This window comes from Segatella buccae ATCC 33574, from assembly GCF_000184945.1.
GTDB lineage: Bacteria > Bacteroidota > Bacteroidia > Bacteroidales > Bacteroidaceae > Prevotella > Prevotella buccae.
The window spans coordinates 1171601-1229271 of record NZ_GL586311.1 but is presented as its reverse complement, the minus strand read 5'-3'; the positions used below and the strand labels follow the sequence as shown (position 1 = coordinate 1229271).

At 53.7% G+C, this 57671-nt stretch carries 28 protein-coding genes (1 of these 28 cut by a window edge); 12 read left to right on the top strand and 16 right to left on the bottom strand.

Annotated features, from left to right (window positions below; genetic code table 11):
- Positions 1-40, bottom strand: the beginning of a protein-coding gene (locus HMPREF6485_RS04620; protein WP_004345028.1) for a DUF6080 domain-containing protein. Its footprint begins 1400 nt before the window's first position; 40 of the gene's 1440 nt are visible here — the first part of the coding sequence; it begins with the start codon at positions 38-40; the stop codon falls past the left edge of the window.
- 431 nt (positions 41-471) lie between these two features.
- Here HMPREF6485_RS04620 and purL point away from each other — a divergent pair, with 431 nt between their 5' ends.
- The 3 genes from purL to HMPREF6485_RS04605 all read left to right on the top strand — a co-directional run bounded on the left by purL (position 472) and on the right by HMPREF6485_RS04605 (position 5522).
- Positions 472-4242 carry a phosphoribosylformylglycinamidine synthase gene (gene purL / locus HMPREF6485_RS04615; RefSeq protein WP_004345024.1) on the top strand — a complete coding sequence of 1257 codons (3771 nt, stop codon included), beginning with the start codon at positions 472-474 and terminating at the stop codon, positions 4240-4242.
- 74 nt (positions 4243-4316) lie between these two features.
- The gene (locus tag HMPREF6485_RS04610) at positions 4317-4883 is read left to right on the top strand and encodes a chromate transporter (protein ID WP_036926679.1); all 567 of its coding nucleotides are present in this window, start codon (positions 4317-4319) and stop codon (positions 4881-4883) included.
- A gap of 63 nt (positions 4884-4946) precedes the next feature.
- The gene (locus HMPREF6485_RS04605; protein WP_004341158.1) at positions 4947-5522 is read left to right on the top strand and encodes a chromate transporter; all 576 of its coding nucleotides are present in this window, start codon (positions 4947-4949) and stop codon (positions 5520-5522) included.
- A gap of 110 nt (positions 5523-5632) precedes the next feature.
- Here the strand turns inward: HMPREF6485_RS04605 and HMPREF6485_RS04600 are convergent, their stop codons facing one another.
- From HMPREF6485_RS04600 to HMPREF6485_RS04575, 6 genes are all read right to left on the bottom strand, one after another.
- Positions 5633-7555, bottom strand: coding sequence for a glycoside hydrolase family 13 protein (locus HMPREF6485_RS04600; protein ID WP_004345022.1), 1923 nt, complete (start codon positions 7553-7555; stop codon positions 5633-5635).
- Positions 7556-7558: 3 nt separating this feature from the next.
- Entirely contained in the window at positions 7559-9469 is a 1911-nt protein-coding gene (gene pulA / locus HMPREF6485_RS04595) for a type I pullulanase (RefSeq protein ID WP_044125832.1), read from the bottom strand.
- Between the two features lie 240 nt (positions 9470-9709).
- Positions 9710-11842, bottom strand: a complete 2133-nt coding sequence (locus tag HMPREF6485_RS04590) for a glycoside hydrolase family 97 protein (protein ID WP_004345019.1) — start codon at positions 11840-11842, stop codon at positions 9710-9712.
- A 9-nt stretch (positions 11843-11851) separates the two neighbouring features.
- Positions 11852-14542 carry a 4-alpha-glucanotransferase gene (locus tag HMPREF6485_RS04585; RefSeq protein ID WP_004345018.1) on the bottom strand — a complete coding sequence of 897 codons (2691 nt, stop codon included), beginning with the start codon at positions 14540-14542 and terminating at the stop codon, positions 11852-11854.
- A gap of 124 nt (positions 14543-14666) precedes the next feature.
- Positions 14667-15974 carry an MFS transporter gene (locus tag HMPREF6485_RS04580; protein ID WP_004345016.1) on the bottom strand — a complete coding sequence of 436 codons (1308 nt, stop codon included), beginning with the start codon at positions 15972-15974 and terminating at the stop codon, positions 14667-14669.
- Positions 15975-16025: 51 nt separating this feature from the next.
- On the bottom strand, positions 16026-17051 hold the full coding sequence (locus HMPREF6485_RS04575) for a LacI family DNA-binding transcriptional regulator (RefSeq protein ID WP_004345015.1): 1026 nt from the start codon (positions 17049-17051) through the stop codon (positions 16026-16028).
- A 304-nt stretch (positions 17052-17355) separates the two neighbouring features.
- Here HMPREF6485_RS04575 and HMPREF6485_RS04570 point away from each other — a divergent pair, with 304 nt between their 5' ends.
- From HMPREF6485_RS04570 to HMPREF6485_RS04550, 5 genes are all read left to right on the top strand, one after another.
- Entirely contained in the window at positions 17356-20505 is a 3150-nt protein-coding gene (locus HMPREF6485_RS04570) for a SusC/RagA family TonB-linked outer membrane protein (protein ID WP_004345014.1), read from the top strand.
- 20 nt (positions 20506-20525) lie between these two features.
- Complete coding sequence (locus HMPREF6485_RS04565) at positions 20526-22136, top strand: RagB/SusD family nutrient uptake outer membrane protein (RefSeq protein ID WP_004341171.1); 1611 nt, start codon at positions 20526-20528, stop codon at positions 22134-22136.
- Between the two features lie 78 nt (positions 22137-22214).
- Positions 22215-23408, top strand: coding sequence for a SusE domain-containing protein (locus HMPREF6485_RS04560; protein ID WP_004345013.1), 1194 nt, complete (start codon positions 22215-22217; stop codon positions 23406-23408).
- A gap of 72 nt (positions 23409-23480) precedes the next feature.
- Complete coding sequence (locus tag HMPREF6485_RS04555) at positions 23481-24902, top strand: DUF5115 domain-containing protein (RefSeq protein ID WP_004345012.1); 1422 nt, start codon at positions 23481-23483, stop codon at positions 24900-24902.
- A gap of 269 nt (positions 24903-25171) precedes the next feature.
- Complete coding sequence (locus HMPREF6485_RS04550) at positions 25172-26524, top strand: alpha-amylase family glycosyl hydrolase (protein ID WP_004345010.1); 1353 nt, start codon at positions 25172-25174, stop codon at positions 26522-26524.
- Between the two features lie 246 nt (positions 26525-26770).
- Here HMPREF6485_RS04550 and nrdG read toward each other — a convergent pair whose 3' ends face one another.
- The 8 genes from nrdG to HMPREF6485_RS04500 form a co-directional block, all read right to left on the bottom strand.
- On the bottom strand, positions 26771-27271 hold the full coding sequence (gene nrdG, locus HMPREF6485_RS04545; RefSeq protein WP_004345008.1) for an anaerobic ribonucleoside-triphosphate reductase activating protein: 501 nt from the start codon (positions 27269-27271) through the stop codon (positions 26771-26773).
- Entirely contained in the window at positions 27268-29493 is a 2226-nt protein-coding gene (locus tag HMPREF6485_RS04540) for an anaerobic ribonucleoside triphosphate reductase (RefSeq protein ID WP_004345007.1), read from the bottom strand. Before HMPREF6485_RS04540 ends, nrdG begins: the two co-directional genes overlap by 4 nt.
- 1018 nt (positions 29494-30511) lie before the next feature.
- Positions 30512-34420, bottom strand: coding sequence for a hybrid sensor histidine kinase/response regulator transcription factor (locus HMPREF6485_RS04525; RefSeq protein WP_004344996.1), 3909 nt, complete (start codon positions 34418-34420; stop codon positions 30512-30514).
- 193 nt (positions 34421-34613) lie between these two features.
- Positions 34614-36926 carry a DUF6055 domain-containing protein gene (locus tag HMPREF6485_RS04520; protein WP_004344995.1) on the bottom strand — a complete coding sequence of 771 codons (2313 nt, stop codon included), beginning with the start codon at positions 36924-36926 and terminating at the stop codon, positions 34614-34616.
- Positions 36927-36954: 28 nt separating this feature from the next.
- On the bottom strand, positions 36955-37935 hold the full coding sequence (locus HMPREF6485_RS04515) for a DUF4859 domain-containing protein (RefSeq protein ID WP_004344994.1): 981 nt from the start codon (positions 37933-37935) through the stop codon (positions 36955-36957).
- Positions 37936-37965: 30 nt separating this feature from the next.
- A complete protein-coding gene (locus HMPREF6485_RS04510; RefSeq protein ID WP_004344993.1) occupies positions 37966-39627 on the bottom strand; it encodes a RagB/SusD family nutrient uptake outer membrane protein in 1662 nt (553 codons plus the stop codon).
- A gap of 11 nt (positions 39628-39638) precedes the next feature.
- Positions 39639-42671: a SusC/RagA family TonB-linked outer membrane protein gene (locus HMPREF6485_RS04505; RefSeq protein WP_004344992.1), complete on the bottom strand. Its 3033-nt coding sequence runs from the start codon at positions 42669-42671 to the stop codon at positions 39639-39641.
- Positions 42672-42879: 208 nt separating this feature from the next.
- Entirely contained in the window at positions 42880-45321 is a 2442-nt protein-coding gene (locus HMPREF6485_RS04500; RefSeq protein ID WP_004344990.1) for a glycoside hydrolase family 127 protein, read from the bottom strand.
- Between the two features lie 246 nt (positions 45322-45567).
- Here HMPREF6485_RS04500 and HMPREF6485_RS04495 point away from each other — a divergent pair, with 246 nt between their 5' ends.
- The 4 genes from HMPREF6485_RS04495 to HMPREF6485_RS04480 all read left to right on the top strand — a co-directional run bounded on the left by HMPREF6485_RS04495 (position 45568) and on the right by HMPREF6485_RS04480 (position 54509).
- Positions 45568-47985, top strand: coding sequence for a family 43 glycosylhydrolase (locus HMPREF6485_RS04495; protein ID WP_004344989.1), 2418 nt, complete (start codon positions 45568-45570; stop codon positions 47983-47985).
- A 50-nt stretch (positions 47986-48035) separates the two neighbouring features.
- Positions 48036-50513 carry a glycoside hydrolase family 127 protein gene (locus tag HMPREF6485_RS04490; RefSeq protein WP_004344987.1) on the top strand — a complete coding sequence of 826 codons (2478 nt, stop codon included), beginning with the start codon at positions 48036-48038 and terminating at the stop codon, positions 50511-50513.
- Positions 50514-51078: 565 nt separating this feature from the next.
- Positions 51079-53064: an alpha-amylase family glycosyl hydrolase gene (locus HMPREF6485_RS04485; RefSeq protein ID WP_004344986.1), complete on the top strand. Its 1986-nt coding sequence runs from the start codon at positions 51079-51081 to the stop codon at positions 53062-53064.
- A 125-nt stretch (positions 53065-53189) separates the two neighbouring features.
- On the top strand, positions 53190-54509 hold the full coding sequence (locus HMPREF6485_RS04480; RefSeq protein WP_082231297.1) for a glycosyl hydrolase 53 family protein: 1320 nt from the start codon (positions 53190-53192) through the stop codon (positions 54507-54509).
- A 130-nt stretch (positions 54510-54639) separates the two neighbouring features.
- Here HMPREF6485_RS04480 and HMPREF6485_RS04475 read toward each other — a convergent pair whose 3' ends face one another.
- Positions 54640-57000, bottom strand: a complete 2361-nt coding sequence (locus HMPREF6485_RS04475; RefSeq protein WP_004344984.1) for a TonB-dependent receptor — start codon at positions 56998-57000, stop codon at positions 54640-54642.
- Positions 57001-57671: the final 671 nt, after the last annotated feature.

Genomic DNA, 57671 nt, shown 5'->3' with positions numbered 1-57671 from the left:
CCTCGCGCCGAATGTGAAATATCTTCAATGGATTTTTCATTGTCCTTTAGCTTTAGAGTGCAAAAGTACAAAGAAATAAGCCAATAATCAACAGTTAGCCTATATTTTACGCCGACAAGCCCTCACAAACCGACAAAACCGCATTGGTGCATGGCCGTTGCACGCCTCGTGCGGAGCCTTTGCACGGATGGTGCAACAGCCATGCACGGATGGTGCGAGGGCCTCGCACAACCGTCACGGCCGCCACTCGGCAGAATCATCCGGATTGAAGCGGCAAGCAAAACGTATTCAATGACGAAACAAGCTACGGCGGATGAAGCAGATTAAGGACGTTTGGAAAATCCAAATATTCGCCGGAAAAACAAATTATCCGTCCTTTTTGCGTAAATCTCCCCATTTCCTGCAAATATTACGGCGATTTTATCTAAATTTGCAAACGGAAACTTATCACCATCATAAATTTAAAAAAGTATGATTCTCTTTTTCAGAACTCCATCCAAAAACGTGATTGCGACTGAGATCGACCACCAACCCAACCGGGACGAAATCAACGAACTTTGCTGGCTCTATGGCGATGCGACTGTAGAAGAAGGCGAAAAGCTGGAAGGCTTCTTTGTGGGGCCGCGTCGCGAAATGATTACTCCTTGGAGCACAAATGCCGTTGAGATCACTCAAAACATGAGTCTTAACGGCATTTCGCGTATAGAGGAATACTTCCCCGTGAGCTCGGAAGAGGCCGACCACGACCCGATGCTGCAACGCATGTACAACGGGCTCGACCAGCAGATATTCACGGTGAAGCACAGTCCGGAGCCCATCAGGCACGTGGAAGACCTCGAAGCCTACAACGAGCAGGAGGGACTGGCACTGTCGCCCGAGGAAATGGAGTATCTGCACAAGATAGAAAAAGAGAACGGGCGGCCACTCACCGACTCCGAGATATTCGGTTTTGCCCAAATCAACTCCGAGCACTGCCGCCACAAGATATTCGGCGGCACATTCGTCATCGACGGTAAGGAGATGGAGAGTTCGCTCTTTGCCATGATCAAGAAGACCACCGCGGAGAATCCCGGCCAGATACTTTCCGCGTACAAAGACAATGTGGCTTTCGCGCAAGGGCCTGTCATCGAGCAGTTTGCCCCTGCCGACCAGAGCACAAGCGACTACTTCCGGCCTACGGATATCGAGAGCGTGATTTCGCTCAAGGCCGAGACCCACAACTTTCCCACCACTGTGGAGCCTTTCAATGGCGCCGCCACGGGCACGGGAGGAGAGATACGCGACCGCATGGGCGGCGGCACGGGCTCGTGGCCCATTGCCGGAACAGCTGTCTACATGACGGCCTACCCCCGTTTGCAAGAAGGCGAGCAGGGGCCGAAGATGACGACCCACGACACCGGACGGGCTTGGGAGAACATTCTGCCCGTGCGCCGGTGGCTCTACCAGACACCCGAGCAGATTCTCATCAAGGCTTCCAACGGGGCCAGCGACTTCGGCAACAAGTTCGGCCAACCGCTCATTTGTGGATCGGTGCTCACGTTTGAGCAGCAGGAAAACGGTGAGAAGTATGCCTACGACAAGGTGATCATGCTCGCCGGCGGCGTGGGCTACGGCAAGAAGCGCGACTGCCTGAAGAAAGAGCCGCAACCGGGCAACAAGGTGGTGGTCGTAGGTGGCGACAACTACCGCATCGGTCTGGGAGGCGGTTCGGTGAGTTCCGTAGATACGGGACGTTACAGCAACGGCATCGAACTGAACGCCGTGCAGCGGGCCAATCCCGAGATGCAGAAGCGCGCCTATAATCTGGTGCGCGCACTGGTGGAAGAAGACAACAACCCCGTAGTGAGTATCCACGACCACGGCTCTGCCGGCCACTTGAACTGTTTGAGTGAGCTGGTGGAAGAGTGTGGCGGCGAGATAGATATGACAAAGTTGCCGATAGGCGACCAAACGCTCTCCGCGAAGGAAATCATAGCCAACGAGAGTCAGGAGCGCATGGGCTTACTGATAGATGAGAAACATCTCGACCATGTAAAGGCGATTGCCGAGCGGGAGCGTGCCCCTATGTACGTTGTCGGTGAAACCACTGGCGACGCCCACTTCTCCTTCGTCCAGGCCGACGGCGTGAAGCCGTTCGACCTGGATGTTGCGCAGATGTTCGGCCACTCGCCCAAGACGGTGATGACCGACCGCACGGTGGAACGGCACTACGAAAACGTGAGCTACACGCAAGACAAGCTCGATGAATATCTGACCAATGTGCTGCAACTGGAGGCTGTGGCCTGCAAAGACTGGCTGACAAACAAGGTAGACCGTTCGGTGACGGGCAAGATAGCCCGCCAACAGACGCAGGGACAGATACAGCTGCCACTCTCCGATTGCGGTGTGGTGGCACTCGACTATCGCGGCAAGGCGGGCATAGCCACCGCCATCGGCCATGCTCCACAGGCCGGGCTGGCCGACCCGGAGGCCGGTTCGGTACTCTCCGTAGCCGAAGCACTCACCAATCTCGTGTGGGCACCATTGGGCAGAGACAAGGGCGACAAGGCCTTGCAGCCGCTTGACTATGTGAGTCTGTCGGCCAACTGGATGTGGCCCTGCCGTTCGCAGGAGGGCGAAGACGCGCGCCTCTACAAGGCCGTGAATGCCCTGAGCGATTTCTGCTGCGCCATCCACGTGAATGTGCCTACGGGAAAAGACTCGCTTTCGCTCTCGCAGCAATATCCCGACGGTGAGAAAATCATCTCTCCGGGAACAGTCATCGTGAGCGCGGGCGGCGAGGTCTACGATGTGAAAAAGACCGTGAGCCCCGTGCTTGTGAACGATAAGAATGCCAGCCTCTACCACATCGACTTCAGTTTCGACGAGCAGCGGCTGGGCGGTTCGGCCTTCGCCCAAAGTCTCAACAGAGTGGGCGACGACGTGCCCACGGTGAAGAATCCGGAATACTTCGTCGACTGTTTCAACGCCGTGCAGGAGCTTATAGGCCGCGGATGGATTCTGGCCGGCCATGACATTTCGGCCGGCGGACTCATCACCACACTGCTGGAAATGACTTTCGGCAACGTGGAGGGCGGAATGAAAATCAACTTGCACGACCTTGCAAGCCACGACATGGTGAAAATGCTCTTCGCCGAAAATCCCGGTGTGGTGATAGAGGTGTCCGACGAGCACAAGCAAGAGCTGCGGGACTTCTTCGAGGAGCGTGGCATCGGCTATGCCAAGATAGGCTATCCCACGCCCGGAGAGCGCAAATTGGTTGTAACAAACGGCGACGAGCGTCATGAATTTGACATCGACGCGTTGCGCGACACGTGGTACAAGACTTCCTATCTGCTCGATCGCAAACAGAGTTTCAACGGCTGTGCCGAGAAACGTTTTGCCAACTACAAGCACCAACCGGTGGAGATGCAATTCAATGTCGGCTTCAAAGGCACGCTTGCCTCCTACGGCATTTCGGCCGACAGACGCAAACCGTCGGGCATTAAGGCTGCCATCATCCGCGAGAAAGGAACCAACGGCGAGCGCGAAATGGCCTACTCGCTCTATCTGGCAGGCTTTGACGTGAAAGATGTCACCATGACCGATCTCATCAGCGGGCGCGAAACGCTGGAAGACATCAACCTAATTGTGTTCTGCGGAGGCTTCTCCAATTCCGATGTATTGGGCAGTGCCAAAGGTTGGGCGGGCGCATTCCTGTTCAATCCGAAGGCCAAGGAGGCACTCGACAAGTTCTATACCCGTGAGGACACGCTCTCATTGGGCATTTGCAATGGCTGTCAACTGATGGTGGAGCTCAACCTCATCAACCCGGAACACAAGCAGCGGGCCCGTATGTTGCACAACGACTCGCACAAGTTTGAAAGCGGATTCCTCTCGCTCGCTATCCCACAAAACGACAGTGTGATGTTCGGTTCGCTCAGTGGCAGCAAGCTCGGTTTGTGGGTGGCCCACGGCGAGGGTAAATTCTCGTTGCCGGAACCGGAGAGCAACTACCATGTGATTGCAAAATACAATTATGCGGAATATCCCGGCAACCCCAATGGCTCAGACTACAACGTGGCCGGCTTGTGCTCTAAAGACGGACGACACTTGGCCATGATGCCCCACTTGGAGCGTGCCATCTTCCCATGGCAGAACGCATGGTATCCCAACGACCGCCGCAACGATGAGGTGACGCCGTGGATTGAGGCGTTTGTCAATGCGAGGAAGTGGATAAACCGCTCCCGGAACATTCACTAACTGATGACCAAATGGACAGAGAACAAGAGACAGGCAAACAGACAGCAAGTACTCCTGCCATTCCCAACGAGGGAATGGACGGGAGCACCTCCTCCCCGGGTGGAATTTACCGGGAACTCTTCAAGACGTTCTTTAAAATAGGCGTAGTCACTTTCGGTGGCGGCTACGCCATGATTCCGCTGATAGAAGCCGACGTGGTGGACAAGAACAAATGGGTGGACAAGGAGGAGTTTCTCAACCTGATAGCCATTGCCCAGAGCTGTCCCGGCGTGTTCGCCGTGAACATCAGCACATTCATTGGCTACAAGTTGAAGAAAACACCGGGGGCCGTCTGCACCACACTCGGTGCCGCCCTCCCCTCGTTTCTCATCATCCTGCTCATTGCCATGTTCTTCCACCAGTTTCAAGACAACAAGATTGTGGCCGCCATGTTCCGGGGCATCCGTCCGGCCGTGGTAGCACTCATCGCCGTTCCCACCTTCAATCTGGCCAAAAGCGCGCACATCACCTTGTCCAACTGTTGGATTCCCATAGCCGGAGCCCTGCTCATCTGGTTGCTCGACGTGAATCCCATTTATGTAATCATTGCCGCCGGATTGGGTGGTTTCATCTATGGAAAGTTCATCCAACCCACGGAGTAAAATGCAAAAGGCAAGAGACGAAGCAACCGGAAGGCTGACATCACCACCATCAAACCGATAAGTATGATATTTCTACACCTGTTCATCACTTTTTTCGAGATAGGCATCTTTGGTTTCGGAGGCGGCTATGCCATGATTTCACTCATACAAGGACAAGTGGTAACACGTTTCCACTGGATGACGATGAGCGAATTTACCAATGTCATAGCCATCTCACAGATGACCCCCGGGCCCATCGGTATCAACTCGGCCACTTATTGCGGCTACACAGCCGTACACAATGCCGGTTACGGGAACGGCATGGCCATATTGGGTTCCGGCATGGCTACGTTTGCCCTCATCCTCCCGTCGCTCATCCTGATGATCCTCATCAGCAAGATGTTCATGAAGTATATGCACACAGATCTTGTACAGAGCGTTTTCGCCGGACTGCGCCCGGCAGTCGTCGGACTACTCGCCGCGGCCACCCTGCTCCTGATGAATGCCGAAAACTTCTCTTCTCCCAAAGAGAATCCGTGGCATTTTTGGATCAGCGTGTCGCTCTTTGCCGCCTGCTTCGTGGGCACCAAGTTCTTCAAAATCAACCCTATCCGCATGATAGCCTACTCGGCTTTCGCAGGCTTGCTGCTGCTCTACTGAGTACGACGGCCCACAGAAAGCACGGCCATAACGACTAAAGGCCCTCCGTTCGCAAATGAACGGAGGGCCTTTGCCGTATATCGTTTCCGCCAACCGGCGGTCGGTTTGTCTTACAACTCGACAATCAATGTCTGGCGAGGACTCAGATGGATGTTCCTGTCAACGGCCACCTTGCGGCCCGTCATAATGTCCACAGCCTGCTTCTTGCCGCCCAAAATTTCGGCATAGCGTGCCACTTCAAGCTCTGCCGGCTTGGAAGTGCCATTGAGAATGGTCATTAAGGCCTTCCCGTTATGCTGTCGGGCAATGACATAGACACCCTTCCACGGGATAAACTGTGTCTGCTTCCCTTTCACCACAAGGTCGTTTCCCTGCCTCCAGTGAAGCAAACGGGCCATCCAATTGAACATCGCATTCTCGGCTTCAGTACGTCCTTCGGCAGTGAAAGCATTGCGGGTATCGCCCGGAAAACCACCGGGGAAGTCCTTGCGCACGTTGCCATCGGTCACTTCCTTGGTGCCATTCATCAATATCTCCGTGCCATAGTAAAGCTGCGGCGTGCGATTCATGGTGAGCAGCATGGCCAAAGCCTGCTTCAAAGCCAACGTATCGCAGCCGTTGCCGAGGAAGCGATCGGTGTCGTGGTTCTCGACAAAAGCCATCACACTTGCCGGATTGGGATAGAGATAGTCATAGCAAAGGGAGTTATAGATGCGGTTGAGACCGTTCCACCAACCATCGGTCTCCTCATTCTTAGCCCTATTGAGCTTGTCGAAGAAACTGAAATCCATCACCGTTTTGAGGTAAGAATTCTTGTTGGTGAGCTTGGAATCTTTCTGCCAAGCAGCCGTATAGGCCGGTTCCGTGACCCAAGTTTCGCCCACGGTATTGAAGTTGGGATATTCCGTGTCAAGCACCTTCATCCATTGAGCCATCGCATCGCGGTCGGCGTAGGGATAAGTGTCCATGCGGATGCCGTCAATGCCGACCGTCTCTATCCACCACTCGCTGTTCTGGATGAGATACTTCATCACATGGGGATTGCGCTGGTTGAGGTCGGGCATACTGGGAACGAACCATCCGTCCACCGTCTCTCGCATATCCACCTTCGACGCGTAGGGGTCGAGCACAGGCGTGAGCTTATAGGAAGTCTGCAAATATTGCGAGTTGACAGCACCCGTCTTGGCCAACCCCGTCATCGGGTCTCGCCCGTTCCCGGTCTTTTCGCCAAGCCATTCGGGCGTGTTAAACCAGTCCTTGGCAGGCATGTCAGCCACCCACGGATGTTCAAATCCGCAGTGGTTGAATATCATGTCCATCACCACTTTCAGTCCCTTGGCGTGCGCCTCATCTATGAGTTGGCGATATTGCCGGTTGGTTCCGAAACGCGGATCCACCCGATAATAGTCGGTGGTGGCATATCCATGATAGGCGCTGTAGCCGTTATCGCTGTCGGGAGAGTTGTTTTCCAGCACCGGTGTGAACCACAATGCCGTCACCCCCAGTTCGTTGAAATAGTCAAGGTGCTCGCGGATACCTTCGAGATCGCCCCCGTGACGCAGACTCGGTGCGCTGCGGTTTTCCCGATAGGCATTCATGCCCTTTATCTGTTTGGGATGTCCGGCACTCGACGCGAAGCGGTCGGGCATGAGCATGTAGAGCACATCGGCATTGGTAAACCCCATGCGCTTGTCTCCGCTCATCTCCCGCTCCTTGAGATTGTATTTCACTCTTGTCACCTTGCCGCCCTCTGTGAAGTTCAGCGTCATTATTCCGGCCTTGGCCCCGGACAGATTGAGATACACCAACAGGTAGTTGGGAGAATCCAAACGCACGAGGGAGTCAATGCGCACCCCCGCATAGTCGGTGGAAACTTCCGCATTGCGCACGCCCTTGCCATAGACCATAAGCTGCAAGGAAGCATCTTTCATGCCCACAAACCAGTCTGTAGGGTCGATGCGGTCTATTTTCACAGCAGCTTCCATAGTCATCATGCTTAACAGTAAAGCCAGTAACAGAATAGTCTTTTTCATATTTTAGTCATGTATAATGAGGGCCGACTGGGGGGCTACGAAGGCCTCCGACCCTTCCATTTCGCCCATACCTTCGGGGATGATGACTCCCTCCTTGGCCACAATGGTGTATTTGCCCTCGGGGACAGCGACCTTGGCAGTCTCCTTGCCGGCATTAAGTATCACGATGGTGTTGTTCCACTCCTCGCCGGGCACATTGAGATTGCTGATGCAATAGGCCACACAGTGGGCCGGCGCGGAAAGGAAACGGAGATTGTCGCGCACCAAGCCGGCCTTGCCGAGACGGAAAGCCGGATGCGCTTTGCGAAGCCGGATGAGGCCCTTGTAGTAGTCAAACACCTGCGGATATTTCTTCAGATTGCTCCAATCGAGGTGGTTGATGCTGTCGGGAGCGTTGAAACTGTTGTGTACGCCCTTCTTGTCGCGCAGCATCTCTTCGCCCGACAAGATGAACGGCACGCCCTGTGAGGTGAACACAGCAGTCTGTGCCAAGAGGTCGAGGCGAACCAGTTCGTCGGTGGAAATGCCGGGAATGGAAGCCCTCAACCGGTCGGTGAGGCACATGTCGTCGTGGCAACTGACGTAGGCCACCATCTGCGTAGGCTCGTTGGCCCACACTTCCTTGGAATAGTTGACCTTGCTCATGTCCACCTGCGGATGGGCCACACCGCCCACGATGCCAAACTTCAGACTCTCTTCTGTGCCGGGCACGCGTGCCAGAAAGCCGCCTTTGCTGTCGTCGGAGAAGGGGCCACGGAGGGCATCACGCATCTCGTCGGAGAAAGCGGCGATGCCGGGCAACTGCTTCATGTTGGCTTTCATGGCCAACTTCTCCTGCGGATAGGCACACGTTCCGGCACTCCACCCCTCGCCATATATAAATATGGTGGGATCTATCTTGTTCACCTCGGCACGTATTTGGCGCATGGTCTCGATGTCGTGGATGCCCATGAGGTCGAAGCGGAACCCGTCAATGTGATATTCGTTAATCCAATACTTGACAGACTCGATCATGAAACGCCGCATCAGGGGTTGCTCCGATGCCGTCTCGTTGCCGCAGCCCGAACCGTCGGAGGGCGTACCGTCGGCCTTGTAGCGATAGTAGTAGCCGGGATAGGTGCGCTCGAAATTGCTGCCTTTGAGATCAAACGTGTGGTTGTACACCACATCGAGAATCACCCGTATGCCGGCCTTGTGCAAGGCCTGCACCATCTGCTTGAACTCGCGGATGCGCACGGCAGGCGTATAGGGGTCGGTGGAATAGCTGCCCTCGGGCACGTTGTAGTTGAGCGGGTCATAGCCCCAGTTGTATTGGGGGCGTTCGAGATGACTCTCGTCCACGGAGGCATAATCGAAAGAGGGCAGTATGTGAATGGCATTGACGCCCAACTCCTTCAGATGAGCAATGGCTCCGGGTTCGGTCAGGGCCAGAAACTTGCCTTTATGCTGCAATCCGGAGGAAGCATCGATGGAGAAATCGCGATGGTGCATCTCATAGACAACAAGGTCGGCAGGCGACTTGGTTGCCGGTCGGCGGTCGGTTTCCCACCCTTGGGGATTGGTGGAAGCCAGGTCTATCACGGCTCCGCGTGCGCCATTTACGCCCACAGCCTTGGCAAAGACACCGGGAGTCTGCCCCCTACCCATGTCAAATGTGTAAAAACGCCCCTTGAGATCGCCCTTGACCGTGGCGGCCCAAAGGTTCTTTCCGGCAGGCCGGAGCTTGACCGTCTTAACCAATTTTCCACCCGTTCCGGCATTGTAAAGGCGGAGCACCGGACGGACGGGGGCATTAAGCTTGAATACTGTCTGCTCGGGAGTGTAGGTCATTTCGTCGAACGCCTCCCCGGCATGGACGGAAGATTGGAAAGACAACGCTGCTAACGCAGTCATAAAAAAGGTTTTCAGTTTCATTGATGATAAGTCAAAAGATAATAAACAAAGCGGCTCTGCCGACATACGAAGTTCCTGTCACACAGCCATTACAACGGTTCTGTGCCCTTATCGGAAATGCAGAAAAGCGAAACCATCATCCCGGCAGACTGCCATCGGATAGGTGCAGAGCCTTTGCACAGTCCGTGCATAGCCTTTGCACGGATGGTGCAGCACCCTTGCACGGACTGTGCAAAGGCTCCGCACGAAAACGAGTCCGGCCTACCGGGCCATCAGCGAGACTGCAAAGCCACCGCCGGGAGCCTCGGCCAGTTTGAGCACATCGCCCCGCTTCACGGTCTTCTTGGTGATGGTGTAGGACTTGGGATTCTTGTCAAAAGAGGCATCCTTGGCATCAGCATAGATCGTGCAATCATACTTCTTGCCCTTGTCGAGGAAGTCGAGTTTCACCACCGACTTGTGCCCGTTCTCGTCGCACTTGCCACCGATGAACCAGTTGTCGGTGCCCTTGGCCTTGCGGGCCACCGTGATATAGTCGCCGGGCTCGGCTTCAAGATAGCGGGAGTCGTCCCAGTCGCAGGCCACATCCTTGATAAACTGGAAGGCATCCATATACTTGGCATAGTTTTCAGGCAGGTCGGCCACCATCTGCAACGGACTGTACATCGTCACGTAGAGAGCCAGCTGCCCCACAAGTGTGGTGTGCACGTAGTTGGGATTGTCGCTCCATGTCTTCAACTGGGTTTCCAAGATGCCCGGTGTATAGTCCATGGGGCCACCCTGCAGACGGGTGAAGGGGAGCACGACGGTGTGGTCGGGACGACTTCCGCCAAAAGCCTCATACTCCGTGCCGCGGGCACTCTCGTTGCCTATGAGGTTGGGATAGGTGCGGCAAAGTCCGGTGGGGCGCGTGGCCTCGTGGGCATTGACCATGACATGGTGCTTGGCGGCTTCCTTCACCACGTAGAGATAGTGGTCGTTCATCGCCTGCGAGAAGTGGTGGTCGCCCCGGGGTATGATGTCGCCCACGTAGCCGCCCTTCACGGCATCGTAGCCGTATTTGTTCATCAGGGCGAAAGCGGCCGGGAGATGGCGCTCATAGTTGGTCACGCTGGAGCTCGTCTCGTGGTGCATCATCAGTTTCACGCCCTTGGAATGGGCATAGTCGTTGAGGTATTTGATGTCGAAATCGGGATAGGGGGTCACAAAGTCGAAGACATCGGCCTTCCACATATTGGCCCAGTCTTCCCAACCCACGTTCCATCCTTCCACCAGCACCTGCTGCAGACCGTTGGCCGCGGCAAAGTCGATGTACTGCTTCACCTTGGCTGTGTTGGCGGCATGGCGGCCGTTGGGCTTTGCCTTGGTCCAGTCTATGAGGTCGAGCTTGACGGAGGGATATTCATCGGTGTAGTTCCAAGTGCTCTTGCCCACGATCATCTCCCACCACACGCCGCAATACTTCGTGGGGTGAATCCAACTCGTGTCCTCTATCTTGCACGGCTCGTTGAGATTGAGAATGAGGTTGCTCGAAAGCATGTCACGGGCATCGTCGCTCACCATCACCGTGCGCCAAGGCGTGGTGCAGGGTGTCTGCATACATCCCTTGAGGCCGGTGGCATCGGGAGTGAGCCACGACTCAAACACCATGTTCTTGTCGTCGAGGTTGAGGTGCATGGTGGCATAGTTGACACAGGCAGCCTCATGGATGTTGATGTAGAGGCCGTCGCTGCTCTTCATCTGTAAAGAAGTCTGCACACCGGTGGGCGAAAACACCGCCACGGAAGAATTGTCCCAGTTGACGGCCTTGTTGAAACGCGCCCTGATCTCGGAGAGCTTGCTCTGCTGCGTCTCCTGCTCCTGCGTGTCGTAGTCGCCCGGCAGCCACCAGGCGGTGTGGTCGCCGGCCATGGCAAACTGCGTGTGCTCTTCCTTGATCAGGAAATAGTTGAGTGCCTTTTGCTGCGGAAACTCGTAGCGCAGCCCCATGCCGTCGTTGTAGACGCGGAAACGGATGATGATGTTGCGGTCGCTGGAAGGCTGGTTGAGATCCACCTCCAGCTCGTTGTAGTGGTTGCGGATGGTGGCCGTCTCTCCCCATACCGGCTTCCATGTCTCGTCAAACGAGGAGACACGGGTATCCGTAATCTTGAATCCGTCCATCAAGTCGGTTTCATCCTTGCCCTTGCTGGCGTGCCTGTCCTTAGCCAGTTCGAGCCCGAGATGGGAAGGTTTCACCACCGCCCGGCCTTTATAGGTCATCTCGTAGGTGGGGCGGCCATTGTCGGAAAGCGTGAAGGTCAGGGCGACGTTTCCGTTGGGTGACTTCACAGTTTGTGCTGCCGCCATCATTGGCAGCAGCACAAAAGCTAAGAATAGTTGTATTTTACGCATAGTCGCTGATTATTTTCGTCCCGACTGGGAAATAAGTTCGGTCACGTTGGCCACAAAAGAGTCGTTGGCCATCAAGTCTTCTATGCTCAGGTGCATCCGGTATCGCCAATAATGCTTGGGATTGGCGGGAATGTTGATGCGCTCGGCATTCTGGTCGGGCAACCGGAGGTTGTCGTCGATGGAGAGCCAGTCTTGAATGCTGAAAATGCAAAGCATCGACGGCGAGGTGAGATGGCGGCTGATGATGTCGCGCGCCAGCCAGCCCGGCAGAGGATGGGGAGCAGCACCACCCCGATAGAGCATGGAGTTGTAGTAGTCTTGCGTGCGCTCCAAGTCTTCGTCCCACCACTGGCGCAGCGTGGGCATGTCGTGACTGGAAATGGTGCATACCGACCGGTAGGGGTTGCGGCTCAGATGACCGAAGCGCACCTTCGGGTCTTTCGGCATCGACTGGAGTTCGAGGCTGAGAATCTTCAACTCGTTCATCACCCACGACACACAGTCGGGCACCATGCCCAAGTCTTCCGCACACACCAACATGCGGGTGGCCTGCACGAGTTTGGGCAGCTTCTTCATGGCCTCGCGATACCAGAACTGGTTGTTGCGGCGATAGAAGTAGTCGTTGTAAAGACGGTTGAAGGCGTATTTGTCATTGTCGTAGAGCGACTCGTAAATGAAGTCGAACTGAACGGAAATGCGCGGATGGAAGAGTTCGGGATTCTTACGGTCGCGGACAAAGAGCACATCGCTGATCAGGGCATACAGACCGTCGCGCAGCCACAAGTCTTCCTGCACCGTGGCGTGCTCAAAGACTTTTTCCAACTTGCGTTGCGTGTCAAACTCGGGCTTCATGCGGTAGCGTTCACCGTCGATGCGGTCGAGATAGGTGTCGCGCACCTCTCCGGCGCGTTCGCCGAACATGCGGTCGAGCACCCAGTCGGTGATAAACGGTTCGGTGAAACGCTCCTCTTGGAAATTGAGACCATAATTGCCTATCTCCTCACGCGTCATGCCCAGCGAGGGGGAGAACTGCCCGAGCAGGCCATGCACAGAGGCAACGGGAATCTCCCAAATGCGGAAGAAACCGAGCACGTGGTCTATGCGGTAGGCATCGAAGAACTTGGACATGTTCTGGAAACGGCGCACCCACCAGGCACAGTCATCTTTCAGCATCTCGTCCCAGTTGTAGGTGGGGAATCCCCAGTTCTGACCGTTCACGCTAAAGTCATCGGGCGGTGCTCCGGCCTGCTCGCTGAGGTTGAAATACTTGGGCTCCATCCACACATCGCAGCCGTAACGGTTCACCCCAATGGGAATGTCGCCCTTCAGAACGACGCCGCGAGACTTGGCATAGTCATGCACTCCGCGCATCTGGGTGTTCAGCACAAACTGCACGAAATAGTAGAATTCCACCTCCTTGTAGGCCTTGTTGCGGGGCGTGGAAAGGGCCTTGCGCTCCCGTTCGTCCCACACTTGGCTGTCCGGCCATTGCAGGAAATCGGCCGTCCCGTACTTGTCGCGGAGGAAACAATATTGGGCATAAGGCACAAGCCACTGCTCGGTCTCTGCAAAAAACTCCTTGAAAGCCTCCGACTTCATCATCTCGGCCCCTTCCTGTTCGTAGACAAGGCGGAGATAAGCAATCTTGGCATCGTTGACCCGCTCGTAGTCGATCTGGCTGAGGGCGTTCAGTTCCTCACCGAGTGCCTTGTACCGTTCGCGTGCCTCGTCATCTTTCAACGGCGGAAGGGCATTCAAGTCGGCATATTGCGGATGCAGCGCAAAGATGCTGATGCAGCTATAGGGATAGGAGTCGGTCCAAGTGTGGGTGGTAGTCGTGTCATTGATGGGCAATATCTGCAACACCCGCTGGCGGGTCTTGGCCACGAAGTCTACCATCTTTTTCAGGTCTCCGAAGTCGCCCACGCCGAAACTGTCTTTTGAGCGCAAGGAGAAAACGGGGACAAGTGTCCCGGCAAATTTACGGTTCCACAGTTCGAAGAAGGCTTGGGCAAGTTCATAAACCACCACGTCGCCCTTCTTCAAGGCGGGAAGTTGCACGGTGCGGTTGAGCCCGGTCTCCCAAAGTGGGGCGACATCAGCCTGCCCTCCGAGCACAATAAACTTGAATTCGAGTTCGCCGTCTTCACAGGCATCGGCATCCAAGTCGACAATCCACTCATTGATGGCGTGCTGGACCATCGGCAGTGCATTCGCAGCCTCCCAACCGCCCAATGTATTGCCGGCCCCGATGAGCGCAAGCCGCTCTCCCTCCCGCAACTGGGGGGCACGCACCTTCAGGCGCACAGTGCGGGCATAATCGCTGCACCCGACACTCGTCACCTGCTGGTGGTTGATGCAGTCGGTAAAGGCCGAACTGTAAAGATAGGCATCTTCGGGCATCGCATTCCACTTGTCATAAACGACATACTTGCGTGCCTGCCTGGCCGCAAGTTCCAACCGATGGGTCACGGTGAGCCACTCGCGATAGGAGTAGTTGCCGTCACGGTCGACACTGTAAAAATAGTCAAAGGAAGAAACGTTGTCCAGCTCCTTCTCACCGAGTCTCAATCCATAGCTCCAGCGAAGGCCGTCGACGGTCGTCATCCGGTAATGAGCGGTCTTGCCGGCCATAATGACATTCAAGACAAGTTCTTCACCGAACACCGTTTTAAAATCGATATTAAATAAAAAGTTCATAGACCGTTATAGTTATTAGTTATTCTGGTGCTAAGATAGCAAAATATTCCCACCTTGGGACACTACCGTTTGCATAAAAAACAGAAATCCTCGTGCAATCGTTTGCGCGAGGATTTCCTTATTTCTATTTTGTTTTAATCACTGTCACTGCCGCAGCTCCAAAGATGAACAGCACTCCGGCGACGATCATCATTGTGCTCTGGTGCGATCCGACAAGCGACAAAACTCCGCCACCGGCAAGGGCTGCGACTATCTGGGGAATGCAGATGGTGCCATTGAACAGTCCCAGATAGGCCCCCATGTGGCCGTAGCCCTGCAGGGCGTTGGTTACAAACGTAAACGGCATAGCCAACATGGCGGCCCAGGCACAACCGATGAGCAGGAATGGGATGAATTGCAGATACTGGTCATGCACGAAAGGAATCATGGCAAAGCCGACACCGCCGATAGCCAGACTGAGCGAATAGGCCAATTTAGTATTCTTGAACTGTGTCAAAGCGATGGCCCAGACCACGCTTCCCATAGCCTCGACAGCGAAAAGGATGCCCACCCAGTTGCCTGCTTCCTGAAAGGCAGGAGAGGCTGCATCGGTGGTGTTCCACACGGTCTCGGCTATGGCACCGGTGGTATAGTTCCACATGTAAAGCATGGCAGCCCAGCAGAAGAACTGCACCAGGCCCACTTTCCAGAATGTGGAGGGCGCATTCTTCAACAGGGTTAACCAGTTGGCCTTGCCTTCCTCTTCCTCCAAATCAGCACTTCGCCCATTATATTCGGCATATTCTTTCGGATTCCACTCTTTCACTTTCAGTGTCGTGTAGAGGACACAGAGTATCAGAATGGCGGCCCCGATGTAGAACGACCATATCACCGAATCGGGCACCACGCCTTTCTCAGCCACATTCTTGATGCCGAACCATGTGAAGACAAACGGAAAGACAAAGCCCACGACCGAACCGACATTGCAGAGGAAACTCTGAATGGAATAGGCCTTGGCTTTCTGTTTCTCGTTGACCATATCGCCCACGAGCATTTTAAACGGTTGCATGGCCATATTGATGGAGGTGTCGAGGAACATCAGAGCCACCAGTCCGAAAATCATGGCGGCCCCAACAGCCAGCCCGAACGAACCGGCATTGGGCAGCAGGCACATCACCAGCACAGCCATCGTTGCACCTACAAATAAATAGGGTATGCGGCGACCGAAACGGTTCCATGTCTTGTCGCTCAGGGTACCAACAATAGGTTGCACGAGAATGCCCATCAATGGCGGAAGAATCCAAAAATAACTCAGATTATGAGGGTCAGAACCAAGTGTGGCAAAAATGCGCGAGATGTTCGCACTCTGCAAGGCGTAGGCTATCTGTACGCCGAAAAAGCCGAAGCTCAAATTCCAGAGCCCCCAAAAGTTCATGTCAGGTTTCTGTTTCATAGCTTTTATTATCGTTATTACTTAAAATTCAGTTTTATATTTTACACCGGGCTACTTTGTTGTGCCACGCACAATCAGGCGTGTCCTCACCACGCGTTTCTCCGCCCGGTCCATGGGGATAGAGCCTTCCACGTGACCTATCAGGATGTTGGCAGCCTCTTCGCCCACCAGTTTGCCCCGCTGCTCGACGGTGGTGAGAGGCGGGTCGCAGGCCACGGCGCGTTGCCCGTTGGTGAACCCGCACACGCTGATGTCGCCCGGCACACTGTAGCCCAACCGCCTCACCGTGTACATAATGCCGATGGCCGTGTCGTCGTTGACGGCAAAGAAAGCATCGGGACGATTGTCCAATTCCATGAGGTCGGGGGTGATAGCCTCGGCTGCCGTGCGGTTGTCGCACAGGCGCACCAAATGTTCGTCCACCGGCATTCCGTGACGCAACAAAGCGTCCTTGTAGCCGTTAAAGCGGTTTTTGGCTATTTCCAGCTTCATGGAGGTACCGTAGTATGCAATTCGTTTGCACCCCGTGTCTATCAGATGGGTCACGGCGGTATAAGCTCCCATGTAGTCATCCACCACCACGCGACTGCAATCCACCCCTGTGCAAATTCGGTCGTAAAAGACCAATGGCACGCCATTGTCTATAAGGTGTTGGAAATGAGCATATTTGGTCGTGTCTTTCGCTTGCGACACGATGATGCCGCACACCTTATTCTTATAGTAAGATTCGCAGATAGCCATTTCACGCTCATACCGCTCGTTGCTTTGCGCCACCATGATGCGGTAGCCCCGCGCACTGGCCTCCTCCTCAATGCCACTCAGCACCGTGGAGAAATAATAGTGCGCAAACTGCGGGATAATGACGCCGATCACCTTCATTGGCATCACCTTGCTGTGACGCAGAGCCTCCCCGATGACATTAGGAGAAAAACCATGCTCGCGTGCGTAAGTCTGCACGCGTTCTCTCTGCTCCTTGCTGATGCGAGGACTGTCTTTCAAGGCCCTTGAAACCGTGGCAACGGAAACGCCAAGTTCACGGGCTATATCTTTCATTGTAATAGGCAAAAAACCTCCCATGGTGTCTTCAGTTATTGATCGTTTAGATTGTACAATGCAAAGTTATGCAAATCATTGCAAAAGCGTTGCCTGACCTCCACCTTTAAATTGATTTAAATCATGCAATCGTTTGCACTGATTTAATAACGATTTTAACCTAAAAAAAGTACAAACATACGTTAATAAAGTTACTTTTGCATTGTCAACGAACGTTTCAGCAATCTAACCAACCACCAACCCGGAGACCGATAAGCTCCGCATACATACCGTTTTTTCGGACAATAACTAAAAACAATATATTAACGTTAACTTAAAGATCACGCAAATGATGAAGCAGGTAAAGATTAAATTGCCTCTAAGAATGCTGACCCTCGCAGGAGGATTGCTTCTTACAGCGAGTTCCTTTGCACAGACTGGTGCTATTAAGGGACAAGTATTGGATGCTTCCGGAGAGCCTGTCATGGGGGCTACCATCACTGCCAACGGCAAAACCGTGGGCATTACCGACATGGATGGTAACTTCTCGATCAACGCAGCCCCGGGAACAGAACTGACAATTACTTATTTGGGAATGAGTCCAAAGAAAGTATCAGCTTCTTCCAACATGTCTATCACCATGACAGAAGATGAGAAGACCCTTCAAGATGTGGTCGTCATCGGTTATGGTGTCGCGAAGAAATCAGACCTGACAGGTTCGGTAACCGCTTTGAGGCCAGATTCAAAAAACAAAGGTGTCGTTGTCAATGCCCAGGACATGCTTGGTGGTAAAATCGCCGGTGTAAACGTGACAAGCGATGATGGTACCCCCGGTGGCAAGGCCAATATCCGCATCCGTGGCGGTTCGTCTCTTAACGCAAGCAATGATCCATTAATAGTCATCGACAACGTGCCTATAGACAACAATGGTGTCAAAGGTGTGGCAAACATACTCTCAACCATCAACCCCCAGGATATAGAAAGTTTCAATATCCTGAAAGATGCTTCTGCTACTGCTATTTACGGTAGTCGTGGTTCTAATGGTGTCATTATCATCACAACTAAAAAGGGACAAAAAGGCGGTGTAAAAGTATCCTACAATGGAAGTGTAACTCTGAGCATGAAGAAAAAGACTGTTGACGTGCTTGACGGTGACCAGTTCCGTGCTCTCATCAAGGAAAAATGGGGAGAGAACTCTAATGCTTACAATGCGTTGGGCACGGCCAACACTAATTGGCAGGATCTCATTTATCGCACGGCTGTGAGCCATGACCACGGTGTAACAGTATCCGGTTCCATCAGCGACAAATTGCCTTATCGCGTGTCAGTAGGGTATACCGATCAACAAGGTATCTTAAAGACATCTGACTTTAAACGTGTTACAGGCTCTTTCAATCTGAATCCTTCACTTTTCAATAATCACTTGAACATCAACCTGAATGCCAAAGGAATGTATGCACACAGCCGCTTTGCCGACGGGGCAGCAGTAGGTGCAGCTGTCAATATGGATCCTACACAAAGTCCGTATGCATATACATCTCCTTACCATCTTGCTCAGACCGATGCTTCCGGAAATAAAGCATTCGGTTCTTATGCAGATCAAATTCTAAAAAATTTCAACGGATATTTTGCATGGCCTAAAGCCGGCAACTACAGTGACCCTGATTGGCCCTACACCTACAACGAATTAGCAACACGTAACCCATTGGCTGTATTGAATGAAAAAAATGATGTGGCCAATAGCCGGGAATTTATAGGAAGTGCCGACTTCGACTATAAGGTACATGGATTTGAAGACCTCCGACTTCATGCCACACTTGGTGCCGACATAGCCAAAGGTAGACAAAACACCAACTATACCCCTGCTTTCCAAGGCAACAATGAAGCCTACTATGGCAACTATGGTTGGGAGGCAATTCTCAAGCGCAACCTTTCTTTGAGTGCTTACGCACAATACTATCATGATTTCAACGATGCAGCCAAAAATCATTTCGACATTATGGCCGGTTATGAATATCAGCATTTCTGGAATAGCAAAAACAACAACTATTGGGGGTATTACGGTATCAAGAACACTAAAACCGGTAAGTATGTGGACGAACAGGGGCATGACCTTGGAGAGAGTGGCAACCTTGCCGGCCATGTCTACAATCCTTCCGTTTATTCGACCAAGACAGAAAACTTCCTTGTTTCATTCTTCGGGCGTGCCAACTGGAGTCTTATGGACAGATACTATGTCACAGCGACAGTCCGTGATGACGGTTCTTCCCGCTTTAGGGATCATTGGGCAGTATTTCCTTCTGTAGCTTTTGCTTGGAAAATCAATGAGGAAAACAATTTCAAAAAACTCGATTGGCTTTCCGACTTGAAGCTCCGCCTCGGATGGGGTATGACAGGTCAACAAGATGTGAACAATGACTATGCTTGGATTCCTACCTACACCCGTAACACCGGAACTGGATCTTTCTATCCCGCAGACGGTGACGGAACTTTAGCCCGCCCAGACAACTACACACCAGAACTTAAGTGGGAAACAACTACAACCTATAATGTAGGAATGGACTGGGGTATACTCAACCAACGCCTCTCGGGCAGTTTAGATTGGTATTACCGTAAGACAACCGACTTGCTTAACTACGCTCCGACTGAGGCACTCTCCGCTTTCCGTAACCAGTCATGGCAAAACATCGGCTCTATGATGAATACCGGTATTGAAGCTGCCATCAGTTGGAAAGCCGTACAGAGTCACGGTTGGTACTGGACATTGGACTACAACTTCACCTACAACTACAATAAGATTCTCGACTTGAAAGGTGTTAGTGCAACAGGTGACCCCGTTCCCAACACCAGTTTTAAAATCGGAACCGACAAATATCTGGAATATAATCAAGTGGGGCATCCTATGAACTCTTACTGGGTATATCAACAAGCCTATGATGCAAATGGCAAGCCCATTGAAAACGCTGTTGTAGACCGTAACGGTGATGGTCAAATAACCAATGCCGACCGCTACTTCTATAAGAGTCCGATGCCCCCCATCACTATGGGCTTCGCCTCCCGTTTGGAATATAACAATTGGGATCTCAGTTTTTCACTCCGTGCCAATATCGGCAACTATGTTTACGATGGTGTGAACCAAGGTTTTCATAATGTCAGCCCGAACGCCCTTTGGGCATCCACCAACTTCTTGTCGAATAAAACAGCAAATGCCGTTGCTGACAACTGGCAGACCGATGACCCTTCATCCATTCTTTCTGATCGTTGGGTGCATAACGCCTCTTTCCTGAAGATGGACAATATCACATTAGGGTACAGCTTCCAAAACCTCTTCAAAAACAGTTCTTGGCAAGGTATCGGAGGACGTGTCTATGCCACAGCGTCTAATGTGTTTACCATCACCAACTACAAAGGACTCGATCCGGAGGTGTTCAATGGATATGACAACAATATTTATCCACGTCCATTCTCCGTTATCGTAGGTTTAAATCTTAATTTTTAATTTTCAAGAGATTTACAGTCATGAATAAAAATATAAAAAGTCTGCTTTCTGCTGCGGTCATCGCCCTCTCTTTAGGTATGACATCATGCACGGGCGATTTGGATGTTACACCGATCAACCCCAACATGAATACGGAAGTAAAACCATCGGATCTTTTCAATAAATGCTATGCCAATCTTGCTATGGCCGGTAACAGCACTGGTGACGGCGAGGCTGATATAGATGGATTGGATGGCGGTACATCCGGCTTTATCCGCCAACTTTGGAACTCCAACGAACTCACCACCGATGAGGCTATCTGTCACTGGGGTGATGATGGAGTACGCCAATACTGCTATAACACCTACGATGCAAGCCATCCTATGCTAAATGGATTTTATGCCCGTTTGACCACTGGCATATCCTATTGCAACCAATACATCAATGTTTGTGGTAGCGTCGACGCTACCAAGACGGCCGAAGTTCGCTTTTTACGTGCCCTTCAGTACTATTTTTTAATGGATGCTTACGGCAATGTTCCTTTTGCCACATCACTCACCCATCCGGTTCGTATGACTCGTGCCGAGATGTATGGCTGGCTCGAAAAAGAACTTCTTGAAATAGAGCCTCTTCTCACCGAAGCCAAAGCAAAGAATTCGTCTGATGCAGGCTACTACCGTGCTGATAAAGCTGCTGTTTGGATGCTTCTTTCCCGCCTCTACCTCAATGCCGAAGTATATACCGGCACAGCTCAATGGGCCAAGGCTGCAGAATATGCTAAGAAGGTGATGGATTCCAGCTACAAACTCAACACCACAGGTGTAGGTAAATGGAGTGCCTACCAAATGCTCTTCATGGGTGACAATGGTGAAACGAGTGCCTCTCAAGAAGGTGTATTTCGCATCGGACAAGATGGTGTGACTACAACATCATGGGCAGGTACGCTTTTCCTCATGGCCTCCACTTACGACGGCAACATGCATGCAGACGTCTCTGGCACCTACCCAACAGCCACCAATGGTACCGGTCAGACTTGGGGCGGCAACCGTGCACGCACAGATCTCATAAGGAAGTTCTTCCCCAATGACGATGCCCCCAACATATCTTGCAAGGATATGCCTGCAGCAGCTAATGATGACCGTGCCATCTTTGACGGTCTCGATCGTACACTTGATAACGGAGACGGCTATCTGAGCAGTTTCACATTCGGTTTTGCCGTGGCAAAATGGAACAATCTTAAGACTAACGGAAGCGTTGGGCACAATGACACCTATCCGGACACCGATTTCTTCCTTTTCCGTGTTGCTGAGGCCTACCTCACCTATGCCGAGGCAACAGCCCGCCAAAATGGTGGCACTGCCACTGCCGATGGCATTGAAGCCATCAATGCACTCCGTCAACGCGCCCATGCCGTTACAAGAGCCGGTTACAGCCTAAATGACATTTGCGATGAATGGAGCCGTGAATTCTACTTTGAAGGCCTCCGTCGTCCTACCTTGATTCGGTTCAATCGGTTCGGTGGTGACAACAACTATAATTGGAGCTATAAAGGTGGTGCGAAAAACGGCCGCAACTTCTCTGCCGACAAAAATATCTTTGCCATTCCGGCAGACCAGGTAAGAGGCCCAATCACTCAGAATCCTTCCTACTAACCCGAGAATGTATAACACATCGTGCGGAAACGAAACCTTCCGGTCACAGTTCCCGCACATAATAATAAAACAATCACAATGGAAAATATATTAAAATCAACCTTGCTGTTGCTTTGTGGCATAACCCTTTTCACAGCTTGTGATGATGATATGTCCCATAATCCAACCATCCAGAAAGTCCAGTCATTCACGCTGAACACACCGGCCTATTCCAATTCAACTATTGATTTGGCAACATCAAACACATTGGACTTTACGTGGTCACAACCTGACTATGGCTTTCCGGCTTTGGTCAACTACCAGGTACAAATATCTCCCACTGACTCGTGGACAAAAGACATCCAAGCCGGAGAACTGGACGCAAACAACAAAACTGTAGGCGACTATAAAACACTTGATCAGGACTACACCGTAGTCAAGGCAAGCATACTCGCAGCTGACATTGCCAAAGGATTGGAACAAATCACCCACTATGCAGAAGATGCCGTACCCGATATACAGAAAGTGTATGTACGCATCCGTGCTATGTATGCAGGAGATACTATCTATTCCAACAAAGTCACTGTAAATGTGGCTCCCTATTATGTTGAGTTAAAAGACGCCGCACCACTTGAGTGGTATCTCGTGGGCAGCTGCATCGGTGACGGTACTTGGAATAACAGTAGTGAAAAAGATGTGTATAAGTCTCTCATTCCGCTCTACATGATTGATGGACAGGAATATGACAAAAAAACCGGTACCGGTAAGATTTCCTACACCGACTATTTCCCCGAAGGCGGAAAGTTCAAAGTGATTCTTACTCCGGGTAAATGGAATCCTCAGATTGACTATTCCAATTTTAATGGTATCAAAGCTGACAGTAACTACGAAACTGACGATGACGGCAATGTTGTTGTTAAAAATGCAGGTTATTACACCGTCACCGTAGATACCAAAGCGGGCACTGCCACTATAGAGAAATATACTAAGTCGGTCAACAAATATGCCAACATATTCCTTGCCGGCCAGTACAATAGTTGGAATACCACCGAAGATGCCATGTCGCCTGTATCAAGCTATACAGGAGCAGAGAATCATAACTGGATCAAGACCGTAACATTCTCTGAAGCCGGTACATTCAAGTTTACAGATGCCACCACATGGTGGGGTGGAGCCGCTTTCCCCTACGGCACAGCCAACACTTCTGCAGGCGATAACAAATATGCTGCCGGGACTTATAAAGCTTATTTCAACGACATCACCGGACAATACTATTTTATTGAGACAGAATAGTTATAAACAAAATAATACGAGGAGGCGGAAAAGATTTTCCTCAACCGCCTCCTCACCTAAAAGAAGATAAACATGAAAAAGAACATATTAGCCATAGGGCTTGCACTGGCAATGACCGGCTGCGGTTCTGACACCTATGAAGACTGGCTTTCACCGCAAAGCAGCCAACAAGAGGCGGCCAAGACTATCACTCTCACCGTTACTCCGGCACAGCCAATCAAGTTTGCAGAAATCACAACCGACTCCGTACAACTGTTTGTTCCTAAAATCACCGCAAGTGATGCAAACGTTAGCAATTACACCGTTGTCTTACACGCTGTTGAAGGTAATGCAACAAAGACCCTCCAAGCCACAGAAAACGGAATGGTAAGCAAGACGGAGTTGGAAAAAGCCTATTATACACTTGCAGGATATCGGCCCATAGCGCGAACCATCAACCTTGACATCACGGCATTGACCACTGTAAACGGGATAAACATCAAGAATGTGGGCAACACCACAGCCACGTTGACAGCCAATGCACCCGTACTTTCAGCCACAGGCTACTACATCGTGGGAAATTGCCAAAACCCAACATGGCAAAATGATGACACTTCACTGAAATATGAATTCAATGGCACCGACCCATACAGCAATTCCACGATTGTTTTCCGTGTCCCGGCTCCTACCGATGGTAGCGGTCTTGCTTTCAAAATTTTCGATCTTGCTGCAACGGGCAATAAAAATGCGCCCACTGTGCTATCGTGCAAAGAAGAAAAGGCTATCGCAGCCAACGGTACAGAAAAGGGGCAACTCGTTGACAATACCAACGGTCAAGGAAAGAATATCACTGCCCAAGCAGAAAGTAGTGCCAAATTCTATGAGATAACGGTAGATCTCCTTGCACAGACTTACACTGTAAAGGCCTTGAATTTCTCGGCATTTATCTACGAACGCGGCACTAACACCAGTTGGGGTGACAAACCTGCTTGTCCGCTCTACAGCACTGCCTCTGATGGAAAATATCAAGGCTTCATGTATCTCAACGGTGAGTTCAAATTCATGCCTAATGCCAACAATTGGGATGGCGACTGGGAGAACGATGGAGATGGTAAGATTGCCGATAACGGCGGTGCCAACAACCCTGCCCCCGAAACTGGTTTCTATGCTGTGAATGTAGACCTCACAACCATGACTTACAGTCTGAAAAAAATTGACTTCATCGACATCGTAGGCAACGTGAAAGGTGGTGCAAGTGACTGGAGCAGCGGGCCTCACATGACCTACAATGTGGCCGAGCAGTGCTGGGAAGCAGATGTAAACCTTACCGGCAGCCAAATCAAATTCCGTGGCAATGGCAATTGGAGTGATGATGACGGCAACTGGGGCGGAGAAGTAAATAACATACTCAACGGTAGTAGCGAGAATGTGCATCCGGGAATTACAGGCGATGTACATGTTAAACTCTACGTGAGTTGCAACACCAAGTCGCGTGTGGTAATCACCAAAAAATAAAATAATCATACCGACTTCGCGAAGCAAAGCTTCATCAAAGCTATACTGTGGGCGGCTCTCAAGCGATTGAGGGCCGCTTTCTCTTTTTAATAGTCTCTTTCATCCCTTCTCCGAAGAAGGAAAAACCTGAAAATAGAGAAGGTGGAAAATTGCTTATTTCAACAACTTATCGTATATTTGTAGACGAAGATCTCCTGCTGATATTCGCATCTGACAAAATAATATTCATATTATATCGCAAAACAATCAACATCTAACAATAACAAAACATGAAAAGACTTTTGCTGCTTGTGCAGGCCATGATAATGGCACTCTGCGTTGGAGCCACCGAAGGCGATGGTTTCCGCTTGGCAAACGCCCAAGATGTGGTGATGTATCAGGTGAACCCGCGCGTTTTTGCCCCACACAACAGTCTGCGGGCCGTGGCTGCCCGTGCCGACTCCATCAAGGCACTGGGCGTAAATGTAGTATGGGTGATGCCCATCTATCCTATCGGCGAAGTAAAGTCGAAAAACTCGCCCTACTCCATCAGAGACTATAAAGCAGTGGCTCCGGAGTTTGGAACCATCGACGACTTCAAGCATCTCGTCAAGGTATGTCACGAACGGGGCATGGCCGTGATTCTCGACTGGGTGGCCAACCACACGGCATGGGACAGTCCGTGGATTACGGAGCATCCGGAATGGTATGTGCAGAAAAACGGGGAAATCGTATGCGTGAATTTCGATAACCAAGTGTGGGAAGATGTGGCCGACCTCAACTATGACAACCACTACATGCGCCTGGCCATGATAGATGCCATGAAATATTGGGTGACCGAGGTAGGGCTCGACGGCTTCCGCTGCGATGTGGCCGATGGCGTGCCCACCGATTTCTGGCACGATGCCATTGCCGAACTGCGCGCTGCAGCCCGTCCCCGCGACATCCTTATGCTGGCAGAGGGCAAGGTGAAAGCCAACTTCACGACCGGTGGTTTTGATATGGATTACGGGTGGAACTACAAGGATGCGCTCGTGAGCGTCTTCGTGAAAGGGGCGAGCGCACAGAAACTCATTGATACCGACCGGGAGGAGTATGCCTCACTACCGGAAGGCAAAGTGAAATTGCGCTTCACCACCAACCACGACCAGTCGACTCATGCCACACCGGTGAAGGAATTTATCAATGCCCGTGGGGCTATGGCTGCCTATGTGTCGGCCATATTCATCCACGGCGGTGCACTCATCTACGGTTCGCAGGAAGTGGGCTATCCCAATCCCATCAACTTTTTCCATTACGTGCCTGTAAACTGGATGGCTAATCCGCAAACCTATCGCGAATACCAAAAACTCATCGGACTTTACAACCAATATCCGGCCCTCCGCAAAGGCAACATGACTCCTTTTGCCACAGCCGATGTACTGGCATTTGAGAAAAGCGATGCCGATGGCAACAGATTTCTCGTGGTGGCGAATGTGCGCAACAAGGCCGGACGTTTCTCTCTGCCTGCCGCGTGGGCACATGCCGCCTGCACCAACATTTACACGGGCAAAAGCACCAAAACAGGAGAAACCTTGCGACTCAAGCCGTTTGAGTATGTGATACTAAAAAGCCTCACCCCCGCCCCCTCTCCAAGGGGATAGGCAAGTGAGAGATACCCGTCATCTGATGAGTTGGACATAGCCCGCTCTTATAAAAGATGAACTAAAAGAAAAAAGGACGAGCCCACTTGGACATAGAATGCAAAAAGCCATATCCCTGTCTCCATAATGAGATGAGATATGGCTTTTTTGTGCTTAGAAGGAAGGTCTCATAATGAGATTTACGATAAGCGTGCAAAACTTCCGCTTTTGCAATCTCTTTGCTTGGTGTCTCATAGAAGCCGTCCTTCACACAAAAGGATTGTAGTCGAGCAACACGGCGTGGCCGGCCTTGAGCGAGCGGGGCACATCGATGAGACGCTGGTTGGAGGAACCGCGGAAGATAAGGTCGGTGTCGCGCAGCGAGCGGACGAAAGGGCCGTCTACGAGCACATCAATCTGTCCAAGCAATGCCCGGCGGGAAGAATGAGACAGAAGGTTCTCAAAGAGAAAACCCGTGAAGCACCAGATGGTCTTCGCGGTGTCGCGGCGGATGGCCTGCGCCAGTTCGAGAAAGCCCTCGGGCTGAAACATCGGGTCGCCACCGGTGAAGGTGACATTGGCAAAGGGATCGGCCAAGATTTCAACCATAATCTGCTCCGTCGTCATCTCATGACCATTGCGAATGTCCCACGACTGCGGGTTATGGCAGCCCTGACAGCCGTGGGAACAACCGGCACAGTAGACGGAAGTCCGGAATCCCGGCCCGTCTACCATGGTGTCATGTACGATATCCAAAATACTAATCATCGGTTGCAGGGTGTGTCCACATGGGTCACACGGTCGTTGAGTTCGGCCAGTTTGCCGCTGTTCCACCGGTCGGTAGTGCCCACGAGGTAGCCCGTGATGCGCTGCAGACGGTCGATGTGGTGACCGCCACACTTGGGACAAGTTTCCAGAGTGGCATCAGCATTCTCGTAGCCGCAGTCCATGCAGCGGTTGCGGTTGTGGTTCACGGAGCCATAGCCCATGTTATACTTGTCCATCATGTCCATCACACTCATGATCACCTGCGGATTGTGGGTGGCATCGCCATCAATCTCGACATAGAAGATATGCCCTCCACGCGTGAGGTCGTGATAGGGAGCCTCCACCTGTGCCTTGTGCAGTGCGGAGCACTTGTAGTAGACGGGCACATGGTTGGAGTTGGTGTAGTAGTCGCGGTCGGTCACGCCTGCTATCACCCCATATTCCTTGCGGTCTTTCTTCGTGAACTTGCCCGACAGGCCCTCGGCCGGTGTGGCAAGCACACTGTAGTTGTGCTGGTATTTCTCTGAAAAATCATTGACGCGGTCGCGCATATAGGTGACGATCTTCAAACCGAGCGCCTGCGCCTCCTCGCTCTCTCCGTGGTGCTTGCCCACAAGGGCTTTCAAGCATTCGGCCAGTCCGATGAAGCCGATGCCCAGCGTCCCCTGATTGATGACGCTCTCGATGGTGTCGTTGGGATTGAGTTTATCAGCCCCAATCCACAGGTTGCGCATGAGCAGCGGAAACTGCTTGGCGTAGGCCGTCTTCTGAAACTGGAAGCGGTCGTCGAGCTGCTGGGCCGTGATGTCGAGCATACGGTCGAGCTTGGCGAAGAACTTGTTAATGCGCTGCTCCTTGTCTCCGATGCCCATACACTCGATGGCCAGCTTTACGATGTTGATGGTGGTGAAGCTCAAGTTGCCACGGGCAACGGAAGTCTTCGGCCCGAACCGGTTTTCAAACACCCGCGTGCGGCATCCCATCGTGGCAATCTCCCAACGGTAACGCTCCGGATCATCGGCCCGCCAGTTTTCGTTTTGGTTGAACGTGGCGTCGAGATTAAGGAAGTTGGGAAAGAAGCGGCGGGCCGTCACCTTACAGGCCAACTCATAGAGGTCGTAGTTGCGGTCGCCGGGCAGATAGTTCACCCCACGCTTTTTCTTCCATATCTGAATGGGGAAGATGGCCGTCTCGCCATTGCCCACTCCCTGATAGGTGGTCTTGAGTATCTCGCGCATGATGCAACGCCCCTCGGCCGAGGTGTCGGTGCCGTAGTTGATGGACGAGAACACCACTTGGTTGCCCCCCCTACTGTGGATAGTGTTCATGTTGTGGATGAAAGCCTCCATGGCCTGATGCACATGCCCCACGGTGTTGTTGATGGCGTGCTGCTTCACGCGAGCCCTGCCCTCCAGTCCGTCGAGCGGTGTCTCCAGATAGTCGTCGATGGCATCGTCGTAGAGTTCGGAGAAGTCTTCACCATAAAGTTTCTCCAAGTTTTTCACCTCTTCTTTATATGACATACGCACGAAAGGAGCCAGATAGAAGTCGAAAGCCGGAATGGCCTGTCCGCCGTGCATCTCGTTTTGGCAGGTTTCGAGCGATATGCAGGCCAGCACAGCCGCCGTCTCGATGCGTTTGGCCGGGCGCGAACTGCCGTGACCGGCCACGAAACCGTTTTTCAGGATGATGTCAAGCGGGTGCTGCACACAGGTGAGCGACTTGGTGGGATAGTAGTCTTTGTCGTGGATATGAATGTAGTTGTGCTGCACGGCGTCGCGCACCTCTTCCGAGAGCAGATAGTCGTCGACGAAAGGCTTGGTCGTTTCCGAGGCAAACTTCATCATCATACCCGCCGGCGTGTCGGCATTCATGTTGGCGTTTTCGCGCGTCACGTCGTTGCTTTTGATGTTCACAATGTCCAAAAACACATCGCGTGTCTTGGCCTTGCGGGCGATGGAGCGCTGGTTGCGATACTGAATGTACTTTTGGGCGACGTCTTTGCGCGCACTTTTCATCAGTTCCACCTCCACGGCATCCTGTATGTCCTCTACCGACATCTGCGACTTGCCCCTGAAAGCGATGTGGTCTGTTATCTTCACTATCAGTGCCTCATCTTCACCCTTGTCGGTGTGGAGCATGGCCTTGCGGATGGCTCCCATAATCTTTTGCTCGTTGAAGCCGGCGATGCGGCCATCGCGCTTAACTACTGTCTGAATCATATCCTTTCTGAATGCTTTTATTGTTATACCAAATTCCGAATGCAAAGATATGAATTTAAGTCGAAAGTTATCCGTTTCGGACAACTTTTTACGTGTTAATAAATGTCAAGTCACTACTAATCAGATGTTTACAAAAAGCAAATGGAAAACTTTATAAAAATCATGTTTTCAAAAATAAAAATTACAACAACAAAAGTAGAGTAACAAAACAGATGATTCGGCAAGCTATAAAACCAACAAAAGAGCGCATGGACAAACATACAAACCACATGCAAGCCAAGTGAATTGCAAGTCTTCAAAGACTCAAAAAACAAGACAAAAGAACTTCATCGCAAACTCTCCATCCGGAACGGGAGAACGCCCGGGAAGGTCCAAAAAGACACTCTGATTTTTCCGCTTGGGCCGAATGAAAATGCGAAAGAGGCCGAACGAGCACGCCAAACGGCCGTAGCGAGTGCGCAAAAGTGGCTCTTTTGTACGCTCACTACGGCCGTTTCATGCCTCTTTTAAGGTATTCTTAAAAGTCAAGAATATTCAAACCGCTAATAGACAACATTTTAGACGCATCCCTAAAATCTGCGTATTTCCGACCGAGAAGCGATTGGTCGGAAATATCGCAAGTACAATGCGCTTTTTCGGATAATATCTTTGACAGTTTCTGAGGGATGCGGCGAACTGCGTTTCCAACGGCTATCCACTTCCGTCCTCATTCGCATCATTCGCAAAATTCGCCGACAACCACACATTCAACGGCGAATTGAACGGATTAAGCGAATGTTGCTTCAAGCCTGTGTTTATCAAGGTCTTTAAATTTTTCGCCTTTGGAAGCACGTGTGATACGCCCTTCGGGCGTGCGGGCAGGCATAAAGCACTGCCCCTACATGTAGGGATATGGCACGTTCAGTGTAGGATACGGCACGTTCAGCGTTGGGTATGATGTGTTCGGTGCTACATATAGGGCGTTTGCCTGCTGCCAACTTGTCTACTCGTTTACTTGTCAACTTGTTTACTTACCCGCTCACTTATACTCCGCCGGCTTTACACCAAACTGCTTGGAGAAACACTTGGAGAAATAGGACGGACTGCTGAAACCTACCATGTAGCACACCTCGTTGACCCGGTATTTGCCTTCGCGGAGCAGACGGGCAGCATGGCGCAGGCGCACCACCTGTATCATCTCGTTGGGCGTGACATCGGCCAGCAACTTGAGTTTGGCAAAAAGGCCCGAACGGCTGATGTTCATGCGCTCGGCAATGAAGCCCACCGACAACTCGGGATTGTCGATGTTGTCTTCTATCAGCCCGTTCATACGCGTGAGAAAATCGTCGTCTACTGCCGTCTGCGCTATCTTGGCTATCGGCTCGGAGGGCGTGTTGGAGAACTTCTGCATGAGCAACCGCCTCATGTCGAGCATGTTGCGGATGCACGCCTCAAGATATTTCATGGAGAAAGGCTTCTCGATGTAAGCATCGGCTCCACACTCCATGCCCTCGGCCTTGCTGTCGTCATCGGTCTTGGCCGTGAGCATGACGAGCGGAATATGACTCGTGTTGCGGTCGGCCCTCACCCGCCGGCAAAACTCAGCGCCGTCCATCACGGGCATCATCCAGTCGCTCACGATGAGCGACACGGTGTGCTCCTTGAGTCGCTCCAGTCCTTCAGCCCCGTTTTCGGCCGTCACCACCCTGTAGCCCGGACGGAAATTAGCAGCCAGAAAGCCGCTCATGTCGGCATCGTCTTCCACGATGAGCACGGTGGGCGTGTCTTCCCCCTCCCTCACAGGCAGGGCCAACGGCTCCCGACCAGACGATTCCTGCCCGTATGGCGACTCCAAGGCCTCTTCCTGCCCGATGGGCACATCGTCGCGGGTCACCGGCAGCACCACCGTGAAGCGCGCTCCCCTGCCCTCTTCCGAGTCCACCGACACCTCGCCCCCGTGGAGGTCTACCAGTGTCTTGACGATGCTCAGTCCGATGCCCGTGCCCGGTTTGTTGTCACGGGCCTGAAAAAAGGGATTGAATATCTTCTCCCGGTCGGCCTTACCGATGCCTATGCCGTTGTCTTCCACCTCGATGCGGAAATGCCGACCGTCGGCATCGACCGTGCAAGCCAGCCTGATACTGTCTTTGGTGTATTTCCCCGCATTGGTCAGCAGATTGCTGATAATCTTGGTCAATCCCTCCGGTTCCACCACCGCCACGAAGTCTTCAGGCGGATAGTCTGTCCGGAAGGCTATGCCCCGCTGTCTGTAGGCCGGTGCAAAGCGTTCAGCCACGCCGGCCATGAGCCGCGCGATGTTTTGCAACCGGAAACGGGCCTGTCCGCCGGCTTGCTGTACTTTGTTGAAGTCGAGCAGTTGGTTGACGAGTGCAAGCAGTCGCCGGGCGTTGCGGTCGATCATCTCCAGGTCGTCGGAAAGCCGGCCGGCCGCCTTGCGCCGCAGGCTTTCCAGCGGACCGATGATGAGCGTCACGGGCGTGCGTATCTCGTGGGCTATCATCGTGAAGAAGCGGAGACGCGCCTCACGCACCTCGGTCTCCTTGCGCTCGTTGAGCTGCGAGAGTTCGCGCCGGTGGCGGTGCTCCGCCTGCCGCAGCCGGAACTGGGTGTAGAGGTAAATGAGATAGAACACGAGCAGCAGATAAAGCAGACGGGCGGGCAGGCTCCACCAGAAAGGAGGATGCACCGTGATGGCGAGCCGGGCCTCCTGCAGGCTCCACAGTCCGTCGTTGTTGGTGGCCTTCACGCGGAAGGTGTACGTGCCCGAGGGAATGTTGGTGTAGGTGGCCGTGTGCTGCGAGCCCACGTAGTTCCAGTCCTTGTCGAAGCCTTCGAGCATGTAGGCATACTGGTTTTTCTCCGGCGAGCAATAACTCAACGAGGCGAAAGAGAGACTGAACATATCGTCGCGATAGGACAGATTCACCTCCCCGATGTGGTGCAGTGCCTCGGGTAGCAGTTCGCCACCCACCTCCTGCCGGTGGTTGAAAATCTCAAGGGCGGTGATAAACACGGGAGGGGCCACATCGTTTGTCTTGATGAGATAGGGATAGAACGTGTTGAACCCCTTCACACCGCCAAAGAAAATGCGCCCGTCGGAAGCCTTGAGACAGGCGTTGGGCAGGAATTGCTCGCTCACCAGTCCGTCAAACTTGTTGAACAACTGAAGCGGCCGTCCCGGCGTGTATTTGACAATGCCGTGGGTAGTGGCCAGCCACAGCGAGCCTTGGTCTTCGATGATGCCGTTGATTTCGCCCACCTCCGCATCAAGGGCTATCCGGCGGAAGGAGTCGGAAGCGGCATCGTAGAGGCAAAGCCCCTCCATCGTGCCTGCCCAAAGACGGCCGTTCACATCGATATGCACACAGTTCACTTGGTCGGAAGGCAGCGTGTGGCGGTTCTCCGAAGAGCGGTATTGCCGCCACCCTCCGGTGGCAGAGTGATAGCGGTAGAGTCCTGCCCCCTGCGAGGCAAACCACAGATAGCCCCGGCTGTCTTCATCAATGTCGATGACCAGTGCCCCCGTGCGATGCACAGGCACAAAGCGGTCGGTGGCCGGCCGGTAGAGACAGACGCTCTGCATGGTGGCCGCCCAGAGCCGGCCGCGGCTGTCGCGATGGAGGGCATAGCTGCTACCCACGTCGAGTCCGTCGGCAGTGGTGTATCTCCGGAGGCCACCCGTCCGAGTGTTCAGGCGCAACACACCGTCGGTATAAGTACCCACCCAGAGGTAATCGCCGTCGGTGCAAAGTCCATGTACGTTGTAACCTGAGAGCAGGGCATGCCCGGGATAGTCTATGAAGGCGTTGTCACGCTCCGAGAAACAAGAGAGTCCGCCGTCGTCGCTACCCACCCACACGTGTCCCCGACCATCGTCGCAGAAGCGGCTCACCACATTTCCGCGGAAGCCTTTGCCCCCATCGGTGTAGGAGACGAAGCGTTCGCCCACAGGAGAGAAGTAGTTCACGCCGCCATAGAACGTGCCAAACCAGAGGCCGCCCTCGCGATCGCGCAGGATGGAATAGATGAACTTATACTCCAAAGGCTTCGTTCCGCTCCCGTCAACGCACATCTTGTGCCACGCCCGGGTGAGCGGGTTGAAGGCCACCACACCCTCGTCGCAACCGATGAGCAGGCAATCGGGGGCCGTCTCCAAGAGCGTGTGGATGTGGGTGGCTGTACCCGTGAGCGAGGGAGTGAGCATCTGCTCCACCCTGCCATCGGCCGTGAGGCGCAGCAGTCCGTTCTCCCATGTGCCTATCCACAGGCTGCCGTCGGCCGTCTGAAGCATCCGATGCCCCCGGCAGTCGGCATCTCCCATCCGAAGACTTACGGCCCGAAACTCATCCCGGGCCTTGTCGAGCCGGCTCAAGGCGGGCGCACCCCATGCCGTGAGGGCCCACACCTGATTGTCGGAGTCGACAAACACCTGAGTCACATTTCCCTTCAACCGACCGAACGCAAACCGCTTGCACCTCCCGTTGGAAGCATTGTAGCGGAACACCCCCTGCCCCATCGTCGCCACCCACACGTTGCCGTCGCGGTCTTCGGCAAAGGAGTTGACCTGTCCCGTCAGCTTGCCAGGGATGTAGGGCGTGAAACGTTCGGTGGCTTGGTCGAAAAAGAAGGCCCCACGCCCCGTACCCACGAGCAGCCCACCCTTGACGACATGGAGCGCAGAGACAAACTGGTCGGTGCCCAAGGAGGCGATGCGGTGGTGCTGCATGACGTAGCCGTCGTAGCGGCAGAGCCCGTTGTCGGTGCCAAACCAAATGAAGCCGTACTCATCCTGCACGACATTGCGCACAGCATTGGAGCGCAAGCCGTCTTCCATGGAGATGTTGCGGCAACGCACGTTCTGCTGCACACTTCCGAAAGTGAACAGCGACATCAGTATCATCAGTAGGGTTGTCATGGGCCTTTTCATGGTGAGTATCTCTGTTTGGCATGGTTTCACGCGACAAAGATACGGATTATTCCCGAAATAAGGATGAGTTGCAACGGACGAATGGACAGAAAACCGGCCAGAAAAGTGTCTCACCGGTTTATTCCCGATGGATACCAAAAAGACCGCGGCACTCCGACAATCGCCGGAGCATCCGCGGTCTGTACACCTCTCATCAGAACTTCATCTTCAATTCAATGACTGCACGATAGAGTTTTCCACCTTTATTATAGACCATTGTCGGCCGGATGGTGTAGGTGGTTCCCGTTACCGAGGTCCCGGGCTTGTGCCCGTAGGCAAGGCTATAGCCCGTGTAGTTGTACTCAAAGTAGACCGGACTCGAACCCCACGAACTTGCCGTGCCGTCGGCAGCTATCCAAAAACCGGTGCCATTGGCCGAATAGGCATAGCTCAATGTGCCATCGGGATTGGTCAGCGCAATGGCCACTTGCCCGTCGGCAGGCCCATCGGCAGGCACCGACCCGGCAGCCAGCGTGGCCGAAGCTATCTGCGAGGGCTGCAACTTAAAGGCCCGGGCTATCTTGCCCATGTCGCCGGAGGTGAGGAGATTGAGTGTGCCCAATACGTAGTCGGCAGCGGAAGCATCGAGAGTCACACTGTGGTGCACGGTCACGTCGGTGGGGTCGCCGGCCGGAATAATCACATTGCCGAGGAGGTCGGTGCCCTCAAACTTCACTTTGTAGGGCCACTGTTCGTCATTGCGCTCGTCATCGTCCCACACTTGGCGGTGATAAACATCGGGCGCACCAAGCACAAGGAAGTAAAGTTTCACCGTACCGTCGGGCACTTTCATGGTGGCTTCACCGTCCTTGCCGCTCTGCATGGTGCCATAGTGGCTCTTGTCATTTTTGTCAATGGCCACATAGCCGAAACGGAAACTCTCGGCCGTATTAGCCTGCGTGTTGTAGGAAGTGGTGTTTCCCTTCACCTTGCCGTCGCCATCTACCACAGTTCCCGGGTCACCCGGAGCAAGCGCCGAACCGGGAGCAAGCCCCCGGAGAGAGGCTTTCACAACTGTGCCGGCGGCCGGAACGTTGAGCGGAATGAGATTGAAGCCCGTGGAACCCGGACAACTCTCGTAGGCCACCTGATAGTAGTCGCCGTTGCGGAAGAGTTTGGTGCCGTGGTTGAGGGCCGCCTCGGTGACATATTGGTGCACGGCCTTGAAGTCGTAGTTGGCGCAACGGGCCGAATAGTCGTACATATCTTTATAGAGCGCATCAAGACTGTTACCGCAATAGAGCCGGCAATAGGCCTCCACGGCATCTTCGGGATATTTCGACTCTTTCCACAGGCGGCTGTATGCCTTGTAGCCATGCTTCTCGGTGTAGTAATAAGGGAACCAGTAGCTGGCATAGCGGTGCCACTCATGACACACATTGCGATGATGATTTTTGAGCCATACCTGCACGTTGGCATCCTGCGTGAATGCCTCCTGCGGATAGTCTTGGAAAGACTGCCACTGCGCACACTGCTCCCAGAAGGCATTGCCGCCGGTGCCACCCTCGCCGTTGCCATAGCGGAAGCCTACCGGCACGATGCCGTTCTCCATCGGTTTCACCACTCCTGTAAAGAGCTGGTCGGCCGAAGTCTGATACTGGAAACTGTGTCCTATCTCATGGGCAATGGTGGAACCCACGGGCTTGCAGGTGCTGGGATTCACCCAAAGGGCACCAATCATGTCGTCATAGCCCGACCCCGTGGCCAACCACTCGGTCTGATAGAGCAGGAATATCTCCATCTTGTACTTATCGAGCACCGATTTGCCCTCGCCCACCGTAGCCATACCGAGCTTCTCGATATTGGTTTTATAGAACTGCTCGGCCTTTTGCAACAGGTCGTCCACATCCACACGCAGGGCCTCGGGCACCGTTTCGGCATTGGGATCGGCTCCAAAACCGGGCTCCCAAAACACGAAGAAGTGCTCACTCGACTTATAACGCCACCACGACCACTTGGCATCGGAACGCAACATGCCCTCCGGCCCTTTCTCAAAGCCGTCGTTCCATGTACCTGGACAGTAGAACCGGTCGTAGTCGGGAATCTGGGACTTGTCCATCGTGTGTACGGCATCGGGATTGGCTTCCTGATGCACAGTGATGACTGAAGTCTTCTCGCCACACTTGACGGTGATTCGGGCCTCGCGATAATGCTCGTCGTCGTTTTTCGTCACAACGAAAGGCATCTTCACTTCGCCTGCATCGCCGGAAGCAACTGTCAGCGTGAGCCAACTGAGTTTGGTGTCGGCAGCTCGCGTGGAAACCTCGGAAACGACAGCCGTCCAATTGTCATTCGCCGTAAAAGCAATGGAAGATTCCACCTCGTTCCATGCAATGGTTTTGTTCAGTTCGCTTTCGGCAATGGTGATGTTGCCTGCAATGACGTTATCTTCGCTGCAAGCCACTGCCGAGAGAGCCAAGAGCGCAATGATTGCGCCCTTGCTCAAAAGTTGTGATAGTCTTTTCATGTCAAGGTTATAAAATGAATATATTGGTCTATTCAAGCGTGATGTTGAGCACAAACTCCATGAACTTGCTCGGTTCCGACTTGCTGGCGTAAACGAAATGCGCCTTAAACTTGGTGCCCGTCTCCTGCTTCACGTAGCGTCCGATGCCCACGGAGCCATCGTGGGTCTCAAGGAAGAACGCACAGTTATCACCATATTTGGTCACGGTTCCGGCAGCTGTACACCAGTAGCCGATGCCATTGGCCGTATAAGCGGAAGTCTTATCCCACGTTCCGTCGTCGCTGACAACATACATGGCCACATCACCGGAGGTTTCTTGCACTGCCTTATTGAACTCTGTTGCCGACATTCCAAAACATGCCTTAATGACAGGTTCGATGGAACTGAAAGTGAGTTCATAGGCACTGTAGTCTCCGGCGGGGATGCTGACATCGCGCAATACCGTACCCGGATCAGACACTGCAATATCCATTACAAACCGGACATACTTGTCATAGTCACGCCCGTTGTCGACGGCAAAGCCCAAATTGACCGTAAGGCTCACGCCGGCAGCCACATTCTCCGGCATTTCCACAAGCAAGGCCTTGCCCGTCTTATCCAGTTCTACAGAGGCCACTTGTGCCGTGTCGGACACATTGCCGGCCATGTTGTAATACCATCCCGCTGTTCCCTTGTTGGGGGCAGTCTTGTTCCACACCCCTTTGGCTGCCGAGATATTATAGAATACGACTCTTCCACTTTCCAATCCGGCAATCATATCGTCTACGGTCATGCCGATATTGGTCTGTATCTGTTCCGCATAGTCTTTCAAGCTAATGGTCTTGGGAGCTATCTTTCCCTTACGGAACTCCAATTTCAGAGGAATGTTTGCCTTAGCATCCGTACGCAGATATACCGTCTCGTTGGGGCCATATACATGCTTTTCGGAAGCATCTTCCGGGTCGGTGCTGCATGCGCCAAACACAAAGGGTATGCAAGCAACCATCATATATAATATATGTCTTTTCATAATAACAACAGTTTTGATTCTTGTTAAACTTTAATTTCCATCATAACCCGGATTTTGTTTTAACTTAGGATTACCGTCAAGCGCACTCTTAGGTATGGGGAAAATATCCATGTGACGGTCATTTTTATCAGCTACGGCATCCTTACAAAACCATGACTTGCCATTGTAAACATTCTGATTGGTACCCTTGATAGTGAAGCGAATAATGTCATCGCGACGATGAGCCTCACAAACAAACTCCTTGGCCAACTCATCAAGCAATCCGCCCAGTTCGATGTCTGATCCCCCTTCCTCACGAATAATCCACTTGTCCTCTTCTCCGAGTTTTCCTTGATTCTCCCGATGTCCATAATTATACTTGCTGCCATCTTTCAGTTGGGCAGCGGTGATAGTGGCCTTTTCAGGGTTGGCCTTGAAATTGCGGGCACGCACCTGTGTCACGAGCTCGGCAGCCAATTGCTCATTCTGTCCGAGACGTAAAAGACACTCAGCTTTCATCATATAGGCATCGGCCAGCCGGAAATATGGCACATCGTCATAACTTGTACCAAAGTCTCCACTCTTGATTTCATATTTTATCAGTCGATAGCTCTCAAATGGATAGCAACCGGGATTGTCAATGCTGTGAAGTTCACGGGTATAGATAAGTGGTTCGCCGTCAACGGTGATAGGACTGCCATCCTGTGCATATTGTTGTCCGCCTGTCCATGTGTTCTCAAAGCGTGTATCGCCTTCCTCATAGATGTCCAAGAACTGGGGAAATACGATGCCTCCGCCTGTAGCCCAGCCCGAGAAGTTCCAGCGTGAGCGACCGGCATTGTGAATCCACAAATTGGCCATGTAGTTACCCCCAGCATACTTATTCTCCAATGGTATGCCGAAGATGATTTCCTTTGAGGTGGAGATGTCCTCCATAAAATTGTCATTGTAACTGGAGGCAAGTACGAACGGGCCAGCCATCACCTTGTCGAGTTCATCAATACACTTGCTGTACCACGACTTGTCGCTATCGTCCTTAAACCATGCATTGTGATTCAAATAAAGTTTGGCCAGCACCATGTGGGCAGCATACGTGTTTATTTTTCCCATCTCCACTTTGGAGGGACAAAAATCGGCTACGGCCTTCAGTTCACGCTCTATCCAACTGAACACGAGCTGCGGGTCAGCTTGCTCAGGAAGCCATCCTTTCTCATGTACATAGGTTGTATCAAGAGGGATATTACGGTAGAGGTTGAAGAGATTATAATAGTATAAAGCACGGTAAGCCCTTACCTGTGCAACAATCTCTTCACTGGACGCAACAGCCTCATTGGCAAGAATCTTGTTACAAGCGTTCACACCGGCATAATTGTTATCCCAGTTCACCTGAAAGAAGCCCATCTCAGAGTTGAGCTCATGCTTATGCATGGAAACATATAAGTCTCCCCAGCCGATACCGATACGAGACGGTACACCCCACACGTCAGAGCTCATGTCCATAATATCCGACAAGCCGAACCAGCCCCAATAGACCGTGCGCAGACTACTATAAACGGGTGCAATGGTATGCTCAAGCTCGGTTTTGGAAAACTCATGCTTCTCGGTTGAAATCGTGTCATAGAGCGTTTCGTCGAGATTGGTACACCCGGCCAGTACAAAGCAGCAGGCTCCCACCACAGCCGAGAGAAACAGTTTATTGATATTTGCTTTCATGATTTTTCTTTTTAGAATGTTAGTTTTGCTCCGAGGGTAAATGTGCGGATAGAGGGATACTTGTCGCGCCAGTCAATGCCGGAACTCAGCGGGTCTCCATTGGAGAGTTCTGGATCGAGACCTGTGTAACCGGTGATGGTAAATAGGTTGTCGGCAGAGAAGTAAACGTAGATGTTGTTCACATACTTATTGGCTTTAAGCGGCACTGTGTAACCAAGTGTCAGATTGGAGAGTTTCAGAAAGTCGCCGTTCTCCAGATAGTAGCTCACAAAGGTCTGTTTCTGTGCAGGTGACAACACATATTGTCCATATTGTCTGTCAGCGGCAGCTTTAAGACGGTTGTAGACCACGGCGTTGTTCTCATAGTAGGCCCGAGCCTCATTGAGAATCTTAAAGCCAAACTGTCCGGTGAATTGCATATTCAGGTCAAAGCCTTTATAGCGGAATGTATTGCTCCAGCCAAGATTAACCTTGGGGATGGCATTGCCAAGATACTGCTTGTATTTTCCATCGGTAAGCATGTTGTCCTTAAATTCTTCGGCTTCACCCGTCTCCTTGTTTTCAATCAGCCAGAGCCCATTTTCAGATACGCCTACGCTTTTCATTCCATACCACTGACCGAGCGGTTTACCAACCTCAAGACGCTGGGTAGACAGAGAGATGGGCTCGCCAAGTCCCGCTACATCATGTTCGTTGGCCGTTTCATACAGACCGTTGGAGAGACTGAGCAGTTTGGTGGCGTTGTGTGCCAGCGTCACCGTAGTTTTCCATTCAAAGTCTTTCGTGCGCACTGGTATGGCGTTGACGGCTATTTCCACACCCATGTTACGCATTTGTCCCACATTGGCCAATGTTCTATTGTACAAGTTAGGAGGGGCGGGTACATCATACCACCATAGCATATCCACGGTCTTCTTGTGGTAGAAATCTATTGAACCCGACAACCGATCGTGCAACACGCTCCAATCCACACCAAAGTTGAATTCCGTCGACTTCTCCCATTTCAAATCAGGATTAGGATTCGAACCGATGTTGAGTCCTTGCAGCCACTGTCCTTTATCGTAGTAATAAGGATTGCCCAATTCCCAACGGGTGAGCGACTGATAAGAATCCCCCGGAATGACACCGGTCACACCGAAGCCGGCACGCAGCTTCAGGTTATTAAGCCACTTAACTGACTGCATAAACTCTTCGTTGCTAATAGTCCAGCCCAACGATGCGGAGGGGAATGTACCCCATTTATGATTTTCGCCAAACTTGGATGAGCCTTCACGGCGAATGCTGATCAGCGCGTTGTAACGGTCGGCATAACCATAGCTCACACGACCGAAGAAGCCTACAAGTTTGTTGTCATTCTTGTAACTGCCCATGCCTGCCTTTCCAAGTTTGAGAAACTGTCCCAGTCCGAGATTGTTCTCTTGATAGAAGTCACTCATAAAATCTGTATTGTTGGCATTGAAGCCTTCATACATATTATATTGGTAGCTATATCCGGCCAACGCCTCCAAGCGATGGTCTCCAAATTGATGCTTATAAGTGGATGTAAGTTCAAGGTTGTCATGCTTACCATAAGAATAACTATGATAGGCATATCCCGTATGGTAGTTGATTACTTGGTCATAATGCCTTGAAGTATAATATCCCTTATCATGTGCATTGTCTTGATTAGTGGAAAGCATCAGATTGGTCTGCCATCCCTTAATAGGCTCAACGGTAATGTTGCCGGTTAGGCGGGTCGACTCAGTTTTGTATTCCCCCGTGTGCTCCTTAAGCAATGCTATCGGATTCATGTAATAATTGATAGACATGTTCTCATAATAGCTGCCATCATCTCTATAGATTGGCTCTGTAGGATTCCGCATGATGGCCTGTCTATACACTTGAGTGGAAGCTGCATCCACAGGCCCATTCTCATGCCAACGCTTCACAAGGTTGAGTGATACCTTTATCTTATCATCAAAGAACCAATGCGACAAGCCGCCATTGAATCGCATCTCCTTGGCATAGGTTTTGATGAACACCCCTTGTTGATTACGGAAAGTGAAATCAGCATTATAAGAAGTTTTCTTGTTGCCACCACTTAGCATGATGTTATGATTGTGTGTGAAGGCTGTACGACTCACGGCATCAAGCCAATCAGTGTCATAACCTTTGTCCTGAAACTGTGTGAGTCCGTTGCGCACATCTGTCCCATCCATCATATCGAGTTTCTTTCCGAATGCAGAAAGGGACACATAGCCAGAATAGTTTACAACCGTATTTGCTTCACGACGGCCGCTTTTGGTGGTGATGATAATTACACCGGCAGCACCGCGAGTGCCGTAAATCGCTGCGGCAGAAGCATCTTTCAAGACATCAACACTTTCAATATCTTCTGGAGCCACCGTACTTAAACTGCCTTCAATACCATCCACCAATACCAGCGGCGTATTACCTCCTTCCAAAGATATAACGCCACGCAACCGTATGCTCGAAGCCACACTCGGGTCGCCGCTGCCATTGCTGATGGTGAGGCCGGCCACCTTTCCTTTGATCAAGTCGCCGGCATCCTTGATGTTGCCTTGCGAGAAGTCTTCGGCCTTCACACTGGTGATGGCCGACGTCACGTCGCCCTTGCGTTGGGTGCCGTAGCCGATGACCACCACTTCGTTGAGCGACTTAAGATCTTCCCTCAACGTGATGTTGCCGGCTTGTGAGGCAGGGATTTCCTGCGTGGCAAACCCCACGTAGGAGACGACAATGGTGGCCGAGCGGTTCACCCGCAGGGTGTAATTGCCGTCAATGTCGGTCACGGTGCCGTTGCCGGTGCCTTTCTCCACGACGCTTGCGCCGATGATCGGGTCGCCGAGTGCGTCTTTCACCGTTCCTCTAATCGTTATCGGAGTCTGTTGCACGGTCATGGCCGAGCTGCTCTCCACCGTCATTTCCGCTGCACGGGCAGGTAAGGCCATGCCGGCAGTCAGAAGCAAACACGCTGTGGCTTGCACCAAGGCGCGGCCTTGTGCAAAGCCCATGAAATACTGTGTTCTTTTCATGATTGACATTTTTGGTTGATAGTTATAGTTTATTTTATTTGTTCCACATACGATACTGCCACAGCCTTTGGCCTGCCGACATCGCGGTGCATGGCTCTTGCACGCCCCGCGCTTGGCTGTTGCACCGATGGTGCATGGCCTCTGCACGGATGGTGCAAGAGCCCTGCACCACAACGTTTGATTTCCTTTCATTCGGCATCGGGGCTGGTGACAGGGTTTATTTGTTCACTTTCCACTCGATGACACCGCCGCTCTTGCCCTGTTGCAGTTTGGCCAGTATCTTGAGTCCGGTGGTGGACACGGGCTTGAAGTCCACGCTGTTGTAGCGGTCGCGCGCACATCCGTAGGCCGAATGCCCGTCCACTTCCTTCCAGTTTCCGTCATCAGTCTTGTAGAAGAGACGCCAACTCGCGGGCACGCGGAAGTCGCCGTCGTAGTGGTCGAAGTCGAGCCAATAGACCTGCACGTTGCTCACGGTCTCGGGTTTGTCAAACTCGTAGGCGATACTTTCCTCCGTGCCCTGCTTCAGCCACCAATAGTGATAAGGCTTGGAGATGTCGGAGCTGCGGCGGGGTTCCCACTGGTCGTTCACTCCCCATGCCTCCCCCTCCACGGCGGCAGTCTCGGGTGCGTCTTTCTGAATGGCACTGCGGAAGAACAAAGTCTTGGCCCGCGAGGCGATGGTGGGCTGCGGCTTCACATGGGCGTAGGCCGGACTGCCGGGTATCCACACCTCCATTTCGTCGCTGCCGCGGTTGTTCCACGTGCTGTAGGGGATGGCCTTGAATGCCACCGGGCGCACGCTCCCGTCGGCTTCCACCTCTTCGGCCTCACCGCTGAGTTCCACGATGCCGTTGAGTTTGTCGGCCCGATAGTCGGCGCGGATGGGGGCATCAAGGCGAACAGATTTGTCGAACACGGTGGAGTGGGCTTGGTCACGCCCTTCCAGACAATAGACGATGGGGCCACGCTCCAAGGCATACTTGCCGCGATCGTCCTCCACATTGTCGTTGGCCGCCACCCGGCGCACCTCCATCGGCAGGCTGATTTCCACCCGGTCTCCCCGCATCCACCGGCGATCGATGACCATGTATCCGTCGACCGGTTCACCGGCTATCTTCCTGCCATTGACCTTGACGGTGAACGGGCGGCTGCTGTCGGCAAAATGATAGAGGTTTGTCCCCACGGGGCACGCCCCCGCCCAGCCCGGAATGCGGAAACGGAGAGCGAAACGCCGGCTTCGCTTCGGGTCTACGGTGACGGTGATGTCGCCGTCCCAGGGATAGCGGGTCTGCTGCGCGAGCCTTACACCGTTCACGTCGGCCGTGCCTTGGATATACAGATTGACGTAGATGTCACTCCCCCGCACGGCATACTGATATTGCGGCACACTGGCCACGAAGCGCGTCACGTTGCCCGGACAGCAGGCGCAGCCAAACCAGTGCTGCCGCTCGTGCTGCCCCATGCTCTCCAAAGGGTTGTCGTAGAAGAACTTGTCTCCCGACAGACTGACACCGCTCAGCACCCCATTGTAGAGTGCGCGCTCATAAACATCGACATACTTGCCCTCACCCGTGGCCAGAAACATACGATAGTTCCAAAACACATTGGCTATCGAGGCACACGTCTCCTGATAGGCTGTCATGTTGTTGAGTTCATAGTCGGGACCAAATCCTTCGCCCTGCGCACGGCTCCCCATGCCTCCGGTGATGAAGAGCTTTTTGCCGGCCATGTTGTTCCAAAGACGTTCGAGCGCATGAAAGTAGGCCGTGTCGCCTGTCAAGGCCGCCACATCGGCCACGCCACTGTAGAGATAGCCCGCGCGCACGGCGTGGCCCACAATCTCCTGTTGGCGGAGGATGGGCTTATGGTCCTGACTGTATTCGCTCAGCCGGTGGCCGTCGGTGCCGCGACCGGTCTCCTCGACAAAGTAGCGGGCCATGTCGAGATAGCGGCGAGAGCCCGTCACCTTATATAATTTGCAGAGGGCCATCTCCACGATGGGGTGCCCCGAGGGGCGGTGTATCTGTCCCTCGCCCGGCCCGAAGGTGTTGCAGATGAGATCGGCATTCTTGATGGCCACGTTGAGAAAAGTTCGTTTGCCCGTGGCCTTGTAGTGGGCCACGGCCGATTCTATCATGTGACCGCTGTTGTAGAGCTCGTGACTGTTGATTTTTTCCCACCGCCGGGATCCCCACCAGCCCGAGAGACGCTTGCACTTGTTGGTGACGCAGGTGGTGAGATAGCCGTCGGGCTCCTGCGCCGCGGCTATGAGATGTATCACGGAGTCGAGATAATGGTCGAGCCGGGCATCGTAGTGCACGGCCAACGAATAGCTTGCCCCCTCTATCACCTTGTAGGGATCGGTGTCGTCGAACGAGAAGTCGCCGCGGTGCTCGCCCTTCATGAGACCGGCCGCAATGGCGAAATTGTCAAACCGACCGTTCTTCTCGCATTCGCGGAAGGCGGAGGGAATGGACACCGTGCGGTTGATCTCTATGCGTGGGCTCCAAAAGATGTCGTTCAGATGGACGGCCGTAAAGGGTACCTCGACAATGGAGGCCGTGGTGCGGGGCACACTCTTATGGGCATGACCTGAAGCAAAAGAGGCTGTCCCCACAAGTGTAATACCTATAAGCAATAGGACTGTTCTGTTCATGGCATTCAATGCTGTGAGTTGGTTTGATTGTTTCGATTCGGTTGGGGAACACATCCGGCAACCGGGGGCAAAGTAAACTGATTATTTGCAAACCCACTGCAAATATCGTCCATCAAGATAGAAAAATTGTCCAAAAGGAGGCTGAAGAGCCCTTTCTGGACGATTTTTCCATCAGTAGAGACTATTTTTGCATCGCCTCTTGCCTATTATCCGTATCTTTGCCGCACATAACAAGACCATCCTGCCATGAACTTCAAATTTCTGATCGTCTCCGCCATGTTGCTCCTGCCCCCAACCCTCACTTCAGGGCAGAAGGCCTACAACACTCCCGGAGCCCTCAACCCGTTTGTTCCGGGCTACTTTGCCGACCCCACGGTGAAGAAGTTTGGCGACACCTATTATATATATGCCACCACCGACGGCTGCGGGGCGGGCTTCGGCCCGGCGCAGTGCTGGACGAGCAAGGACTTTCTCAACTGGACCCTCCTGCCCATGAACTGGCCCGACAGCCACTGGATATGGGCCCCGGACGTGATGCGCAGCAGCCGCGACGGCCGCTACTACATGGTCTATTGCCAGCCCTGCAACCTCTACATGGGCGTGAGCGACACGCCGCGGGGCCCGTGGCGCAACATTCTCGGCGAGAGCGAGGCCGTGCTTGTGCCCGACCGATTCGTGAAAAACGCCATCACGCTCGACGGACAGACCTTCACCGACGATGATGGCGAGGTCTACATGTACTGGGGCACATGGGGCATCTACAAGGGATTCGGCTGTGGGGCGGGCCGACTGAATGCCGACATGAAGAGTTTTGCAGAGACACGGCTCATCCCCAATACGGAAATCACCGACTTCTTTGAGGCTCCGTTCGTGATGAAACGCAACGGCATCTACTATCTGATGTACTCCTCGGCAAGCTGCCACGACGCCACCTATCATGTGCAGTATGCCACCGCCGACCGTCCGCTGGGCCCTTATACCTATCGGGGCACCATTCTGCGCACCAATGCCGACAGCACCGTGCATGGTCCCGGACACCACAGCGTCTTGCAGGAGGGCGACGACTACTACATCGTCTACCACCGCCACGACAATCCCCACTCCACCCGGGGGTTCCACCGGCAGCTCTGCATCGACCGCCTGACATTCAACCCCGACGGATCCATCGCCGAAGTCACTCCCACCCACGACGGTATCGGGGCACTGGGGAGGCCCGTGACCCACGACCCCAATCTGGCTTTCGAGGCCCGCGTGAGGGCTTCGTCAAGCTATGGGGCTGACTTCCGGGCCGACTATGCCGTGGATGACAACAATGGAACACTCTGGCGGCCGGCTTCGCTCGGGGAGGAGTGGCTCGAGATAGACTTGGGAAAGAGCGTCAAGATAAAGACGGTGATGACGCAGTTTGAATATGCCACGCAGTATTACCGCTACTTCATCGAGACTTCCACCGACGGCCGCCGATGGCAACTCTTTGCCGACAAACGGAAGAACCGACTCGCCGGCAGTCCGATGGCCGACTTCGGAGAGGTGCGGGCACGCTATGTGAGGCTCACGTTCACGGGCGGACAGAAAGTCGGTTTCGGCGGTGGCGTATGGAATATCAAGGTCTACGGAGACAACGAAGACTGGGCTCCGCAACAGTGGGTGGGTCTGACGGGGGCCGACTGGAACGGCCGCTCGTGGGAAAACAACGAGGGTATGCTCGCCGGGGCTTTTATTCTGACAGCAGGGAAGGCGCGGGCACGGCGCACCGCGGGAAAAGAGGCCCTCGCCTTGGAGCCCGGCACCACACTCACACTGACCCACGCCTTGCTCTCACCCCATCGGCCGCACACGCTCACAGCCTCCATCCTTTCCGCCGACGGCTCATGGCGACAGGCCAAAGAGGGCGACAAACACCTGCAACTCAAGGAGGGACGGCTACAGATTTCGGCCGGTGCAGACACACTTTTCATCACCAACGTGCGCTACTACAACCGGCTGCAACACCCGCAGGAGACGGCTTTCGACGCCACGACCGACATTCTCCGTCTGCCACCTGCCGAGACCCAAAGGCTCGGACCGGTGGTAGACCTTCGCGCCGATGACTTCGCCGAGGGCGACACTGCCCACATCATCGCCAACCACGGCATCGGCGGATGGCTCGAACCGGCCGGAGCGGCCTGCACCGTCGAATGCCGGGAGGGGCGCAAAGCGTTCCGCTTCACAGGCTCGGAGGTCTACAACTCCACCTTTGCCATGCCTGCCACCTTGCGCGACAACACACCCTACACACTCGAAGCGTGGATTCTGAACCCGGAAATGCAGGAGAACGAATGTGTGGCCGACTTCACCACAAGTCACGACGAACTGGAAAAAATCATGCTGGTCAACGGCACCGAGCCCCGCTGCGGACTGCTCAACCACTACGGATGGTATGAAGACGTGGGGAGCAGGCAAGCCGGGCAGTGGGCCGGCCGGTGGCAGCATGTCTACATCTGCTTTGACGGACACATCGAAGAGGTGCGCATCAACGGCCACATTGTGAGCCAAAAGGACATCCGCCTGCTCGTGAAGCCCTCGCAACGACTACGCCTCGGGCTCAACAACGAGGGAGAATGGCCCTTCACGGGCTATCTCCACGCGCTACGCCTGTGGGATGCCTGCCCTACCGCCCTGTGACGGACGACAACAACTGACCAACAGCAACTTACATAAATCGACATCGCAACATGAAAAGACAACTCTTCATCACGGCCCTTGCGGCCACGACACTATGGTCGGCCCATGCCGCCAATGCCCCCACGGCGGGCTATCCCATCACGCCGGTGCCTTTCACATCGGTGAAGGTGTGGAACAACAGTTTCTGGGGACAGCGGTTGGAGACAAGCCGCAGGGTGACCGTCCCGCTGGCGTTTGAGAAATGCGAGGAGACGGGGCGCTATGCCAACTTCGAACATGCGGCCATCCACCTCAAAGACCCGTTCAAGACCTTCCCCGTGGGCGGACTGAGCTTCGACGACACCGATCCCTACAAGACTATTGAGGGGGCAAGCTACATCCTGCAAACCTATCCTGACAAACGTCTTGTGGCCTACATCGACAGCGTGCTATCCATCATCGGGGCGGCGCAGGAGCCCGACGGCTATCTCTACACCTCGCGCACGCAGAATCCAAAGCATCCCCACGAGTGGGCGGGCGACAAGCGGTGGAGCAAGGAAGAGGACTTGAGCCACGAACTCTACAACCTCGGGCACATGGTGGAAGGGGCCATCGCCCACTATCAGGCCACGGGCTCGCGCAAGTTTCTCGACATAGCCACGCGCTACGCCGACTGTGTGGTGCGCGAAGTGGGGCCTAAGCCGGGACAGGCCTGCGTGGTGCCGGGACACCAGATAGCTGAGATGGCACTCTGCAAGCTCTATCTTGTCACAGGCAACCGGAAGTATCTCGACGAGGCCAAGTTCTTCCTCGACTATCGGGGCAAGACAGCCATCAGACAGGAATATTCACAGAGCCATCTGCCCGTGCTCGAACAGTCGGAGGCTGTGGGCCATGCCGTGCGCGCGGCCTACATGTATGCCGGCATGGCCGATGTGGCCGCGCTCACGGGCGACACGGCCTACATACACGCCATCGACCGCATCTGGAACAACATCGTGGGCCGCAAACTCTACATCACGGGGGGCATCGGGGCCACCAACAACGGCGAGGCTTTCGGGGCCGACTACGAACTGCCCAACATGAGTGCCTATGCCGAGACCTGTGCGGCCATCGGCAACGTGTATGTCAACTACCGGCTCTTCCTGCTTCACGGCGAGAGCAAATACTTCGACGTGCTCGAACGCACACTCTACAACGGCCTCATCAGCGGCGTGTCGATGGATGGCGGAGGCTTCTTCTATCCCAATCCGCTCGAAAGCCGCGGCCAGCACCAGCGGCAGGCATGGTTTGGCTGCGCTTGCTGTCCGTCCAACATCTGCCGGTTCCTGCCCTCGTTGCCGGGCTATGTATATGCGGTGAAAGACCGCAATGTCTATGTCAACCTCTTTTTGAGCAACTCCGCCTCGCTGGAGGTGGCCGGCAAGCGCGTGGCTTTGTCGCAACAGACGCAATATCCGTGGAACGGCGACATCGCGCTGACGGTGGACGAGAACCGCGCGGGGGCCTTTGCACTGAAAATACGCATCCCGGGATGGGTGAAGGGGCAGCCGGTCCCGTCGGACCTGTATGAGTATTCCGACGGCAAGCGCACGGGCTACACCATCGCCGTGAACGGCCGAAGGCTCACCGCCACCGACATCAACTTCTCGCCCGACGGCTATTGCACCATCGTCCGGAAGTGGAAGAAAGGCGACCGGGTGAGCATACACTTCGACATGGAGGTGCGCACGGTGAAGGCCGACAACCAAGTGACGGCCGACCGCGGACAGGTGAGCATCGAACGGGGGCCTATCGTCTATTGCGCCGAATGGCCTGACAACGACTTCGACCTCACGGGCGTGCTGCTCAACCAACATCCCGGATTCACCGAAGGACAACTCTCCTACGATGCTTTCATAGCCGACTCCCTGAAATCGAAACTCACTTTATATAAAGACCGCCGACTCACCACGCTTGCCACCCAAGCACAAACGTTGGCCTACAACGAGCAGGGTGAGCTGACCGTCAGGCCGGTGACGCTGCACCTCATCCCCTATTTTGCATGGTGCCACCGCGGCAGCGGCAACATGAAGGTGTGGCTTCCGCAGGATGTCAAGGCCGCCCGACCGGCCATGCCTGCCACCTTAGCCTCAACAGCTGAGGTCGCCTCCTCGTCTCCCTCACCGGCCCTGCGCAGTGTCAACGACGGTCTTGTGCCGGCCGACGGGAACGACCGTTCCATCCCCTACTTCCACTGGTGGCCCAAACAGGGCACAACGGAGTGGGTGAGCTACACCTTCCCGGAGCCTAAACGCATAGAGAGTGCCACCGTCTATTGGTACGACGACCAGCCGTGGGGCGGCTGCAAGGTGCCCGAGTCGTGGAATATCGAATACCGGACAGCCGACGGCAAGTGGTTGTCCGTTCCCGAAGCTGACGGCTATCCCGTGAAGAAGGGCAGTGCCTGCACGGTCAATTTCACTCCTGTGACTGCGAATGCCGTGCGCCTCCATGTGAAGCAACCCGAGAAATTCTCCTGCGGACTCTTCGAGTGGACAGTGAAGTGAAAAAAGAGGGACGGGACATAATCGAAAACAGCGGATAAAGAGGGACAAATTCTCAGTCAAGGCGTTTTGTCAAACTATTTGTCCGGATTCAGCCCCTGAGTTTTGCTCATTTGCCACCGGACAGGTCGTCGGTTGCAAATGAGCAAATTTGGTGGCACTTTTAAGGCACTGACAATCAGGAGTTTGAATTTTACAGACATTTCATAATGCCCGAAAACCGGTCTGAAACGGGCTCTTCGGGCTTGCAAAAGGGCCACAGTTGACGTGCAACTGTGGCCCTTTGAGCCTCCAAGTGTAGCCCTTTTGCAAACTCGAAGGGGCCAAACGGGAAATCGGAATGACTTTTTCGGCCTTGCGAGACCGCTTTCCCATTCTATTTGGCGAGTTTTTCCGGAGGTGCTTTTGTAAAGGTTGTTCTGCTGCAACCGTATGGATTGCCACGACACAATGCAATCGTTTGCATTTCTGTTTAACAGTTGATTTAAATCAACTTGGAGGCATATTCGGAAATAAAAGCGTAACTTTACGGCCGTAAACCGGAATTTATTAGCAAATACTGACCAACATGAAAAGATTCTATTCAACCATTATCGCACTCGTTGCGACCGTCTCCATGATGGCCCAAGGTTGGCCGTCTAACTATGGCGGCGTGATGCTGCAAGGTTTCTCGTGGGACTCATACGTGGACACGCAGTGGAGCAACCTCGAGAGCCAGGCCGACGAACTGTCGCAATACTTCAACCTGATATGGGTTCCGCAAAGCGGCAACTGCAACACTTCGCACAACGTGATGGGTTACACGCCCGTGTATTATTTCAACCAGAACTCAAGCTTCGGCACGGAAGCGCAACTGCGCTCCATGATCAAGGCCTTCAAGAATAAAGGTACGGGCATCGTGGCCGATGTGGTGGTGAACCATCGCAACAATCTCGGAGTCGGCGGATCGTGGGTGGACTATCCTGCCGAGACCTATAATGGTGTGACCTACCAAATGCACTCCACCGACATCGTGGCCAACGACGATGGCGGACAAACCAAAACATGGGCCACGGCCAACGGCTATTCGCTCAGCGGCAACAACGACGAGGGCGAGGGCTGGAGCGGATGCCGCGACCTCGACCACAAGAGCGAGAACGTGCAAAAGGTGATCAAGGCCTACGTGAAATATCTCGTAGACGACCTCGGCTATACCGGTTTCCGCTACGACATGGTGAAAGGTTTCAACGGCAGCCACGTGGCCGACTACAATGATGCGGCCGGCGTGGCCTACTCCGTGGGCGAATGCTGGGACAGCAACAGCACCATCAAGAACTGGATCAACGCCACGGGCAAGAAGAGCGCGGCCTTCGACTTTCAGTTCCGCTACAATGTGCGCGATGCCATCAACGCCAACGACTGGAGCAAACTCAACAGCACTAACAATCTGGTGCATGATGCCGGCTACCGTCAGTGGGCCGTGACGTTTGTGGAAAACCACGACACGCAATATCGCAGTGCCTCCGAACAGCTCGACCCCATCCGCAAAGACACGCTCGCCGCCAACGCCTATCTGCTCGCCATGCCGGGAACGCCCTGCGTGTTCCTGCCCCACTGGAAAGCCTACAAGAGCGAAATCAAGTCGATGATCGACGTTCGCCGCGCTGCGGGCATCACCAACACGAGCACCTACACGAACATTTCTCCCGGCTCTACGCTCTATCGTAACACCGTGACGGGCACCAAAGGCAAACTGCTGGTGTGCCTGGGCAATAAGGCAGGGGCCTCTTCGGCTCTTGGCGGCTACACCAATGTGCTCAGCGGCTATCACTATGCCTACCTGCTTGACAACTCTCTCGAAACGGCCTTTGCCGACAAGTCTTCGGGCACTTACGAGACCACCATCCCCGTGAAGCTCTCGGCCGTTTCGGCCACCGGCGGCACCAAGCTCGTCTACACCACCGACGGCAGCACGCCCACGGCAAGCAGCCCCTCGGTGGCATCGGGCCAGACAGTCAATATCACTTCTTCCTGCACACTGACAGTGGGCTTGTTGAAGAACGGCAGCGTGTCGGGCATCGTCACCCGGGAATACACCATCAAGCCTTTCGAGGCCCACACGGCCACGGTCTATTTCAAAGACCCGGGTTGGTCGGCTGTATATTTCTACGCTTGGGACAGCAAGGGCACTCTCAACGGCTCATGGCCGGGCAAGACCGTGACCGACACAAAGACGATCAAAGGCGCAAAGTGGTATTACCGGACATTCGACATCAATGCCTCCAACTACACGTTCAACATCATCTTCGGCCAAGGCAACGGCAAGAAGCAGACTGTCGACATCGGTCCCATCAGCGACGACCGCTACTATGAGTTGGCAGGAGAGGTCAACGGCAAGTTTACCGTGGCCGACATCACCTCAAACATCACGACAGGCATCGACGGGACTATGGCCGACAATGCCGTGAAGCGGGCCGACAATGCCTACTACACGTTGCAGGGTATGAAGCTCGCCGGCCGGCCTTCCGTTCCCGGAATATACATTCACAACGGTAAGAAGACGGTCGTGAGATAACGCCCGCCGCAACCGAAAACGCCCTAAAAGCCAAGAAGAGCAGACACATCCAAAAAGTGTCTGCTCTTTTTCGTTTATATGAAATGAAAGTCTTACCTTTGCACCCGACACAAACCAATATCAACATGCTACATTCCTATCAACTAAAACCGGTGCTCCTTCTCTCGGCACTCTTTATCTTCTTGCAGATGCAGGCCCAAAAATACGTGGGCGGCGACATCTCCTTGCTCCCTTCCTACGTGGAAAACGGGGCGAAGTATTACGACCACGGCGGAAATGCCATTGCAGACCCACTCGCTTTCTTCAAAGCTGAAGGCATGAACGCCATGCGCGTGCGGCTGTTCCACACGCCCGCCAACGCCTCAACGACCGAAAAGGGGGAAGGTGTGAGGCAAGACCTTGCCTACGTCACCCGGCTGGCTAAGCGCATCAAGGAGGCCGGAATGAAACTGATGCTCGACTTCCACTACTCCGACTCGTGGGCCGACCCTGCCAAACAGTGGCTGCCCAAGGCTTGGGCCGGACTCTCAGAGAGCGACCTGCAAGACTCGATTTACAACTACACCAAGCACGCACTCACCACACTGACCAAGGCCGGGGCCGCCCCCGACTTCATACAGACGGGCAACGAAATCAGTTATGGCATGGACTGGGGAACTGATGCCGGCAATGCCAAGTATTGCTATCCCTCCTCCCCTGCCGCCAACTGGGATCGTTTCGCTGCCCTGCTTCGCCGGGCTACAGCCGCCTGCCGGGAAGTGTGCCCCGCTGCCAAAATCATTCTGCACACCGAACGCGTCTCGGCCAACACCTCCCTCCAGAAAGATAATGCCGGCTATGCGGCCCTTGCCAACTTCTACAACAAGATGCAGGGCTACGCCATCGACTACGACATCATCGGCCTCAGCTACTATCCCTACTTCCACGGGGCCTTGGGTGAACTCGACGGGGCCGTGTCACTGCTCGAAAAACAACATCCGGAAAAGGACATCATGCTCGTGGAAACGGGTTATTCCTATAAATATGCCATGGGAGGTGACTACAACTACACCGCCACCTACCCTCTCACAGATGCCGGACAACGGGCTTTCACCCGCGATCTCATTGCCCTGCTCAACACTCACGAACGCGTGACGGGCCTCTTCTGGTGGTTCATGGAAGCCAATGAGTGCGGTCTCACGTGGGGTGTAGACAACGTGACGGAACACTGGTACAATGCTTCGCTCTTCGACAACACCACGGGCCGTGCCACCTCCGCTCTCTCTGAACTGAAGACTTTTGCCGGAACAAGCAACGGTATCGCCACCGTTTCGGCCCTCAAACAGCCAATACCTGACAACCACTGGTATTCCCTGACGGGCATGCGACTCCCCGCCCGCCCCACCATCGGCGGCATCTACATCCACGGGGACAGGAAGATGGCAGTCGGGAAAGTTGGCAAGTAGACAAGTAGGCCGGTAAACAAGTTGTTTGTCATATAGGATATGAAGATTCTATGGGAGCAAAGCAAACAACTTGTTTACCGGCCTACTCGTCTACTTGTCAACTATAACTCGTTTACTTGTCAACCATAACTCAATACGCCACCTTTATTCCCACAAAGAAACTGCGGGGAAGCGAAGGGCCGTAGATGTAGTCGGCATCGCGGTTCCAGCCCTTGTCGAAGTCTTTTTGGAAAGCATTGGTGAGGTTTTGTATGCCGCCATTCACCTCCAGTCTTACCATGTCATAGACCGTGAAGGTGTAGGCCAACTTGAGATTGAGCGTGAAGAAAGTCGGCGTATGCACCGCCACCGGTTTGTCGACACCCGAACCGGCCACGTGTGGCACCAGCATCTTGCCCGTGTAGTTGCCCGAGAGCGAAGCTGTGAGATGGCGCAGTGGGGTGACATTGGCTGTGAAATATCCGTAGAAATTGGGCGTGCGCAGCATTTTTCTTTCTGCCGGAGCCTTCTCGTCCCACTCCACGGCATCGCGATAGAGGCTCTTCTGCCACGTGATGCCGCCCTGCAGACTGAACCATGAGGTAAAGGCGGCCTTGCCTTCCACGTTAATGCCCCACACATTGGCGGCATTGGCGTTGTAGCGTTCACTGATGCCGTTGCCGAACTCGTCTTTTTCATCCAACCGTCTTTCAGCAAACACATTGTTCAACCGGGTGTAGAAGCCCTCCACGAGCAAGTTGGTCTGTACGCTGCCGAAACGCCTGTACAGGTCGGCCGAGAGGCTCAAGCTGTGCGACTTCTCCTCTTTCAGCCCTTTGGCCAGCCGCGTCACCACGCGCTCGCCGCCGGCCACGGTGGTGTGCAGGTCTTCGTCAAACGCTTGAGGGGCCCGGAAACCACCGGCATAGACCAACCGTAAGTTGACATCGGGCACGGGATTGTACCGCAGGTTGACGCGTGGTGAGAAGATAACATGGCTGATGAGATTGTGCTTGTCGAGCCGTCCGCCCACGAGCAGGCCCCACCGCGCGTTCTTCCACTCGTTTTGCAGATAGGCACTTGAGATGCGCACGTGCTGGCTCATGCTGTAGTCGTAGCCCAGGGAGCGGTCTTTCAGCCCGTCGTAGCTATATTCCGCGCCCACGGTGAAGTTGGCGGGCATGAAAAGCAGGCGGGTGAAATCATGCACAAACTGTGCCCCCACTATCATGCTGAGGTCTTCCGTGCGACTGTAAGCCTTGCGGGCCGCCTCCACACTCTCGGCAGAACCGTCGCCCGTGCCACCGTAGTAGCTCTTGCGATGCACATTCTCGAAAGAATAATAGGCCGAGAGATGATTCCGCTCATTGGGCGTATAGAGGTCATAGTTCAGTCCACCGCCATGGATAGTGTGGTCGAGCTGCTCGGCGATGTTGGCTTCGTGGGCCGGCACATGCAGCATGTTTCCGCCCCGGCGATACTCGCTCAGCCCGTGATATTGCAGCGAGAGTTTGGAGTAATCGGTCAACCGCAGATAGGAGTTCAGGCCAATGGTCTGATTGTGCAGGTTGGGCATCTCGGTGTAGCCGTCGCCGTCGTGGTCGTAGCCCGCCCGGTAGCGGTTTTGCCCGTAGACATAGAGACCGGCCTTGTTGTTTTCCGTGACGACGGAAGCATTCACCGTGGTATTGTTGTCAAACCGGCTCTTGCCTCCTATCGACATCAGTGAGTGGCCCACCTCAGCCGAGTTGCCCGTAGGCTCCTTGGTGATAATGTTGATGGTGCCGCCGATGGCCGATGCGCCGTAGAGGGCCGAACCGCCCCCGCGCACCACTTCCACGCGTTCAATCATGTTGGCCGGAATCTGCTCCAGTCCGTAGACGCCTTGCAGGGCCGAGAACACGGGGCGCGAATCAATGAGCACCTGCGAATAGTGCCCGTCGAGTCCGTTGATGCGCACCTGCGTGAAACCGCAGTTCTGGCAGTTGTCTTCCGTGCGCACTCCGGGTTGGAAGTTGAGCCCTTGGGCCAGGCAGGTGGAATGGGTAGATTCAAAGAGTTTTGTATCCAGAACATTCACCACTGCCGGCGACTCCCTGCGCAACGTTTGGTTGCGGTTGGCAGAGACTACCACCTCGTCGAGCGCCACCTCGTCTTCATCCACTTCAAAATTCACTTCCGCCGTCTTGCCCTTCACGATGGTCACCTCCCGGCGCTGCGACCGATAACCCGTGGCCCGCACCTCAATGGAGAGCCGCCCCTCGGGCAAGTCTTTCAGCAAATAGTGGCCTGTGGCATCGGTGGCCGTCTTGATGAGTGTGCCCACGACAAACACGCCGATGCGCGGCAGGTGCTCCTGCGTTTTCCGGTTCACGACATGTCCCACGACATTGGCATCGGTCTTGTCCCGGCCCGAATCTTCGGCCCGACCTACCGATGACAGTCCCAGACAGACCAACAACAAAAGGGTCTTGACAAGGACTGATTGATTTTTTCTCGTTTTTTGTTTCATACTTGTTTCTTTTTTACTTCGTTCACCGCCCTACTTGTTGTCGACTCCTCAAGTCTGCCGGCTACTCATTTGTTGCTACCAACTTCTTGCTAACAAGTTGTAGGTAGGGCAAAATTTTTCTCCCAATGGCCGCATTGATGGCAGGTGAAGGGAAAGTCCACAAAACGCAGTTTTCCCCTTTACGCTATCGTGGCAGGCCACTTTGACGGTGTACCGTTGCCGAAAAAGGAAGTTCTTTTGCTCAGTACAAAGGTAGCGAATATTTATGTACGAAACAATACCTAATATAGATGAAAAGCTACCCCGACCATTCCAACACAAAGCAAACGGCCTCCCCACTCAGCATGGGCGGTCTGTCGGAATGTAAACATGTTTCTTCTCTGATTTGGTTTTCAGCCGATTCCATCGTATCTTTGCATTGGCAAGGGAAGCGCGAGAGCGTTTCCCTTTTTTAGTCCTCTACTGCCTTGGAGTGTCGTTCGGCCCAAATGGGCTTGTAAAAGGGCCTCTTCGGGCTTCTCGGTCGGGCCGAATGAGCTTTCAAGTGTGGCTCTTTTGCAAAGTCGGTCGGGCCGGATGAGAATTTTGATGGGGCAGAGAGGGATAATGGGACGGATGGAACAAGGCGGGGAGACGTATGGGGGGATATACTGTGTAAGGCTTTTTCAAAA

Excerpts from the sequence above, each read along its gene's own strand:
- HMPREF6485_RS04540 (WP_004345007.1), bottom strand. The coding sequence starts at position 29,493 with ATGATTCAGACAGTAGTTAAGCGCGATGGCCGCATCGCCGGCTTCAAC.
- pulA (WP_044125832.1), bottom strand. The coding sequence starts at position 9,469 with ATGAAACTGAAAACCTTTTTTATGACTGCGTTAGCAGCGTTGTCTTTC.
- HMPREF6485_RS04555 (WP_004345012.1), top strand. The coding sequence starts at position 23,481 with ATGAAAAAGAACATATTAGCCATAGGGCTTGCACTGGCAATGACCGGC.
- HMPREF6485_RS04580 (WP_004345016.1), bottom strand. The coding sequence starts at position 15,974 with ATGAAACAGAAACCTGACATGAACTTTTGGGGGCTCTGGAATTTGAGC.
- HMPREF6485_RS04560 (WP_004345013.1), top strand. The coding sequence starts at position 22,215 with ATGGAAAATATATTAAAATCAACCTTGCTGTTGCTTTGTGGCATAACC.
- HMPREF6485_RS04485 (WP_004344986.1), top strand. The coding sequence starts at position 51,079 with ATGAAAAGATTCTATTCAACCATTATCGCACTCGTTGCGACCGTCTCC.
- HMPREF6485_RS04525 (WP_004344996.1), bottom strand. The coding sequence starts at position 34,420 with ATGAAAAGGCCCATGACAACCCTACTGATGATACTGATGTCGCTGTTC.
- HMPREF6485_RS04590 (WP_004345019.1), bottom strand. The coding sequence starts at position 11,842 with ATGCGTAAAATACAACTATTCTTAGCTTTTGTGCTGCTGCCAATGATG.
- HMPREF6485_RS04505 (WP_004344992.1), bottom strand. The coding sequence starts at position 42,671 with ATGTCAATCATGAAAAGAACACAGTATTTCATGGGCTTTGCACAAGGC.
- HMPREF6485_RS04565 (WP_004341171.1), top strand. The coding sequence starts at position 20,526 with ATGAATAAAAATATAAAAAGTCTGCTTTCTGCTGCGGTCATCGCCCTC.
- HMPREF6485_RS04500 (WP_004344990.1), bottom strand. The coding sequence starts at position 45,321 with ATGAACAGAACAGTCCTATTGCTTATAGGTATTACACTTGTGGGGACA.
- HMPREF6485_RS04585 (WP_004345018.1), bottom strand. The coding sequence starts at position 14,542 with ATGAACTTTTTATTTAATATCGATTTTAAAACGGTGTTCGGTGAAGAA.
- HMPREF6485_RS04515 (WP_004344994.1), bottom strand. The coding sequence starts at position 37,935 with ATGAAAAGACATATATTATATATGATGGTTGCTTGCATACCCTTTGTG.
- HMPREF6485_RS04495 (WP_004344989.1), top strand. The coding sequence starts at position 45,568 with ATGAACTTCAAATTTCTGATCGTCTCCGCCATGTTGCTCCTGCCCCCA.
- HMPREF6485_RS04520 (WP_004344995.1), bottom strand. The coding sequence starts at position 36,926 with ATGAAAAGACTATCACAACTTTTGAGCAAGGGCGCAATCATTGCGCTC.
- HMPREF6485_RS04480 (WP_082231297.1), top strand. The coding sequence starts at position 53,190 with ATGCTACATTCCTATCAACTAAAACCGGTGCTCCTTCTCTCGGCACTC.
- HMPREF6485_RS04570 (WP_004345014.1), top strand. The coding sequence starts at position 17,356 with ATGATGAAGCAGGTAAAGATTAAATTGCCTCTAAGAATGCTGACCCTC.
- HMPREF6485_RS04475 (WP_004344984.1), bottom strand. The coding sequence starts at position 57,000 with ATGAAACAAAAAACGAGAAAAAATCAATCAGTCCTTGTCAAGACCCTT.
- HMPREF6485_RS04605 (WP_004341158.1), top strand. The coding sequence starts at position 4,947 with ATGATATTTCTACACCTGTTCATCACTTTTTTCGAGATAGGCATCTTT.
- HMPREF6485_RS04490 (WP_004344987.1), top strand. The coding sequence starts at position 48,036 with ATGAAAAGACAACTCTTCATCACGGCCCTTGCGGCCACGACACTATGG.
- HMPREF6485_RS04600 (WP_004345022.1), bottom strand. The coding sequence starts at position 7,555 with ATGAAAAAGACTATTCTGTTACTGGCTTTACTGTTAAGCATGATGACT.
- HMPREF6485_RS04550 (WP_004345010.1), top strand. The coding sequence starts at position 25,172 with ATGAAAAGACTTTTGCTGCTTGTGCAGGCCATGATAATGGCACTCTGC.
- purL (WP_004345024.1), top strand. The coding sequence starts at position 472 with ATGATTCTCTTTTTCAGAACTCCATCCAAAAACGTGATTGCGACTGAG.
- HMPREF6485_RS04575 (WP_004345015.1), bottom strand. The coding sequence starts at position 17,051 with ATGGGAGGTTTTTTGCCTATTACAATGAAAGATATAGCCCGTGAACTT.
- HMPREF6485_RS04610 (WP_036926679.1), top strand. The coding sequence starts at position 4,317 with ATGGACGGGAGCACCTCCTCCCCGGGTGGAATTTACCGGGAACTCTTC.
- nrdG (WP_004345008.1), bottom strand. The coding sequence starts at position 27,271 with ATGATTAGTATTTTGGATATCGTACATGACACCATGGTAGACGGGCCG.
- HMPREF6485_RS04510 (WP_004344993.1), bottom strand. The coding sequence starts at position 39,627 with ATGAAAGCAAATATCAATAAACTGTTTCTCTCGGCTGTGGTGGGAGCC.